Here is a 57,671-nt window from a genome sequence, read left to right on the forward strand (position 1 = left end):
GTGCCGATTGATGACGAGAACACGCTCTGCATCATGTTCTCGTATCATCCCTCGGAGCCATTGCTGCCGAAGACCCGTCAGATTTTTGCGGAGGGGCACAACGGCCGGGAGAGCGGGCACGTCAGTCGCCATGCGCTGGTCCAGCACCCCGTCACCGTTCCCTACGCCGGATACTGGACCAAATACAATCCGCAGAACGGCTTCCAGTTCGACTACGAGGCGCAGCAGACGACCTGGTTCTCGGGGCTGCCCGGGCTGTGGGTGCAGGACGGCGCTTGTCAAAGCGGTGTTTCGCCGATCTACGACCGCACCAAGGAGAACCTCTGCTCCAGCGACACCGGCATTGCGATGACGCGGCGCTTCCTGCTCGAAGCGCTCGGCGCCTATCGCGATCATGGCACCAAGCCAAAGGGCGTGACCGATCCGGATGTGTTCATGGTGCGCGCGGTGTCCCTGCAACTTCCGCCAGAGGACTCCTGGGCGGATGTCGGCGCGCCGTTCATGCGGGCGAAGTTGGGCGCCGATTTCGGATACAAGCTGTGAGCGCGTCCGCTCTCGCGAAGATCGACGATCGGGCATGGGAGGAGCCGGCGCTCGATGGCGCTGCCTCCATCGCCTCCGGAGGACAATCGAAGCCGATGGCCGAGAACATGATGCAAGTCCGCGTCAAACGGATCAGCTACGAGGCCGAGCGCATCAATTCATACGCATTCGTCGCTCCAGGCGGCGGCGATCTCATTGCGTTCACGGCCGGCTCCCACATCGATCTCCATCTCGCCAACGGAATGATCCGCAGCTATTCGCTCGTCAACGATTCTCGAGAGCGACATCGCTATGTCGTTGCCGTCAACAAGGACGCCGCAAGTCGAGGCGGCTCCAGTTTCATCCATGACACTGTGCGGGCGGGAGACATCATCACGATCTCGCACCCGAGGAACAACTTCGTCCTTGAGGAGAATGCGAAGCATTCGGTGCTGATCGCAGGCGGAATCGGAATCACGCCGCTGCTGTCGATGATCCGCCGGCTCCAGACACTCGGTCGCTCCTGGGAGTTGTTCTATGCAGCAAGGACGCGTTCCGCTGCGGCATTCATCGATGAACTGCATGCGCTGCGACCCGACATTCATCGAAACCTTCACGTGAATTTCGACCAGGAGCCGGCGGGGTGCATGCTCGACCTCGCCGAGATCGTCAAAAACGCGCCGGCGGACGCGCATCTGTATTGCTGCGGCCCGGTGTCGATGCTCGAGGCGTTCGAAGCGGCAACAGCTGACAGGCCAGCCGGCCAGGTTCATGTCGAATACTTCAAGGCGAAGGAAAAGCCGGCCGTCGAGGGCGGGTTCGAGGTCAGGCTCGCGCGGAGCGGACTAACGATCACTGTTCAGTCGGGACAGACGATCCTGCAGGCGCTGCTGGATGCGGGAATAACGGCGAACTATGCCTGTTCTGAAGGTGTCTGCGGCACCTGCGAGACCCGCGTCATCGAGGGGATTCCGGATCACCGCGATCAGTTTCTCAGCAACGAGGAGCGAGCGGCAAACAAGACAATCATGATCTGCTGCTCCGGCTCCAAATCATCGACGCTCGTCCTGGATCTTTGAGCGTACGTTACGACAATCAGAAATTGGTACATGACATGAGAAGCCTGCCGTATTCCCTGGGACTGTCCCTCCTCCTCGCGCTCTGCGTTTCCTGGAGCGCGTCGGCGCAGACGCCGCGGTCGATGAAGATCGGCGTCCTCAACGATGCCTCCGGTCCTTACTCCGACAACGCCGGCCCAGGATCGGTGACGGCTGCGAAAATGGCTGCCGAGGATTTCATGAAGCAGCATCCCGACTTCAAGGTCGAGATCGTTTCGGCGGATCACCAGAACAAGGCCGACGTCGGCGCCGGTATCGCTCGGCGATGGATCGATCAGGACAAGGTGGACGCGGTTGCCGACGTGCCGAACTCGGCCGTGGGCCTCGCCGTGAACGAGGTCGTCCGCGGCACCAGGGCGGCGCTGATCGCGTCAAGCGCCGCTTCGTCCGATCTTACCGGACAATATTGTTCGCCCAACACGATCCAGTGGACCTTCGACAGTTGGGCCGCCGCGCACACCATCGGCGACTACCTTGTGCATCACGGCGGCAAGAAATGGTATTTCATCGCGACCGACAATGCGCTTGGCAAATCCATGGTTCGCGATGGAACGTCGGTGATCAAGTCGAGCGGCGGCACCGTCGTCGGCTCCGTCAATGTTCCCATCGACAACGCCGATTATGCGTCCTTCATTCTGCAGGCGGATGGCTCCGGCGCCGAGGTGATCTCCTTCGCCACCGCCAGTGGCGACACGATCAATCTGATCAAGCAGTCGTCGGAGTTCGGGCTGAAGCAGAACGGGCGTACCTTCGCGGCGCTGCTCACCACGACGAATGACGTCGAGTCGAGCGGCCTTTCGGTGGCGCAGGGGCTCATCATCACCCAGCCGTTCTATTGGGATCTGAACGATGCCAGTCGGGCCTGGTCGGCCCGGTTCGGCGAACGGCAGCACGGGCATTCGCCCACCGCATTCCACGCCGGCGTCTACTCGTCCATACGCGCCTATTTGAATGCAGCTCTGGCCGCAGGAACGAATGACGCCCAGGCGATCATCCAGGAGATGAAGCGCGAGCCGATCGACGACGATCTGTTCGGGCCCGTCGTCGTCCGTCCGGACGGGCGCGCCATCCACAACATGTACATCTTCCGCGTCAAATCGCCCACAGCATCGAAGAGCAAATGGGATCTCCTGGAGCAGGTCGGCGTGCTCACCGGGCCCGAAGCGTTTCGGCCGCTCGATGAAGGCGGATGTTCGCTGCTCCAGCAGGCAAGGAACAACTGACGGACCATCTGCAGCGGCCGCGGGCATTCACGGAAGGCGGCGCCGATCTCGGATATCTGAACGACAAACCGATAGGGGTGAAAGATGCTGGATCAGCTGGAAGCGGAATTTCCGGAACATGCGCCTCGTCGCTCCGATGCGCCAAAAGCGCTGGATGGAATTCGGGTGATCGATTTCTCGCACTTCATCGCCGGTCCCCTCGCCACGATGATTCTCGCCGACATGGGCGCGGAGGTCATCAAGATCGAGGCGCCGGAGAAGGGCGACGATCTTCGCCGTTATCCGCCCTTGCATCCCGATCTCAGGCACGGCGCTCCGTTTCTCTGGACCAACCGCAACAAGCGCAGCGTCGCGGTCGACCTGAAGTCGGCGGAAGGCCTCAAGGTTGTGCGTGAACTGATTGCCACGGCGGACGTCGTCGTCGAGAATTTCTCGACCGGCGTGATGAAGCGACTGGGCCTCGACTACGACAATTGCCGCAGAATCAAACCTGACATCATCTATTGTTCGGTGTCGGCCTATGGCCGGGACGGCGCCTTTGCCGATCGGCTCGGTTTCGATCCGATCGCGCAGGTCGAGAGCGGGTTCGTGTCCATGAACGGCTATGCCGATCGCGAAGGCGTGCGCGCCTTGTCGCCGGTCATGGATATCTCTACGGCGATGATGGCCTCCAATGCGATCCTCGGCGCGGTGGTCGCGCGCCAGCGCAGCGGTGTCGGGCAAGCCATCGAGGTGTCCCTGTTCGACACCGCGGTGCTGATGACGGGTTACGCCACGCTGCAACATCTGTTCAGCGGCGCTGATACACAGCGGCACGGCAACACGTCTCCCGATACCTGCCCGTCGGGCGTGTTCCAGGCGCAAGACCGCTCCTTCTATATCAACTGCGGCAACGACAAGATCTTTCAGCGGCTGATGGCGCAGGTGATCGGCCGCGCCGACATGGCCACGGCCGAAATCTACGCGACCGGCCCCGAACGCATCCGCCGGCGCGACGAATTGTTCGCGATCCTTGGTGAAGCGTTCGCGCAGCAGCCATGGTCGTACTGGCAATCGCGGATGCGGGCGGCGGGCGTGCCCTGCGGGCAGGTGCGCAGCATCGGCGAGGCCATTCGTTCTCCGGAAGCGCGGGAGCGTGCGATCGTGACACGCATCCCGCATCCCACGGTCGGATGGGTGCCGAATGTGAGCCTGCCGATCCGATATTCTGAAACCCCGGTCGTGGATCCCGTCGTTGCGCCGGCCGTGGGCCAGCACACGGAGGAAGTTCTGCGCGAGGTGCTCGGCTACGACGACGCGCGGCTGGCACGCCTTGCGGAAGAGGGCGGGCTTGGCGCTCGTCGCCAGCCGGCGTCGGCGGACAAGCAGGCATGAGCGGGCGGAGCGATCGTACGCTCAGGGGCCGCGTTGCCGTCATCGGGATCGGCGAGACCGAGTATTATCGGCACGGCGCCTCGCCGGACGCGGAATTCAAGCTCGCGCTGAAGGCGATCTTCGCCGCCTGCAATGATGCCAGGCTCGATCCGCGCGACATCGACGGCTTCGCCTCGTACAGCGACGACCGCAGCGATGCGTCGCGGCTTGCCGCCGCGCTCGGCACGCATAGGCTGCGCACTGCGACGATGCAGTGGGGCGGAGGCGGTGGAGGGTGCTGCGCGGCGGTGGCGAATGCGGCGGCTTCGATCGTGGCCGGTCTCGCCGATTGCGTGGTCGTGTTCCGATCGCTGGCGCAGGGCCAGTACGGCCGCTTCGGGCAGACCACGGGCATCGATAACATCTCGGGCGAGAAAGCCTACCTGATGCCGTATGGCGTGCTCGCGCCGCCGCAGCGCTTCGCCATGCGGGTGCGCCGCTTTATGCATGACCATGGCGTGCGGCAGGAAGCCCTTCGCGCGATTGCGCTGGCGTCCTATCACCATGCGCAGGCGAACCCGCGCGCGGTCATGCATGGCAAGCCGCTTGATCCGGCGAAATACGATGCTTCGCGCTGGATCGTGGAGCCCTTTCATCTCTACGATTGCTGCATGGAGAATGACGGTGCGGCGGCGCTCGTGCTCGTGCCCGAGGAGCGCGCGAAGGACTTCCGCCAGAAGCCGGTCTACGTGCTCGGTGCAGCCGTCGGATCGGGGCATCGCACGGGTGCGATTCCGCACAATTCGCCGCTCTATGCCAGTGCCAGCTTCGATACGGTGGCGCTCGACCTTTACCGGATGGCTGGCCTCGGCCCATCCGATATCGGCGTGGTCCAGAGCTACGAGAACTTCACCGGCGGGGTCGTGATGGCATTGGCGGAGCATGGCTTCTTCAGGCCGGAGGAGGCGAACGACTTTTTCACCCTCGAGAACCTGATCGCGCCCTCCGGCCGGCTGCCGCTCAACACCAGCGGCGGCAATCTCGCCGAATGCTACATGCATGGTTTCGGGCTTGTGCTTGAGGCCGTGCGCCAGGTGCGCGGCACATCGTCAAACCAGGTCGCACGGAATGATGTGGCAATGGTCATCGGTGGCCCGATGGTGACGCCGGTCAGCAATCTTCTTCTCGGCTCGAGTGCAACGTTATGAGCAGCAGCGCAAGCGCGACCTATCTTCCGAAAGGCCTGCCGATTCCGGTGGCCGAGCCCGATGGCTTGTCGGCGCCTTACTGGGCAGGCTTGCGGCAAAACCGGCTTCTGGTGCAGCGCTGCAGCCATTGCCAAACCTGGCAATTCGGACCGGAATGGATTTGTCATCGCTGCCACGCCTTCGATCCCGAGTGGGTCGAGGTCGAGCCGCGCGGCCGTATCTTCAGTTGGGAGCGTGTGTGGCATCCTTCGCATGCGGCGCTCAACCAGCATGGTCCGTACCTCGTCGTGCTCGTGGAGATTCCGCAGGCCGGCGGCGTCCGCATGGTGGGCAACGTGCTAGGTGATCCCCTGCAGGAAGTCTTGATCGGAGCGGATGTTAAAGGCGTGTTCGAGCATCATCCGGATTCCGATCCGCCATACTCGTTGCTGCAGTGGCACGTGGTCGATGCGGTCAGGTCGTAATTGATGTGTCTGCGGATCGCCATCGCCAACGGAGTCGAATAAAGTTCCTCTGATTACGACGACTGTGGTCCCGCCGCACGATAGGAGTGTCATCGCTGACGTTCCTCAGTCGCGACTGAAGAAGATGCTGACGCCCGAACAAATGACCTTCGTCGGATCGGCGCGTCCGGATCACGTCGCAGCGCAATATCCTTAGGCGCTTTATAAATATATATATCTTGATCCAAAAAATACTTCGTGTCTTAATTCGCGCTAAGGGTGCGCAGCATCCAAAAAATATCAGGGAGGAAGACGATGTCGCACGCGCGGCCACGCGATGCGTGGGGTTGTCTGTTGTCGTTAGCGTTGGGGGTGGGTGCAGCCACCATCGTCACACCGGCGCACGCAGAGAATGGCATTACTGACACTGAAATTGTGATCGGCATCTCGGCCGCATTGTCCGGCCCGAATGCGGGTTACGGCGCGATCGCCCGCGGCACGGAAGCGTGCTTCAATTACCTCAATGCTGAGCAAGGCGGCGTCAAGTTCGGCGACGGCAAGACGCGCAAGATTCGGCTTGAGATCTTGGATGATGCGATGGAGCCCGCGCGTGCGGTGCAGAACGCGCGTCGGCTGGTGAGCCAGTCCAAGGTGTTCGCGGTCGTCGGCAATGTCGGCACCGGCGCCAATCTTGGATCGCGGCCGTACTATAATGCCGAGCATGTGCCGCAGATGTTCATCGCAACGGGCGGCCCGATGTTCGGCGCAAAGTCCGAGGTCGAAAAGAACCCTTGGACCATGGCCGCGTGGCTCGCCTATAACACCGAAGCCGCCATCTACGCGGCGTTCATCAAGCAGAAATTCCCGGACGCCAAGATCGCGCTGCTCAACGATGACAGCGGCGGTCCGTTCTTTGCCGATGCGTTCCTGAAGTCGGCCAAGGAGCTTGGCCTCAACATCGTCGCTCGCGAAGAACACACCTATAGCGAACCGACGATCAACGCGAAGATCAGCCGACTTGCCGCTTCGGGCGCCGATCTGTTCGTCGACGCCACCACGCCAAAATTCGTCGTGCAGGCTCTCAAGCAGATGGCGGCGATCAACTGGAGGCCGGTGCACATCATCTGGGGTGTCGGATCGAGCATCGGTGGCGTGTTCGAGCCGGCCGGCGTCGAGACCGCCAAGGGCGTCTACAGCGGCCAGTGGATGAAGGACCAGACCAACCCGGCCTATGCCAACGACGAAGACATGAAGCTCTACATCGCCAAGCTCAAGCAATATGGCGGCTCGCTCAATCCCGCCGACCAAAACGCGGCGGCCGGCTGGTACGCCTGCCACGCGACCAAGGGGCTGTTCGAGCGGATGGAGCAGCCGACCCGCGAGGCCTTCATGAAGGCAGCCCGCAGCATGAAGAACCAGAAGGAGCCGCTGATGCTCGACGGCATCACGCTGAACACCAATGGTGCCGAAGACGGCTACCCGATCGAGTCCGTGCAGATATCCCAGTTCGACGGCGTGAAGTTCGTGCCGGTCGGTCCTGTCCTCAATTACGAGGGTAAGACGCCGCTCTACGAGCCACCAGCCAAGTCGCAATGACACGTCGTAACGAGGAGACAACGTCCATGACCAACAACACATTCAAGACCATCGGATTCATCGGGCTGGGCGCCATGGGCAGCCAGATGGTGAAGCATCTGAAGGGGATTGCGGACATTCTCGTCTACGATACCGATGCGGCCCGTGCGGCCGAGGCCGCAAAGGCAAGCGGCGGCCGGATCGTCGACGGTGTGAGCGGCATGAGCTCGGCTGATGCAGTGATCCTCATGCTGCCGACAAGCGCGATCGTCGACCAGGTGCTGCACGGCGCCGATGGCGGCAAGGGCCTGCTCGATTATCTGCCCGCCGGCTCCATGGTGATCGACATGAGCTCGTCCGCGCCGACCAATTCGGTCGCGAACGCGGAGATCGCCGCCAAGAAGGGAATCCGCTTCATTGACGCGCCGGTCTCCGGCGGCGTCAAAGGGGCGGAGGCCGCAAGCCTGGCGATCATGGTCGGAGGTGCGCAGGCTGATTTCGATCGGGCGCTTCCGGTGCTGCAGAAGATGGGCGCCAAGGTCTTCCTGGTCGGCAAGGTCGGGTCGGGCCATGCGGTCAAAGCGCTGAACAACTTGCTCGCCGCCACGGCCTTCGCCGCCACCAGCGAAGTCTTCGCGGTCGGCGCCAAGTTCGGCCTTGATCCGACGACGATGCTCAAAGCGATCGATGCGTCGTCCGGCCAGAGCTTTCAGACCACCCATGTCTGGCAGAAGGCGGTCATCGACCGCACCTTCCAGTTCGGCTTCGCACTCGCTTTGATGGAGAAGGATGTCCGCGTGGCAATGTCGCTGTTCGACGCGATGGGATCCGATGCCCAGCTCTCGCGCACGGTGGCCGCGATCTGGACCAAGGCGCTGGCGAGCGCGGCGCCCGGCTCGGACATGACAGTCGTCGCCAAACAGGCTGAAGCTGCACTCGGCCTGTAACGCCCGGGATTGTCGAGGCAACTCTCTTTAGCCCTCACCGTGGGGACGAAGATCACATGAACGGCTCAACGGCTCATCTGTCCCCGCGGAAGGCGCCGGCTGCGACGGCGCCGCCGAAGCTGGCGGTGGACAATCTGTCGCTCAGGTTCGGCGGCCTCGTTGCGATCAATGCGCTATCGTTCCAGGTCGGGCGGGACGTCATCTGCGGCCTGATCGGCCCCAATGGCGCCGGCAAGACCAGTTTGTTCAACTGCGTCAGCCGGCTCTACGATCCGACGGACGGCAGGATCACCTTCGACGGGACTGACATCACACGCTATCGGTCCAAGGACATCGCGAAACTCGGCATCGCTCGCACCTTCCAGAATCTGGCGCTGATGAAATCGCTAACGGTTCTGCAGAATGTGATGCTCGGAGGCTATCACCACGGTCGCACCTCGCTCTTGCGCGCGCCGTTCGTGCCGGTGTCGCTTCGGTCCGAAGAAGCCGCCCAGCGCCGCGCGGCGATGGAGTTGCTGGCGCGCCTGCAGCTTGATCACCTGCACGATGAACGCATCGACAGCTTGCCTTATCCGACGCTCAAGCGGGTCGAGCTTGCCCGCGCGCTGGCGTCTCGTCCCTCGCTCTTGATGCTCGACGAGCCGGCCGGCGGGCTGTCGCACTCGGAGGTCGATGAACTCGCCCACACGCTGGTCCGGGTGCGCGACGAATTCAGCCTGACCTTGCTGCTGGTCGAGCATCACATGGGCATGGTGATGAGCGTCTCGAACGACATCATCGTGTTGGACTTCGGCAACAAGATCGCCGAAGGCAAGCCGGCCGACGTCAAGGCAGACCCCCGCGTCATCCAGGCCTATTTGGGGAAACAGCGTGAGCGTTCTCGAGATCAAGGGCATTAGCGCCGGCTACGGGCGCATTCCGGTGCTGCACGACGTTTCGCTCGCGGTCGGCGAAAGGAGTATCGCCGTGCTGCTCGGCGCCAACGGTGCAGGCAAAACGACGACGCTGCGCGCCGTCAGCGGTATGGTCAAATATACCGGGCAGATCTTGCTGGATGGCAAGGACCTGAAGGGGCTAGGCCCCGACCGGATCGCGCGCCTGGGCATCGCCCACGGCGTGCAGGGACGCGGCACCTTCAGCGACCTGACCGTCGAGGACAATCTGGCGGTCGGCGCCTTCCGTCGCCGCGACAAGGCTGAGATCGCAGCCGACATCGACCAGATGTACACCCTGTTTCCTCGCTTGCGCGAGCGCCGCAAGCAGAAGGCTGGCAGCCTCAGCGGCGGCGAGCAGCAGATGCTGGCCGTCGGCCGGGCGCTGATGCTCAAGCCGCGGGTAATGCTGCTCGACGAGCCGTCGCTCGGGCTCGCGCCGGTCATCATCGATGACCTCTACGAGGCGTTGCAACGCGTCAACCGATTGCAAGGCATCGCGATGCTGATCGTCGAGCAGAACGCCAATCTGGCTTTGGAGATTGCCAATGACGCCTACGTGCTTGAGACCGGCTCGATGGTGCTGTCGGGCACGGCCCGAGACGTGTCCAAGAACGACGGCGTCCGCGCTGCCTATCTTGGTAACTGATTATCCGCGACCGGTCTTGGCGCATGCAGGCTACTCCAATAACTGAACAGAGAAGCTGACGATGCAGTACTTCTTTCAGCAGATCGTCAACGGCATCGGGGATGGCGCGATCTACGCGTCGCTGGGCCTTGCCCTGGTGCTGATCTACCGAACGACGAACATCGCCAATTTCGCCCAAGGCGAGATGGCGACATTCTCCGCCTATCTCGCCTGGCAGATGGTCGATTGGGGCGTGCCGCTGTGGTGGTCGTTTCTCATCGCAATCATCCTGTCGATGGTGGTCGGCGTGCTGGCCTACTTGCTGCTGGTCCGGTGGGTTCAGCACCGGGATGAATTGACGATCGTGATCGTGACGCTCGGCCTGTTCCTGGCTTTCAACAGCTTCGACGGCGCGATCTGGGGATTTCTGCAGCTCTCATTGCCGAGCCCGTTCCCCGAGAAGAGCTTCGCCATTGGCGCGTTTCGGTTCAATGCCGAACTGCTGGGCACGATCGCGCTTCTGATTGCGATCTCGACCTGCATGTTCCTGCTGTTGCAGCATACGCGGCTCGGCACCGCGCTCCGCGCCTCGGCCTCCAACGCCACCTCCGCGATGCTGGTGGGCGTCCCGTTCACGGCAATGATGGCGATCGGATGGGGACTGGCAGCCGGGCTCGGGGCGGTCTCGGGCCTCTTGGTCGGACCGAAGCTGACGCTCGATCCCAACATGATGGGCGCCATCATCATCTACGCATTCGCGGCGGCCGTGGTCGGCGGATTGACGAGCTATCGCGGCGCGGTTGTTGGCGGCGCCATCGTCGGCATCTCGCAGGCACTATCAATGGCTTATCTTCCCTGGCTCGGTTCCGATCTGCAGATCCTGCTGCCGCTGATGCTGATCGTAGCTGTGCTGATCATCAAGCCTGAAGGTCTGTTCGGCAGCACCGTGGTGGTACGCGTATGAGCAGCATCGGAATTCCCGCCATGCAATCGGTCCGGCATGGCGAGGTGGTCGTCACAAAGATCGGCGTCGGCTTCGTGTTGGCAGTGATCCTGCTCGGCATGCCGCTCGTGATCCCCGAGTATCAGACATTCCAACTGACCGGCGTGATGACCTATGCCGTGGCGGCGCTGGGCCTCAACCTGATCACCGGCTATGTCGGTCAGGTCTCGCTCGGCCACAATGCCTTCTTTGCTTTGGGGTCGTATGCCGCCGTGCTTAGCGTCGCGTATCTGGGCGTCAACGATGTCCTGGCGGTCCTGATTTCGGCAGTTGTCACATTCATCGCCGGCGTGCTGGCGGGTTATCCGGCCAAACGGCTGCGGGGACTGTATCTGGCCTTGATCACGCTGATCCTCGCCGTATCCGTCGTCCCGCTGGTCAAGCAGTTCAAGGCCTATACCGGCGGCGCGGCCGGCCTGATGGTCGACAAGCCGGTGCCGCCGGCATGGTTCACGCTGGGCCAGGACGCATGGATCTATTACATGGTGCTGGCGTTCACCGTCGTTGTCTTCTGGCTGGTCAGGAACTTCGTCGGCGGCAGTAATGGCCGGGCGCTGGCCGGCATCCGCGAAGGCGAACTCGCCGCGTCGTCGATGGGCGTAGATGTCAACAGACTCAAGGTGATCGTGTTCGGGGCCGGTTCGATGCTGGCGGGCGTTGGTGGCGCACTTGCGACTTTTACGATCGGTTTCATTGGCCCGGACTCGTTCACGCTGATGCTGTCGATCAGCTTCCTGGCGGCGATCGTCGTGGGCGGGCTCGGAACGATCTGGGGAGCTTTGGTCGCCGGCCTGTTCCTGCAGTTCGTGCCGTCCTATGCCTCGGATCTCGGTCAGGCGTTCTCCGGTGCGGTCTATGGTGGTATCCTGATTGCATGCATGACCTTGATGCCGAATGGGATCGTCGGCTCACTAATGAAGATCATCGGCAATCGGCGCGAGGCCAGGAAAGCTGCCGATAGAACTGCTCCGAAAAGCGCCGAGAGAACGGCCGTGAAAGCCGCTGCCGACAGGGGCGTACGTGCCACCTGATCGCTCTGCCGGCTGCTCATGAAGGATGCGGCTCGGCCGGTGGTCGCTATAACGATGGAAGGAAAGACCATGACTGTACAAGTGCAAATCAATGGAAGGCTGAAGGCATCCGTGAGCGAGGCGGACAGCTCCGTGCGCCTTGGACCGACGCTTCAACTGTTGAATGGCGAATGGGTCGGCAGCGTCGATGGTCGCACGCTGGCGGTCGAATGCCCCGCCACCAAGAAGACGATTGCCCACACCCCGCGCGCGTCCGGGCAGGATGTCGAACGCGCGGTGATCGCTGCGGAAAAGGCCTTCGTGAGCTGGAAGAAGGTGACGCCGTCTCTGCGCGGCAGGGCGCTGCTCAAGATCGCCGACGAGCTTGAAGTCCGCGTTGAAGAGTTGGCCCGCATCATCGCCCACGAAACCGGCAATGCGCTGCGTACCCAGGCGCGTCCGGAGGCGCTGACCTGCGTGGAGGTCTTCCGCTACTTTGGCGGTCTGGCAAGCGAACTGAAGGGCGATACGCTGCCGCTGGGCGATGACATATTGAGCTACACGAGGCGTGAGCCGCTCGGCGTTGTTGGCGCGATCGTGCCCTGGAACGCGCCGGCGACATTGTCGTCGATCAAGATCGCGCCGGCCGTGTGCGCCGGCAACACGCTGGTGCTCAAGCTGGCCGAAGACGCGCCGTTCGCCGCCTTGTTCATTGCCGAAATCTGCAATCGGCATCTGCCGCCAGGCGTGTTGAATATCGTGACCGGCCTTGGTCCAGAATGCGGCGCAGCGCTCGCCACCCATCCGCGCATCAGCAAGGTGTCGTTCACCGGCTCGACCGCGGTCGGCCGCAGCATCCTGGCTGGCGCGGCGGACCGCATCGTGCCGGTATCGCTCGAGCTTGGCGGCAAAAGTCCAGCTATCGTTTGCGAAGATGCCGACGAGGATTGGGTCGTCCAGGGCGTTGCATCCGCGATGCGCTTCACGCGGCAAAGCCAGTCATGCACCGCCGGATCGCGCCTGTTCTTGCACCGGTCGATCTACGACAAGTTTCTCGACAAGCTGGTCGCGCTGATGAACGGCTACAAGATCGGTAATCCTCTCGACGAAGCCACCGACATGGGGAGTCTGATCAACAATAAGCAATATGGTCGGGTCTGCGGTTACATTGAAGACGGCATCAAGAACAAGGACGTCAAGCTGATCGCCGGCGGCCTGCCACCGAAGGAGGGCCCCTTGAGCGCCGGCTATTTCACCATACCGACGCTGTTCGCCAGCACGTCGAACAACTGGCGTCTCGCGCAGGAGGAAATCTTCGGCCCGGTGCTGGTGGCGATCCCATGGAGCGACGAGGTCGAGGTGCTGAAGATGGCCAATGACAGCCACTACGGCTTGGCCGGCTATGTGTTCTCACGCAACACGTCGCGCGCCATCCGCATGGCCCATGAGATCGATTCCGGCTGGGTCCAGGTCAACCAGGGCAAGGGCCAGATCATGGGCCAGCCCTATGGCGGGTTCAAGCAGAGCGGGCTCGGCAAGGAAATGTCGCTGGGTTCGATGCTCGAGGGCTTTTCGCGGCTGAAGACCGTAACTGTCAACTTGACGCTCTGATCGGCTTGCCTGGATTGGGGGAAACCGGGTACCGGTTTCCCGTCGATGATGGAACGCGCTTTGCGTGGAGATCATGCATGGCGGCAGACTGAAGCGCGATCGCTATTCGAACTGAAGCTATTTCCTTTTACGTCGGGGACCGAAACGTGTCGACCATGGCCCGGACGATCGCCTTCCGAAGTTGCCCAGGACCCATGTAGTGACCGAAATGAAGGTGAGCGACCGCATTTACAGTGTTGTCGAAAGGCAGATCAGCCAGCGCGAGTTGCTGCCTGGGGATCCGGTCGACGAAGAAAACCTGATGAGCCAGTTCGGCGTGTCGCGTACGCCGGTGCGCGAGGCCATTCTGCGCCTCAAGGCCGAGGGGCTGGTGTCCAGTATCTCCCGCGGCGGCGCCATCGTCTCGAAGATGGACTTCGCGCAGCTCCTGTCGGTGTGGGAGTTGTTGGCGGAGCTCGAAGGCCTATCGGCCCGCTACGCCTGCGAACGCATGACTAGCAAGGAGCGCGAGGCCTTGGCTGACGCCCATAAGGCGTCCCGCAGCGTTGTCGAACGTAACGACGCGCTCGGCTGGCAGCAGGCCAACATGGCGTTTCATGAGGTGCTGTACGCGGGATCCCGCAATCCGTATCTCCGTCAGGAGATCCTGCGGATGCGCACGCGAACCAGCGCCTATCGCAATCATTCGTTCGATGCGATGGGCTACATCAGTAAAGCTTATCAATATCATGGCCTGATCCTCCAGGCCATTCTCGAACAGGATCCATCCGCCGCCGCTAAGGCGGCTACGGCGCACCTGACGCCCGGCGAGGGAGCGCCTGGCGTGATGGAAATCATGCATAAGCTTCCGAAGGCTCTGCTAGGATGAGCCACTGGCCGCCTGCTGAGAACAGGCTAGCCGATTTCAGACCCGGACTCGATCCGGCATGGTGGGATCGCCGCTTTCCGCCTCGGCGAACCCCGCCTGCAGAACCTCCTCGCGCTTGTGACGGAGATGGGTGCGCAAGATATGGGAGAGGCCGACGCCGTCGCGACGCTGCAGCGCGTTGAGGATCGCTTCGTGCTCATGAAGCGCTAAGGCCCAGCGGTCGGATGTCATCGGCGTGACATAGCGCGCGCGCCGAATACGCGCCGTGACCGAATTGTACAGACCGATGAGCACGGGATTGCCGGCCGCCGCAACGATCGCCTCGTGAATGGCCCGGTTGCAGCGGTAGTACTGAATCAGATCGCCGTTACGATAATGATGTGCCATCGCGGCATGCGCAGCGGCAATCTCACCTATTTCTTCCTCAGTGATGCGCTCACACGCAAGCTCGCCGGCCAGGGCTTCGAGCCCTTGGCAGACCTCGAACAGGTCACGCATGTCCTTGTCGGTAAGCCTGGCTGCGCGGGAGCCGCGGTTTGGCAGCAACTGCACAAGGCCTTCGGCCGCCAGCACTTTGAGGGCTTCGCGCAGCGGCGTGCGCGAGATCTGCAGCCTTTCGCATAGATCGCGCTCGGGAATCCGAGCGCCAGGCGGTATTTCGCCGTCGAGCAGGATCGCGCGAATGCGGCTGACGACCTCCTCATGCAGCATTTCGTCGAGCCTCCAATTTTGAATTCAAAATAGAAGAATATCTACAGGATGGCGGCGGTTCCAGCTTGATAAACCCAAATTTTGCATTCAAAATTGTGAAAACGATTGGATAGAGGAAATGGATCAGGACGTGGCGGAAGATCTCGTCTTCGAGGTCGCGAGCGGCATTGGACGGGTCACGTTCAATCGTCCTCAGGCCAGAAACGCCTTCACTTTCGAAATGTACGAGCGGCTCGCCGAAATCTGCGAGCAGGCGAACAGCGATCAGGCAATCAAGGTGCTGGTGCTTCGCGGCGCTGGCGACAAGGCCTTCGCCTCGGGAACGGACATCAACCAGTTCCGCGCCTTCACGACGCCGCAGGACGCACTCGATTACGAGAACCGTATCGACCGCGTGCTCACCACGCTCGAGCAGTGCAGGGTGCCGACGATCGCCGCGATCAACGGCTTCTGCACCGGCGGCGGTGCCGGCATCGCCGCGGCCTGCGATCTGCGCATCGGCACCAGAAGCGCGCGGATCGGCTTTCCCATTGCCCGCACGCTCGGCAATTGCCTGTCGATGTCGAATGTCAGCCGGCTCGCCGCCCTTGTTGGACCGGCGCGCGTCAAGGATTTGATCTTCACGGCGCGGCTGGTCGAAGCCGCCGAGGCCGCGGCGATCGGCCTGCTCACGGAGGTGGTCGACGATCTCGCGGCGCTCGACGGGCGTGCCGATGAGGTCGCTCGGCTCCTTGCCGGCCACGCACCGCTGACGCTCAGCGCGACAAAGCAGGCGGTCGCACGCCTGCAGAAGCGGCTGACGCGCGAGGAGGGCGAGGACCTCATCGTCATGTGTTACATGAGCGAGGATTTTCGCGAGGGGCTGGACGCGTTTCTCAACAAGCGCGCACCGCAATGGCGCGGGCGATAGGGATATGACGATGCAAGGCAACCAATCGCAGTCCGCTGCTCGCCCGCAAGGACCGCTCGCCGGCCTCAAGGTCGTCGACCTCACCCATGTCATGGCGGGACCGACCTGCACGCTGATGCTCGCCGACATGGGCGCCGATGTCATCAAGATCGAGAAGTGGCCGAACGGCGATGACACCCGCCATTCGGTGCCGCCGAAGATTGGCGACGAGGCGGCCTCGTTCCTGATGATGAACCGCAACAAGCGTGGCGTGGTGCTGGACCTGAAAACCGCCGGCGGCAAAGAGGTGCTGCGGCGGCTGATCGCACGTGCCGATGTGCTGGTCGAGAATTTCGCGCCGGGTGCGATGGAGCGGCTGGGCTTCGGCTATGAGGCGTTGCACGATGAGTTCCCGGCGCTGATCTATTGCTCGCTCTCGGGGTTCGGCCGCACCGGACCCTACAAGCATCGCCGCGGCTTCGATCTGGTCGCCCAGGCCATGAGCGGGATCATGAGCTTCACTGGCGAGCGGCCAGACGGCCCGCCTGTGAAGTGTGGTCCACCCCTATCGGATATTACCGCGGGCCTCTTGGCCTGCATGGGAATCCTGGCTGCGTACACGCATCGACTGAGGACCGGTGAAGGGCAGTGGGTCGAGACCTCGCTGTATGAGGCGGCGCTGGTGCAGACCTACTGGCAATCGACCATCGCGCTCGCCACCAACACGGCGCCGCGCGCGATGGGCTCGGCGCATCCGCTCAACGCGCCATACCAGGCATTCGAGGCTTCGGACGGCTGGCTCGTTGTCGGGGGCGCCAATAACAAGAATTGGCTGTTGATGCTGGAGGCGCTGGGCGCAACCGAGCTTGCATCCGATCCGCGCTTCGTGACCGGCGCTGATCGCATGGCGCATCTGAAGGAGCTCGAAGCGGTCTTGAGCGAGCGCTTCCGCGCGGGGACACGGGCGCACTGGCTCACGGTCTTGGGAGGGAAGGGCGTGCCATGCGGTCCTGTCCACGACATGCTGGAAGCGCTGAACGATCCGCAAACGCTTGCGCGCGAGATGGTCGTGGAGGTCGAGCATTCGACGCTCGGACCGGTGAAGACGATTGGGCTCCCGGTCAAGTTCTCGGTGACGCCCGGGAAAGTGCGTTCTGGCGCGCCGGTCTATGGCGAGCATACGCGCGAGGTGCTGTCCGAGTATGGGTTCGATGACAGTCAGATCGAAGCGCTCGAGAAAGAAGGCGCAATCGTCTCGGCAGCCATCGGTCGATAAAAGCAGCTCGTGTAACGTCGCGATAGGCCGATACGACAAACAAAACAGGCAAAAAATCAGCCGGAGGAAACCATGGACGTCACGTCGAGATTCCTGCTGCCTGCCGCCGCAATCCTGCTCGCCGGCACGATTCCAGCGGGCGCGGCCTGGCAGCCGCAGAAGCCGATCGAGTTCGTCGCGACCGCAGGGCCGGGCGGCGGCACCGACAATCTGGCGCGTGCGGTCCAGAACATCATCACCAAGTACAAGCTGACCGACCAGCCGATCGTGGTCGTCAATAAGGGCGGCGGCAGCGGTGCGGAAGGTTATGTGTACGGCAAGGCTTCGGCCGCCGATCCCCACAAGGTGATCTTCGGCACGTCGAACGCATGGCAGCAGCCGCTCGTGTCCAAGGTCGCCTTCAACTACACCGATCTCACTCCGATCGCCGCGATGGCGCAGGATGAGTTCCTGCTCTGGGTCAAGCAGGACGCGCCGTACAAGACGGTCAGCGACTATCTGAAGGCGGCGGCCGCGAATGAATTCAAGATGGGCGGAGCGCAGTCGAAGGATACCGACGAGGTGCTGACCCGTATGATGGAAAAAGTCGGGCACATCAAGTTGATCTACATTCCGTTCAAGAGCGGCGCCGAGGCCGCCGTGCAGCTCGCGGGCGGTCATATCGACTCTCACGTCAACAACCCCTCTGAAAGCCTGGGGCAATGGCGCGGCGGAACGCAGCGCCCGCTCTGTGTCTTCAGTCCTAAGCGACTGTCGCAGGGGCCTAAGGTCACCGCGACCGAAGGCTGGAGCGACGTGCCGACCTGTGTCGAACAGGGACTCGACATCTCGCAGTATGAGCAGCCCCGCACCGTCTGGCTGCCCGGCAAGGTCACGCCGGAGCAGACTACCTTCTATGTCGAACTCATGAAGAAGGTGCGAGCGACACCGGAATGGAAGGACTACATCGAGAAAACCTCGCAGGTCGACACCTTCCTGACGGGGGCCGAGTTCGACAGCTACATCAAGCAGGACCTCGAGCACATCAAGCAGGTCGCGGCCGAGCAGGGGTGGCTCGTCAAGTGAGCCGGTCGGCCACGTCGAGCGAAGCTATCCGGGTTTAGCGCCGGGCTGGAGCAGATCGATGGTCTCACGCCGTGCTCTCGAAATTGCAACCGCCATTCTCACCGGCGGCTTCGGTGTCGCCGTGGTGGTGTCCAGCTTCGACAACGGCATCGGCTGGTCGGCCGCCGGAGTCGATGCCGGCACCTTTCCGTTCCTGACCGGTGTGATCATCGTTGCTGGCAGCCTCTACAATCTCGCCCGCGGTGTCTTGCCGGGCGGCACGCTGGCAAGCGTTCCCGTGGCCATCACAGGAATCGAGCTGCGCCGCCTCGCAGGGCTGTTCGTGCCTGCCGCTCTCTTCGTGGCGCTGATCCCGATAGTCGGGATGTATGTGGCCTCAGCCGGCTACGTCTTCGCTGTGCTGGCGCTGCCGAGGCATCAATCGCTGCTTCGCTCGCTGGCGATGGCATCGGCCACGCCGCTCGCGCTGTATGTGGTGTTCGAGCGCATGTTCCAGGTGACGCTGCCGCACGGCGCGCTCGCCGCCGCAGCAGGGCTCTAAGGGGGAGAGCGAATGGAAAATCTCCAGGAGCTCCTGCACGGCTTCACGATCGCGGTCACCGTGCCGCATCTGGTGCTGATGGTGATCGGCGTCCTGCTCGGCATTCTCGTCGGCGTGCTGCCGGGCCTGGGCGCGCCGAACGGCGTGTCGCTGCTGTTGCCGCTGACCTTCGGGATGCAGCCGGTCTCGGCCATCATCCTGCTTTCGAGCATGTATTGGGGCGCGCTCTTCGGCGGCTCCGTCACCTCGATCCTGTTCAACATTCCCGGAGAGCCGTCGTCGGTCGCCACCACGTTCGACGGCTATCCGATGGCGCGCGACGGCAGGCCGACGACAGCGCTTGCCACCGCCTTCGGTTCGGCCGCGTTCGGCGCCCTGGTCGGGGTCATTCTGATCACCTTCCTCGCATCGTGGGTGGCGCAGGTCGCGCTCGCCTTCGGGCCGCCGGAGTACTTCGCCGTCTATTTCCTCGCCTTCGCCAGTTTCGTTGGCATGGGTGGCGCGGCGCCGATCAAGACGGTGGTCGCTCTGGCAATCGGCTTTGCGATTGCTGCCATCGGCATCGATACCGTCTCCGGCAGCGTACGCCTGACAATGGGTATCGATGAGCTGGTGAAAGGCGTGAGCTTCGTCGTGGCGGTTATGGGATTATTCGGCATCGGCGAGCTGCTGGTTGCCGTCGAAGAGGAGTTTCACGCACGCGGGGTCTCCTCAAGGATTGACTGGAAAGAAGTCTTCCGCGCGGTCGTCCGCCTGTCGCGGCATGGCATCGCTCTGCTGCGCAGCGCGGCCATCGGATGCTGGATGGGGATCACGCCGGGCGGCCCGACCGCGGCGTCTTTCATGAGCTACGGGATCGCCCGACGCTTCTCACGGCGTGGTCGCCATTTCGGCACGGGCGAAGTCGAGGGGATCATCTCCCCGGAGACCGCCGATCACGCGGCCGGCACCAGCGCGCTTTTGCCGATGCTGTCGCTCGGCATTCCCGGCTCGGCGACCGCCGCGGTGATGATGGGCGGCTTGATGATCTGGGGCCTCAATCCCGGGCCTATGCTGTTCGTCGACCAGAAGGATTTTGTCTGGGGCCTGATCGCCTCCATGTATGTGGGCAACATTGTCGCCGTCGCGCTCGTGCTGCTCACCGTTCCGATATTTGCGGCCTTGATGCGGATTCCGTTCGTCATCATTGCGCCCCTGATCGTGATCATCTGTGTCGTTGGCGCCTATTCGGTGTCGAACTCCTATCTCGATGTCGTCATGATGCTCGGCTTCGGCGTCATCGGCTATCTCTTCAAGAAGATGTTCTATCCGCTCGCCCCGCTCGTGCTCGCGATCGTCATCGGCGACAAGGCCGAGGATGCCTTCCGGCAGTCGATGCTGATGTCCAAGGGATCGCTCGGGGTGTTCTTTGCCAATCCTCTCGTGACGAGCCTTGTCTTGGCCGGGCTGACGCTGTTGCTGCTTCCGCTCGCGCTGCAGATCGCGCACGTCCTGAGCAAACCGCGCGAGAAGGCCCTCGCGCCAGGTCCTGAAGACAGGAGCCAGCAGAAGTTGAGGATCACATGACCACAAAGCCGCTCATCGCACTTGCGTGGTAGATCCCGCCGGCATCGGCCCTGAGCTGACGGCGAAGCTTGTCGCGACGGGAGGAGATTCGACAGTTCGCCCGTCTCGTCGTGATCGGCGACCGTCTTCGACGGCCCGCGGAGCCGACTGTTCGCATCAACGGGGCAGTTCGGCCTCGGGACAAAATGCGCCAGGGAAATGCAGCTCTTGGGGCAAAGCGGACATCGCCCGCATATGTCTCGGAATGGCTGCCAACAGAAGTCACGGTTGTTTGGTCTTGTCTAGCCCGCGAGACTCATCCTATGCGCTAAGAGCCTAAGGCAGGCGAAGCTCCATTTTCATGGCGTGGGTCGAATATGCGGAAATCAACCCGAGATCTCCCTACAACCGGTTATGCCATCCTCGTGGATGGTCGTGTGAAGACTGAATTCGCAACGAGGGACGGCGTTGAGGGCGGGGCTAAGGATTTGAAGCGGCGCTTTCCGATGCTGCAAGTCAAGGTCTACGATGCGCAAACCAAAGCGGATCGCGAAATAGACGTGTTTTGACATCTACATTAGCGCGGAGTGAACCGCTGACCCGAGAAAGTGGCGTGGCTTGTCGCCCAGCAGTTCGCAATTTTGCGCTTTCATCTAACCAGTTCGCCGCGATATATCGCCTGTCGGAGAGCATGATGATGTTTCGAAGGCAGAAGAGCAGATCTCGCGCACGTGATGCACGGCAGGTACAGCAAGGGTACGAGCGCAACAAGAGTTCCGGCGGGGACATCCAGGCCCGGATTGCCGAGTTGAGAAGCATGCCGCGGGAAAAGCTCGCGGATGCGGTGTTCCTGCTCTCGATGGCGACAAAGCAGCAAAGTGAGCGGATACGACGATCGATCAAGGAGCGCGCGGAGGCCGAGTTCGAGTTTGATCCGCCACCCAACGGAGATATCGCTGACTATCTCGCGGAGGAAGCAGTCTCGGTTTTGCGCCATCACGAGGCTGATGTGCCGACGCTCATCGATATCTTGTCTCAGAGATCGCCTGACATTGACTTCACCGTTCATCAAACGGACGCCGTTTCAATGCTTGCCGCGATGATTCGGGAACAGCGGCTCGAAGGCATTCTCGAAGGTCTCAGGCTTGCTGGCCTCCTGAACGAATCCTCAAAGAATCGTCATGCCGGTTTTAGTTCGTAGGGGCGAATCGATTGGAGGGAAACTCCGCAAGGCGCCTGCGGAGAGTCGCGCAAAGAAACGAAAGACCCCTACGCGGACTGCGATCGCTTCTGCGTCCCCGCTCGGCATGATGGCTCTCCATCTGCTCGCGCAATGGAGAAAGTCTGGCAGCCATGGCATTGTCTTTCTTGCCGAGAACGAGAACAGAGCCGAGCGGCTCGGCGGCGTCATTCATGATCTCGACCGCTCGTGCGAGGTGCTGGTTTTTCCGCGGCTGAACACCCTGCCGTTCGATCAGTTGGAGCCGTCACACGAAATCGCCGGCAGACGGAGCTCGGTCTTGCGGCGCCTCGCCAGGCCCGAGGAGCCAATCCTGCTGGTGTCCACGGCGGAGGCGGTGATGGAGCGCCTGCCGCCACCGGCGACTTGGTCTCGTTCAAGTCTCCATCTGAAGGTGGGCGCTACATTCTCCCAGCAGGACCTCCGGTCGCGGCTGGAGGTTCTCGGATACGACCTCGATGATGAGGCGGAGTATCCTGGCAGCGCGCTGTTCCACGGGAAGACTTTCGAGATATTTCCCGCCGGCGCACTCGGTCCATTCCGCGTGGAACATGCGGGCCAGGTGATACGGCGGATTTCGTCCTTCAACCCGACAGAGCACGAGGTTGTTTTCGAAGCGAAGGAGCTCGTCATTGATCCGATGTCGGAGCGCCTAGCGTTCGGAAGCAAACGCGGAAAGCGCGCGACACTGATTGACTATTGTGGCCGGGCCAAGTGGATCGCCGATGCGACGGTTCCGGCGCACGCCGAGAGTTGGTTGAGCACGATCGAGGAGGCGGCCAGTCGCACGGACAGGGAGCGCGAATACCTTGGCAGGCGCGAATGGAAGCAGGCCACCAAACGCATGAAGGTGCTGTCCCGCAAGGCAGCTTTCATCCCCACACCGGACTTTTCGAAGGTCGCTTCACCCAGAAAGGCTCTGCGAGCGTTCGTCGACGAGACACGACGCGCCGGTTCGCGCCTCATCTTCGTAGCGGCGCAGGAGGAAGATCTGCGCGCCATGGAGCGGATGAGTGGGGTCAAGGCTGAGCGCTTTTCGAACTGGAACGAGGCGACGGCCGGACGCAATCGCGAAGCGGCGATTCTGGCCGACTTCGATGCGGGATTTGTCGAGGCTGGCCGGAAGCCCTTGGTCGTTGTGACGGCTTCCGATGTGCTCGGGAGCAGGGCCCATCATCCGCAGCCCATGGCCAGGGCCTGGAATGCCGCCTTCGACCGGGCAGATGTGCCCGAGCCGGGCGCCGTGGTCGTTCATCTGCAGCGAGGACTGGCGTTGCTCGATGGATTGCAGACGGTGGCGATGGGGGGCGTATCGTCGCACGAAACGATCCGGCTCGTATTTGCAGGAGATGATGCCGTTCTCGTTCCGCCCGCCGACCTGACCCTGATTTGGCCCTACGCATCGGAGCCCGGCGAGCTGACGCTGGACAAAGCCGACGGGAGTACATGGTGGGCTCGGCGCACCGAGGCGGAGCAGGAAATTCAAATCGCCGGAAAGCAACTCGCCAGACATATCGGTCAGCGTCGCCGGCGGAGGGCAGCCAAACTCGTACCACCAGGCCCGGCTTACGAGAGGTTCGTCGCTCGTTTTCCCTATTTCACGACGGTCGACCAGGCGAAAGCCATTCGGGACGTCCTCGATGATCTCGCATCGGGGCACCCTATGGATCGGGTCATCTGCGGCGACGTCGGATTTGGTAAGACCGAGGTTGCCTTGCGAGCGGCGGCCGCAGTCGTACTGTCGAGGAGACAGGTGGCAATCGCGGTGCCGACAACTGTTTTGGCAAGACAGCATGTCGCGACGTTTCGCAAACGGTTTGCTCCGTTCGGTATTGAGGTGGGAAGCCTGTCGCGGGCCACATCAGCGCCGGAGACACGGCGGACGAGGGAAGGGCTAAAGAGCGGAAGGCTGAAGGTTGTGGTCGGAACGCAGGCTCTCGCCTCGAAGGACGTGAAGTTTGCCGACCTTGGTCTGATTGTCATCGACGAGGAGCAGCATTTTGGCGCAGCAGAGAAGGCAAGGCTTTCAGAGCTGGCCAAGGGTATCCATACGCTTTGGATGAGCGCCACGCCGATACCGAGGACGCTCGCGGCGGGTCTCGCGGGCTTCAGGGATCTCAGTGTCATTGCGTCTCCGCCCGCTCATCGCCTTCCCGTCCTGACAAAGATCGCTCCGCTTTCGGACGCTGCCATCGTCGCGGCCTTGTCGCGTGAACAAAGACGTCACGGGCAGAGCTTCTTGATTTGTCCACGTATCCAGGATCTCGATCCGATGCTGGCGCGCGTGCAAGCGATGGCCCCGGATCTTCGCATCGTTTGTCTCCATGGCAGATTGTCTGCCGACGAAATTGACGACCGGATGATGAGTTTCGTCGAAGGCCGCGCGGACGTTCTGCTGGCGACCAATATCGTGGAAAGCGGTCTCGATATCCCACGTGCGAACACGATCGTGGTCTGCTGGCCCGAGCGGTTCGGTCTCGCGCAACTCCATCAACTCAGGGGTAGGGTGGGACGCGGTGGCATTCGCGCGTTTGCGTATCTGTTGACGGATTCAAACTCGGAGCGATCCGAGAAACGGTTGGCTGTTCTGGAGGAGTTCAATAGGCCAGGTGCGGGCTTTGCGATCAGTGCTCGAGATCTAGACCTCAGAGGGGCAGGGGATCTGCTTTCCGAGCGGCAGTCGGGCCATGTGCAGGTTTTCGGTCCCGTGCTCTACAGCCACCTTCTGAAACTGGCCTCGGAGAAAGCCCACGACAGTGCCGCCGACCTGTGGGTGCCCGACCTCAATCTTCCGATCGCGGATATGTTGCCGCCAAGCTTCGTGCAATCGGAGCCGGTCAGGCTGGAAATCTACGCTCGTGCAGCCAGGTGTCGAAGTGAGGACGAACTGGATGACTTGGAGGAGGAGACGCAGCGACGGTTCGGCAAATTGCCGCCGGCAGTCCGCGATTTCTTTGCTGCCGCAAGGCTCAGGATCGACTGCAGGCGACGCGGCATCGTAAGATTGGATGTCGGTCAGGAGGCAGTCGCCGCGACATTCCTGCCGGGACGGCTACGAAAGTCGAGAGCGCGATCGTTCCAACGCGACGGCGATAGGGTCGTCCACACCAGCGAGCGCTGCGTCGGGCCGCTTGGCAAGGCGGAAGAGTTCCTGGACCTTCTGGACGAGTGAAGCCTGAAAAGCCGCAGAGTGCGGCGGGCGATGAGCGCGAGCAACGCAACGACATAGTTACCCAACCGCTCGGAAGCAGCCGTGAGCGACGATCAGAGCTCTAAGGGGAGGGATTGGGGGCGCTGACGAGCGACTTCGGTCTTGAAAGTGTCGCACTCCTCGCTCGGGCCTTTGCTCAACTCCAAACGATGATTGAGACCGTTGGCGCGACTTGTCTGAGATACGTTGCTGTGGACCGCCGCGGGAGCCGTCCGGCTACAGGACCGACCGCTCTTGGCGCGAAACGGACTTTCGATCGGACGCACAAGTCGCCAAAGGGCCAACAGCCGACAGCTGGCTCTAGGCGCGCGCCTTGGCACTGACGCGAACCGATAGGGACGTCTCAACGTCGACTATTTACAGCCATTCCTCGGGATAGCGCCTTCGAGAGTGCGGCTGCAGTTTCCCGCAGAGCTCCAAGCCGGTCTTCCATCTGCTTGTTCATAATTCGCTCGAGCGGCCCAGTCATGCCTACTGATTGAAGAACTGTGCCATCCGAAAGCGCGACGGGGACAGCAAGCGCCGCAAGTCCTTCGTCGATTTCCCCAATACAGGTGGCGTAGCCCATTCTTCTGACCTTCGCGAACTCCTGATCAATCCACTTTCGGCTGGTGTGTGAATTGACGGTCGGCTTAGGAAGCTCATTTGAGAGAGCTTCAGCGATCAGTTCTTTGCTCTGAAATGCCATGATGGCCTTGCCAGTCGCTGCGGCATTCACGGGCATCTCGATTCCCGGCTGAACATATCCGCGCCACCTCACATCGGGCGAATATGAAACAGCTACCAGTACGCGCGACCCAACGAGGCGTGCGAGATAGCAAGTCTCGGTGGACGCCTCCGTCAAAGCATGAATATGGGGACCGGCGAGCGACGCGTACCAGCCATCGTCCGCGCTCGCATGAAGTAAGCGCGTTAGCCTATCGCCCACGGAATAGGTGCGTCCTGCTTCCGCTTCGACTGCTAGTCCTGATCGAACCAGTCCCTTCAGCAGTCGATGCGCGGTTGTCTTGGGGAGTTCGAGAATCGATGAGACGTCGGCGAGCGTGATCGTGCCAGGGAAGGCGGCAATCACTTCGAGCACGTCGATGTATCGAGCCAGCGGGCCGGGCGAATTGTCATCCATCTGCATGTGATCCGATCAATTTTTGTGCGGCGCAAGCAAAAATGAACGGCTTGACACCTGACGAGGAGGCCGTCTACCGTTTCGTTATTCGGGATAATGTTCCGGAAAACGGAACGTCTGTCAAGCCTCGTGCGACTCCATTGGGCGTGATGGACAAGGTTATTTCATTCCAGGAGGCGACATGAAGATCACGCGGAAGGCCTTTCTCAGCTCGACGATCGGAGCAGCGATGCTGTCGTTCGTCGGTGCGGCTCAAGCTCAGCAGGGTGGGCCCATCCTGATCGGCGCTACCGTCCCGATGACGGGGCCGCTGTCGCTGACGGGCAAGCAGTACCAAAACTCCCTTTCGATGGCCGAAGAGGACATCAATAAAGCGGGGGGTATAAACGGTCGTCAGATCAAGATCGTGTTCGAGGACACGCAGGCGTCCAACGGAACCGCGGTCAACGCATTCGTAAAGCTGGCCCAGGAGACCAAGCCCGCGTTCTTTTTTCTGTCGAGCTACTCCACGCAAAATCTCGCAACCGCGCCCGAGCTAAGCAAAGTTCAAGTGCCAGCGATGTATGCGGGCGGTGCCGACGTCGTGGCCGAAAACGGAAATGAATGGATGTTTCGCATCCGTCCCGCTGACAGCGTTTCGGCCGAAGGAATGGTGAAGGCTGCTGTCGACGTCATCAAGGTGAAGAAGCCCGGAATTCTCTATATCCAGAACGACTTCGGCCAGGGCGGTGCGCAGACGGCCGCCAAGCGCTTCGAGGCCGCAGGCATCCCGGTCGCCGGCATGGAAGCCTATGGTCAGAACGACAAGGACTTCTCCGCGCAGCTCCTTAGTCTCCGCAACAAGGGCGCGGATGCCATTCTGATCTTCAACTATCCGCAAGATGGCGCGCTGGTGCTCCGCCAGGCCAAGCAGCTCGGCTTCAAGATGCCGCTCGTTACGTCCTCTGCTGCACTGGTACCCGCCGCGACGCAGCTTCTTTCACCAGCAGACCTCGAGGGTGTCTGGGGGGTGGTCGATGCTTTCATGGACGTCAGTGTCGGTGGTCGGATGAAGGACTACGTGGAGCGCTTCAAGTCGAAGTTCGGAGTTGATCCAGATCCCTACGGGCTTGCGTACTATGACGGAGCGATGCTGATGGCCGACGGTATGCGTAAGGTCGGAACCGATCCGAAAGCGCTGCGCGAATGGTTGTCCTCGGTCAAGGGATGGCAGGGCATTGGGCACGTCTACTCGTACGATAGCAAAGGCAACGGCGTTCGCGATCTTGCTGTTGTGAAAGCGAAGCCTGGCACAAAGACCCTAGAACTCGTGCAGCCTGTCACGCTCAACTAGTCATTTACAACGAAATGGTCTGCGGTTCGGCAAGCCGGCCGCAGGCCGAGACCGTGTAGGTACGTCATGGCGGACTTCGTTCAGCTTCTAATCAACGGACTGGCGATCGGCAGCGTGTACGCGCTCGCTGCGATCGGCTTCGTGATCGTTTACTCTGCTACTGGAGTGGTGAATTTCGCGGCCGGTCAATTCGTAATGTTCGGAACGTTCGCCGGCGTTGCGACGCTCATCAACGCTCAACTTCCCTGGCCATTTGCATATTGCGCGGCGCTCCTCATCATGGCGCTGTTCGGGGCCTTGTTCTTTATCTCGGTCTATCTGCCTCTACGACGTGGTTCGGTTGTGACGATCATCATCGGGACCGTTGCCGTTAGCATCACGATGCAGAACGCCGCGTTACTGTCGTTTGGGTCGTGGCCGTTCCGCCTGCCGTCTCCCGTCGAAGACAGCGCGGTCTCTCTCGGCGGCGCGATCATTTCCACGCACGCCCTTGGCGTGGTCGCTGTGACCGCAGTGATGGTCGCCGGATTATGGCTTCTCTTCAATCGCACTTCGGTTGGCGTGGGGATGCGAGCCGTCGCGCAGGATGTGCAGGCCGCCAAGTTGATGGGTCTCAAAGTCAACCGCTTACTTGCGTTATCGTGGATCCTCGCGGCGGTACTCGCGGGCGTCGCGGGACTAATGCTCGGACCAATGTGGTTCGCGGACGTCAACATGGGTGATCCGATCGCATTGAAGGCCTTCGCTGCGACCATCATCGGTGGCTTTGGAAGTCTGCCGGGGGCCATCGTGGGCGGCCTGTTCGTTGGCTTGAGTGAAGTCCTCGGCGCATCCTACGTCTCGTCCGCGTACAAGGATCTAATCTCCTTCGGCATAATGATCATCTTTTTGCTGGTGCGTCCGCAGGGCGTCTTCGGCGAGAAGATCCAGGATCGAGGCTGATCGGATGGCGATGCGTATCCCCGTGCAGATCGCTGCGGCGGTCATTGTGATCGGCGGGCTTTCCGGTATCGTCCTTCCGGAATACCATCTTCGCCTGCTGAATTTGTCACTGATCTCCGCGGTAGCGGTGATCGGGCTCAACTTTGCCTTTGGCTATGCCGGTTTGATCTCGCTCGGTCATGCTGCCTTCGTCGGCATGGGCGGCTACGGTTTGGCCATCCTGACCACCACTTGCGGATGGTCCCCGTGGCTCGCGGCCCCCGTCTCGATCGCGGCGACAGCAGTCTCTGCTGGTCTGATTGGCTACCCATTGCTTCGATTGCGCGGTCACTATCTCGCGCTGGCGACGCTCGGCCTCAACGTCTCGTTCTACATCGTGACATCGAATTGGATAGCGCTCACAGGCGGCACCAATGGTATCGCGCGGATCCCGGAATTAAGGCTAGGGTCGCTCAGTTTCTCAAGCGAACATCAATTCTTGTGGCTTGCGCTGACAGTCCTCGCGCTAATCGCTGCCGCAGCGGCCGTACTGCACAGGTCCCGCCGCGGTCGCGAGATGATGGCAGTGCGCGACGACGAGATCGCGTCCGAGATGACTGGCATCGATACAACGCGCGCCAAGATTACTGCATTCGTACTTTCTGCCATCTGCGCCGCCGTTGCCGGATGTCTGTTTGCCCTCCACGTGCGCTTCGTCGCGCCTGAGGATTTCACTTACGCGCATTCGATCACATACCTAGCCATGCTGATCGTCGGCGGGGAAGGCACCATCGTAGGTGCTATCCTCGGGGCGGTACTGCTGACGTTTCTGCCAGAATGGTTGCGCTTTCTCGGCACCGCTTACCTGTTCTTCTTCGGTCTGCTTGTGCTTTGCATCCTGGTGTTTCTTCCTACGGGGCTCGTTGGCCTCGGGCAGCGCCTGAGCCGTCGTTCAGCGAGAAGTCCAATCCTTGCGTCTGTTCGTACTCCGGAGGCGACGTCATGAATGTCTTGGAAGCACGAAGCATTCACAAGCGCTATGGCGGCCTCGCTGCGCTGACGGACGTGGATCTGACCGTCGAAAAGGGCCAGTTCGTCGCGGTCATCGGGCCTAACGGCGCCGGAAAGTCCACGCTGTTGAACGTCCTGACAGGCTTGGCGATGCCAGATGAGGGGCAGGTGCTTCTCGATGGTCAGGCGGTCACGCGCATGGCCACTAACAAACGTATTCGTTCCGGCCTCGGCCGTACGTTTCAGCACGGGCGCGTGTTCGCGCGCCTTAGCGTACTTGAAAACGTGATGACCGGTGCAGCGATCCGTAGCGACCTTAGCGAGTCCGGCCTGCGCGAAGTCTCGATGGGAATCATCGAGCAAATGGGGTTGGCAAACGAGGCACACGAGGCCATCGGATCGCTCTCGTACGGCCGGCGCCGAATGGTCGAACTCTCACGTGCGCTGGCCTGCCGGCCGCACGTTCTCTTGCTGGACGAGCCAGCGGCCGGCCTGAATTCCGGCGAGGTCGATCAACTAATTGACCGCCTCACAGAGTTGCGCGCGGCGCACGGCCTCGCCGTGGTGTTGATAGAACACAACATGGGGATGGTCATGCGGCTCGCTGAGCGCATCTTTGTTCTCAATTTTGGCTGCAAGATCGCCGAGGGAACTCCAGCGGAGATTCAGGCAAACCCGGCCGTACTGTCTGCCTATCTGGGCGAAGGATATGTCCATGCTGTCGTGTAACGATCTCGTGGTCGCGCACGGCGATATCATAGCGCTGCAGGGCGTGACCCTCCAGGTCGAAGCTGGCGAAACGGTCGCACTTATCGGTGCCAATGGCGCCGGCAAGACGACCTTGTTGCATGCGATCTCCGGACTCAACGGGGTCTCGTCGGGAGACATAAGATTCGAAGCGCGCTCGATCGCCGGATGGTCCACCGACGAACGCGTTTCGGCTGGAATTGCGCAGGCGCCCGAGGGCCGGCGAATATTTCCTGGACTGTCGGTCGAGGAGAACCTGACCCTTGCGACCGTCAGTTGGCGCCGCTGGCGGCAGTCGATCGCGGCCGATCTCGATCGCGTCTTTGGATTATTTCCGCGCCTTAAGGAACGCCGGCGACAACTTGGATGGTCATTATCGGGCGGAGAGCAGCAAATGCTCGCGATCGGTCGCGCCCTGATGGCTCGTCCCAAATTGTTGCTGCTCGACGAACCATCGCTGGGCTTGGCGCCGCGGCTCGCCGAAGAGGTTTACGAACAAGTCAGCCGCATCGGCGAGACCGGTCTGACCATCCTGGTTGTGGAGCAGAACACAGTGCTCGCGCTCTCGGTCGCCGATCGCGCCTATGTGCTGGAGACAGGGCGCATTGTGCTCGAAGGGCCAGCAGACGAACTCAAGCAAAATGCGCGTGTGCGCGAAGCTTATCTGGGCCGTTGAAGCCAGAATCAAGGAGGCAACATGTATCCCGCCAATCATTCCCAATCGCGAGATCTCTATCAGCGAGCGCTGAAAAGCCTGCCGGGTGGCAATACGCGTACCACTGTCTATATGAAGCCGTTTCCGATCTACGCTGCTTCGGGCGCTGGTTGCCGCGTCTGGGATATCGATGGCAACGAATATATCGACTGTATCAACAACTTCACGTCTCTGATCCATGGTCACGCTCATCCCGCTCTTATCGAGGCAGCGACCAAACAGCTCGCGCTAGGCTCGGCCTTCGGCATGCCGACTGAGTCCGAAGTCGATCTCGCCGAATTGCTGGCAGCAAGGCTGCCATCGGTCGATCACGTCCGCTTCTGCAACTCTGGCACCGAGGCGGTGATGATGGCGCTAAAGGCCGCGCGCGCCTACACGGGCCGGCCGAAGATCGCGAAGTGCGAGGGCGCTTATCATGGCTCTTATGACTATGCTGAAGTCAGCCTCGACCCGACGCCCGCGGCCTGGGGTGGCAACGCGCCCGTATCAGTAGCCTATGCCAAGGGCACGCCCGAGAACGTGCTCACGGACGTCGTGACAATTCCGTTCAACGATGTCGAAGCTGCTGTGAGCCTGATCCGTGAACATGGCCCCGAGCTCGCTTGTGTGCTCGTCGATCCGATGCCGAACCGCGCAGGTTTGGTTCCGGCGGATAAGGCCTACGTGGAAGCGCTCCGCCAGGTAACGCGGGAAGTCGGTGCGCTGCTCATATTCGACGAGGTCATCTCATTCCGTCTCGGCTATGAGGGTGCACAAGGGCTTTGGAGTATCGAGCCGGACCTGACTACTCTCGGCAAGATCATCGGCGGCGGGTTCCCGGTCGGCGCAATCGCCGGCGGTAAAGAGTTCATGTCGGTCTTCGATCCATCTTCCGGCAAGCCGGCGCTCCCGCACGGCGGCACCTTTTCGGCTAATCCCGTAACTATGCGCGCCGGTCTTGCCGCTATGAAGCTGCTCGATGCAGCAGCGTATTCACGACTCGATAAGATCGGCACGACGGTTCGCGAGGGTATCAACGCGGCTTTCCGGAAGACGGGCGTCGCCGGCACCGCAGTTGGATTGGGCTCGCTTCTTAAGATCCACTTCACTAATCGCAACGTCCGCGACTATCGATCGGCTTACTTGAACGAGACGGAAGCGAAGCGCCAGGCCGTGTTCAACGCCGGGCTGCTCAATCGCGGGATATTCGTCGCAAGCTACGGCCTGATGGCGCTGTCGTTGCCGATGACAGATGCTGACGTCGATACGATCGTGAAGGCGGCTGCGGAGTCACTGGGGGAGGTCGCCGCGTTCGGCTGATCAAGCCCTTTGTACCGTGAAATGCTCCGACCGGCGTTCAGTTGACGCCGGATAGAGACCCTCTTTCCTACTAGCAGGCCCGCGATGACCTCGAAGATTGATCCTATCACCCGTTCCGTTGTCCAGCATCGTCTGAGTTCGATCGTGAACGAAATGGGCGAGGCGATGCTGCGTACATCTTACTCCCAGATCCTGAATTCCAGCCGCGACTTCTCGCTGGGGATCTGCGACGTAAATGGGCGGTTGATTGCGCAGGCGGATCATATTCCGGTCCATGTCGGCGCGCTGTCCTGGGCAACGCTTGCGATCGAGGAGCGCTTCAAGGACATCAAGCCCGGGGACGTTCTGCTGCTCAACGATCCCTATCATGGTGGCAGCCATTTGCCGGATCTTACCGCGTTCGTGCCAGTCTTCGATGGAGAGCGAAGGCTGTACTGGACCATCGTGCGCGCACACCAAAGCGATATCGGCGGAGCTACCCACGGTGCCTACAATCCGGGCGCGACCGACATTTGGCAGGAAGGATTGCGCGTACCGCCGATCCGTCTCTATGAAGGCGGCAAACTTCGCGACGATTTGCTCGACATGCTGGCACTTAACGTGCGCAATCCGCGCGATTTCCGCGGCGATCTCGCGGCCATGGTTGGGGCGGCGCACCTTGGCGAACGCCGGGTGAGACGACTGTTCGACGAGTTTGGTGGAGAGGTCGTCGAAGCGGCCGTCGAAACAATTCTCGACGCGGCTGAACAACAGACGCGGGCAGTCCTGTCGACGTGGCAGGACGGTACGTTCTACGGAGAAGCGTATCTTGACGATGACGGTCATGGCCGAAGCGACATTAAAATCGCCGCGAAGGTGACTAAGAAGGGGTCCGATATCGAGGTCGATCTTTCGGGGTCGGATCCGCAGTCGACGAGTTTCGTCAATTCGTCGCACGCCAATATGCAGGCTGCGGTCGTTATGGCGTTTGCCTATCTGATCGACGCAGATATTCCCAAGAATGCCGGCGCCCTTCGGCCGCTGAAGGTCGTTGCAAAACAAGGTACGATCGTATGGGCTGATCCTGGTCGTCCGGTTACGATGTGCACCAGCCATCCGTCGAATGAAATCGTGGAAGCCATCGTCAAAGCGCTTTCCCAATCGTGTCCCGATCGCGCGATGGCCGGGTGGAGCCGCAGGTTCCGCATCGCCATCCAAGGTGAGAATCCGCGCACAGGACGCAATTTCATCTGGCATCTGTTTCAGGCGAGACCCGGCGGAGGCGCGTCGTCGGCGGGCGATGGTTGGTCATCGATCGGCGAGTGGCATACGGTCGGGGGCATCAAATTCGGCAGCATCGAGGTCGACGAAGCCCGGTTTCCGCTCCATTTCCGACATCACGAATTTCGCCCGGACTCCGGCGGAGACGGCAAGTTTCGTGGTGGCCTCGGCGTATCGTTGGATCTCGTCGTGGAAACGGCCAAACCTGCGCGAGCGAACACGGCAGGCGAGGGTACGAAGCATGGAGCATGCGGGATGCTCGGCGGCAGCGACGGGCTTCCGCATCAGTACACCCTCGTGTCGAAAGGCCGCGCGCCGCGCGTGCTGCGGACCAAGGAGGTCGGCATCGAAGTCCTTCCCGGCGACTGCTTCGAGGTTCGCTCCTCCGGTGGCGGAGGATGGGGCCCACCTGGGCAACGGTCGGCTGAAGCGCGCGAAGCCGACTTGGCGCAGGGCGTTACGACAAAAATTACAACGATTTAGCGGGTATCCTGAAGATGTTTACGATCGGAATCGATGTTGGTGGTACGTACACTGACCTCGTTGCAATTGATCGCGACGGCAACACCGTGTTCGCGAAATCGCCGTCAACGCCTGCAGACCAGTCTATCGGTGTCATGAATGGACTTGAGGAACTCGCAAGTCGGCTAAAGATGCCGCGAGCGGAGATGCTCGCCAAAACGAACCGCCTGGTGCACGGGACAACGGTCGCGACGAACGCATTGCTCGAACGGAAGGGGGCAAAGGTGGCGCTTCTCACTACGGAAGGCCATCGAGACGTTATCGAGATGCGAGAGGGCCTTAAGGGAGATCGCTATAATCTCCGCATCCCACCCCCTTCGCCCCTGGTACCGCGTGAACTGCGCTTCGGTGTGCGTGAACGCGTTAGACCGGACGGCGAAGTGTCGATCCCACTCGATCAAGACTCGCTCGGCGAGGCGATCTCGGCAATCCGCACCGCCGGAGTAAGCTCGGTGGCTGTATGCTTCTTGCATGCCTACCGCAATCCTGCGCACGAAATTTCGACCGTCGAACGACTGAAGCGCGAACTGCCGGAAGTCAACGTCTCTCGCTCGAGCGATGTGTTGCCGCAGATCAAGGAGTACGAGCGCGTCTCGACAACGATCGTGAACGCTTACGTCGGGCCGGCGGTACGACGCTATCTCACCAATCTGGAAGCCCGGCTAAAAGACGCGGGCCTGGCCAGTAGCCTTTTTATCATTCTTTCGCACGGCGGGATGGCTCCGCTCGAGGAAGCCGCGCGGCTGGCCGCCGGTACTGTTCTGTCCGGCCCGGCGGGCGGCATCTCGGGATGCCGACGCTGTGCGGAACTGCTCGGAATTCCCGATCTCGTGCCATTCGACATGGGGGGAACCAGTACGGACATCTCGCTGATTACGGACGGGCGCGCGTCGCTGTCGGCTGAGGGAGGGCTTGCCGACCAACGCATTGCGCTACGGAGCCTCGACATTGCGAGCATCGCCGCCGGTGGAGGCTCGATTGCCACCCTGGACGTGGGTGGTACGGTCCGCGTCGGGCCAGAGAGCGCAGGGTCCGTGCCAGGGCCGGCTTGCTACGGCAACGGCGGCGTCGAACCGACTGTTACTGATGCCAATGTCATTCTCGGCTATCTCGACGCATCTGCGTTCATGGGTGGAAAGCGGCCGCTCGATCGCGCAGCCGCCGAAGCGGCAGTCGACCGTCTCGCGAAAGCTCTCGAGCTATCTCGGGACGATGCAGCGGCTGGAATCTATCGAATGGTCAATCTGCGTATGGCGGACGGTATCCGTCTGATGACTCTGCGACGCGGCGTCGATCCACGGCGTTTCGCGCTGCTGAGCTTTGGCGGCGCTGCGGGCCTGCATGCGGCAGAAGTTGCGCGCGAACTTGAGATCAAGCGTATCATCGTGCCGACGGCGGCTTCGGTACTGTCTGCCTGGGGCATGTTGACCAGCGATCTGAGGTACGAGGTGAGCAGGACGCATTACAGCGCTGGCCAACGGATTACGCCCGAGGAGGTCAGGGCCATCTTCGCCTACCTGGAAAGAGAAGCCACGAGCCGTCTGAAGTCATGGTTTGGGGGTGATGTGGCAATCGAACGCTCCGCCGAGATGCGCTATGGCGAGCAGATATTCCAGATTGATGTCCCCCTAAACGGTCTTGATTGGACGTCGGAGAACATCGTCGATCGGATAGAGGAGCGATTCCATCGTCGCCACGAAGAGCTATACACATACTCGTCGCCGGATCAGGAAGCGGTGTTCGTCAATGCGCGGGTCGCTGCCGTAGGCGCTGTCCCGAGCGTCGGACAGGTCGCGCGCGGGCAGAAGACTTTGGCGCCCTGCAGACCAAAAGGAAGTCGAAAGGCATTTTTCGGCGAGTGGCGAGAGGTTGAAGTATTCGATGCGGATCAGCTTCGACCGGGCAACAAAATCGACGGCCCAGCAATAGTGGAGGCTGAGACGACGACCGTCGTCGTTGGCGAGGGCGATCAAATCGAGGTCAACGATCTGGGATGGCTCGACATTAGGCTCAGGTGATTGAATGACGAGTCTGCTCAGCGTTCGAGTCCGCTACTTCCGCTCTGGGTCAAAAATTCGACATGGCGGAAAGGCAGCTTATGGCGCAAAGTGGACTATCGTTGATTGACCTTGACCTTGATCTTGTTGCCGGTTGCTAGCTCAAGCTTTACCATGATGGACTGGACTGATCCACGCTAGCTCACGTTGGCTGGCACTTGATGGAATTGACCAGGCGGCCGAGCGAACCGAGCGAGCGTCACTGAGTTCGCGTGCTCACTTTTCGAAATCCAAAACTGAGGTGTGGTCGCTTGCGAACTCAGGTGTTGCCAATCGGACAGTCCAGTTGTGCTTTAGTTTCGCGTCCGAGGCGCAACACCGTGTCCAGTCTTGGCCGACCGCCGGTCCCGCTACTCGCCAAAAATAAAGCACCTTCTCCAACACGTCTGCGTGCTGGGAGGCAGCTTTTCAAACGATCTCAAGAGCAAGATCGGCCGCGATACTGATCACGCCGCCAACGGGCGATTCTCTCGAAAAGGCGGCGGCAAAGCCGCTCTTTGGGCGGCCTTTCTCAAAGATACTTATGGGCTTGAAGCGCACCTTATGCTTTGGAATATCTTGGCAACCCATTGATATCGCGACAAAAGAGACCGCCTTCGAGCGCACCAAGGGCGTAAGCAATTGACACGAAAGGCGTTTTTGCTATTCGTCTACTCCCACATTGTTGCTCGCAGCGGATGTTACTACCCGCAAGTGTTCAGGGTTTCATTTCACGCGCTTCCAGCTGGCTTCTTATGAGTGGAAACGCCTCGAGCAGGGTTCTCGGCGACGAACTGGCTGATAGCATCGAACGCCTGCAGGCGGTTCTTCTCCAGTAGCTCCATGTGCGTGCCTTCGCCGATTTCCACCCATCGCCGGTAGGGCGCCCACTTGAGAGAGCGGAAGCACTCTTGCGTCGACGCGATGGGCACGTCCCGGTCCCATTCGGCGTGCACCAGAGCGTGACCACTTTTCTTCGAATCGTCATCCCGCTCTAGCTCTTTGTTTGAGCATGATCTCCGCGCAAACGCTTCGCGTTTGTCGCGAGGAGCGGCTTGCCAGAAGCTTTGGAACGGCTGCGTTCTAGCTCGAAAGGAAAAGCAGACAGCTATTAACTTGGGAAAAAAGCATCAGTTCATAAGCTGCGGCAGCGATGAACCAAAAAAGCTCTCACCGAAGATGTTTTCTCAGTAACCGGTGGAGCGCATGGCGTTGCGGCCGCCGGAGTGGGATCATCCCGGTCTTGACATCCAATTGTAACAGTCGCTGCCTAAGGTCTGGTCGATCAAGTGTGACAGTGTTGTGAAGGGTGGGGTAGATCCAGATGCCGGATGCGCTAGCTTTCGCGCAATACCGGGGCTTTAAGTGTTGCCTGCCGCTGGCGTTGATCACCTTTTTGCTTCTGGGAAGCAAATTCTCCTTGGCGCTTGATGGGTTGAAGAATTTTGACATCCCGTCGCAGCCTCTGGCAAATGCCTTGGTCGAATTTGCAGATAGAACCGGAATGGCTGCCTTGATCGATGCCGAACTGGCCAAGGGGCTGCAATCCTCGGCGATCAAAGGGCGCTTGCTGCCCGCAGACGCCTTGCGTGTTCTGCTGGCCGGGACCGGCCTCTCGATCCGCTATGCCGGTGCCACCGCATTCACGGTCGGCCCGAAGGCGTCTGAACAGGAATACGGGGCGGCGCAGTCACAGAAGCAGCGTCGTGCTGACTACGATGCTTACTTCTCCCACGTTCAAAGCATGGTCGAAAGCATTCTCTGCCAAAATGATGAGACGCGGCCGGGTCAATATCGCACTGCGTTTCAGATATGGATAGGTGATGCCGGGACCATCCAGGCGCTTCATCCGCTTGGAACGAGTGGAGACGAACACCGCGACGAATCCATTGCCAAGTTCATGGCGAACGCCAGTGTCGCGCCACCTCCGCCGGGCCTGCCGCAACCTGTTACCATCGTGCTGCAGCCGAGGACGTACACCTTGACGTGTGCGGACATGCTTCATTCCCGCCAATGACAGAGGGATCGAGTATTCGCATGCGCGCCATCTTTGAGGCGGGGTATCGGCAGTTCTGGGAACGCCTTCGCCGCCGGTTGGGCTCGGACGCACTTGCGACCGAAGTGCTGCACGAAACCTGGCTTCGGATCGATAGCATCGGCGATGTCGGTGCAATACGACGGCCGGAATCGTACCTATTTCGCATGGCTCTTAACGTGGCCGCGGACAAGAAGCAGGCGGACAGCCGCAGGCTGTCTCCTGCGGAAGTCGAGATCGTGCGCCATATGATGGATGGGGTGCTCGATCCCGAACGTATCGCTGAGGCCCGGGATGAAGTGGCGTCGCTGGAGGCCGCACTGGACGAATTGTCCCCCCGCCGCAAGGCGATCTTCCTGCTCGCGCGGGTCAGCGAGATGAAGCATGACGACATCGCGCAGCGATTTAACATTTCAATCAGGATGGTCGAGAAAGAGCTTGTTCAAGCGCTGCGACATTGTTCGGCCCGTCTGGGAAGAAAAGTTATTCGCAGGTTCGGTCCCGGCGCTCGGAAAGAGTCTTGAGAGGCGGGATGCACGAGGAAGATCCCACCATAACGGTTGACGACAGACAGGACATGCTTGAACGAGAAGCGCAGGAATGGCTTGTGCGCTTGACTTCGGGGCGCGCCACGATTGCCGACGCCGAAGCACTGAAGAGCTGGTGTGGCCGCAGCAAGGCGCATGCCGCAGCCTTCGCTGAAGCCAACCTTCTGTGGGAGGGGCTCGGGACTGCAGCGCGTCGCAAGCCGAGCGACGGTGCTTCGGCGCGCGACAGGTCTCGTGGTGCCACGGCTTCGCGTCGGTGGTTTCTGGGCGGAGCCGCAGCCGCTTCTGTCGCCGGTATCGGCTATCTCGGGCTGCGGCCTCCCCTGGAACTGTGGCCATCTCCTTATGAACTCGCCGCCGACTACCGTACGGGTGTCGGCGAACGTCGTCAGATCGCGATGGACAACGGTGTCTCTGTAGAGCTGAACACGCGCAGCAGCCTCAATATTGTTCGCGATACCGGCGAGCGGCAGATCGAACTGGTCTCGGGCGAGGCGGCGATTGTTGTACCGGATACAGTTCCCGCGGGGCTTACAGTTCTTGCAGCGGGCGGCAGTCTTTATGCCGCCAGTGCGCAATTCAACCTGCGATGTGATGGGGGGCGGGCGATCGTCACCTGTCATCGCGGTTCGATGGTCATCGACTATTCAGGAAAGTCGATGACGCTGCATGGTGGTGAGCAGACCATATATGCCCGCGGCGCGCTGGAACCTGTTCTTACCGTCGATCCTGCGGTGGTGATGGCGTGGCGCGAAGGGCAGTTGGTGTTCCGCCAGACCCCGTTGGCGGAGGTCATTGACGAAGTCAATCGGTACAGGCAAGGGCGCATCATCCTCATGAACGAGACGCTCGGTCGGCGGCCGGTTGAAGCGCGTATTTCGCTCGATCGCGTGGATGATCTGATTAATCTCGTTCGCGAGGCTTATGGGGCAAAGGTCACGTCGCTTCCCGGAGGAGTAGTCGTGCTAACCTAATAGGCACGGTCGCAAAATCGATCACCCTTTCATTGCTCCAAGAATTTTTTGTGACACGGTTCAGTCTCGCCCTGCCTCAAACCGTCTTAGGGGCACTAACAGGAAGAGACGAGGCGTGGGCGCATTGTGAATGCACGCGCGATCGGCGTTGAGGCTGGTGAGCCAGCAGCAACGATCGCGGACGATGCACATTGCTCCTCCTTTTCTCGACTGGTCCGTCTCTCGCCGAGACAGTCTTCAGCCGTTCAAGGGGCAACCGTGGCGTCGAACAACAAGAAACTCCTGTCCGTTTCTCTCAAGAGTATTTTGCTGACAACCGTCAGTGCATCCACGCTGCTGACGGCGTCGCTCTCGGTTCACGGGCGCCCCTTGAACGGTTCTGCCGTGCGGTCTGCGCCGAACCTCGCAGCGGACGCGGCGTCGCTGGCGGCGCAACAGGCGGCGGGGGCCGCGAAGCAGGCGCAAGACTCGCTGGCGCGTGCGGCGCGGGCCGTTCAGGACATCCAGGCGATGCAGGCGGCGGCACGCGGGGCAGCCCAGGCCCGGCAGACCTCGATCACCGCGCCGGTGGTGGTGCCGAACGGCCTCGGCGCCGGCGGGTTGCAGGTGGCGCCGGGTGCTGCGCCAGGCTCGGCGTTGTGGCGCGGTGCCAATGCGCCGACGCAGAGCGTCGATGCGGCTGGTCAGACCCAGGTCGGCATCCAGCAAACATCCGCGCGGGCGATCCTGAACTGGAGCTCGTTCAATGTCGGCGCGCGCACCACATTGACGTTTGACCAGCAGGGCAATGCCACTTGGGTGGCGCTGAACCGCGTGGCCGGTGCCACCGCACCGAGCCAGATCCTCGGCAACATCAAGGCCGATGGCCAGGTCTATGTGATCAACCAGAACGGCATCATCTTCGGCGGTGGCAGCCAGATCAACGTAGGTTCGTTGATTGCGTCCAGCGCTGCCATCACTGACAGCCAGTTCTTGGACAGCGGCATCTATTCGACCCGGAGCGGTTCGAGCTATGCGCCGAGCTTCACCGGGGCGGGCGGCAAGATCGTCGTCGAGAACGGAGCGCTGATCACCACCAACGCGGCGTCGTTGGTGACCTCCGGCGGCGGCTTCGTGCTGATGATGGGCTCTCAGGTCGATAATGCCGGAACGATTGCGACGCCGAAGGGCCAGGCGTTGCTGGCAGCCGGCGACGCCTTCATCCTGCGTCCGGGTTTCGGCACCAATTCCAACCAGGCCTCGACCACCCGTGGCCACGAACTCGCACCGGTGATTGCGGTCGGCAGTGCCAGCGGCGTCGTCAGCAACAGCGGGCTGATCTTCGCCCAGCAGGGCGATATCACCTTGGCGGGCCGCACGCTGGCGCAGAACGGCGTGCTGATTGCGACGACCTCGGTCAATACTCGTGGCACTGTTCATCTGCTGAACGCGGCCTCGGACGCTGCGGGCAGCGTCACGCTCGGCGCCACCAGTCTGACGACTGTGCTGCCGGAACTCGATAGCAGCGAGACCGCGCTGGACAGCCAGCGCGACGCGCTGATCGCAGCCTCCACCGCGGCGAATGTGCTGCGCGGCGCCAGTTCCGCCAGCCAGTTCGACAATCTCTCTCTGCTGGCTGACCGCCAGGACCAGTCGCGCATCGAGATCGTCAGCGGCGGCACTGTCACCTTCAAGGGCGGCTCGGTGACCGCGGCGCAGGGCGGCCAGATCGCGGTCTCCGCCAACAAGCGCATCTTCGCGGAGGACGGTGCGATGCTTGATGTTTCCGGCGTGCGCGGCGTCGCACTTGCGATGGCGTCGAACAACATCAAGATCAACGTGCAGGGCAACGAACTGAGAGACTCCCCGCAGAACCGCGATTCCAGCCTGCTGAAGAACAACGACGTCTGGATCGACGCCCGCGATCTCACATTGGTGCCGGCGGGCACCGGCGGCTATGCCAGCGACCGTTACTATACGGCCGGCGGTTTGCTCGAGGTCGGCGGCTATCTCGGCACGTCGGCGCATACGATCGGCGAATGGTCGGCGCTGGGCGGCAGTATTACGCTCTCCGCACCGGAGGTCATTGCACAGCGCGGCGCCGCCTTCGACATCTCCGGCGGTTCACTGGATTATGCCGGCGGCTATATCCGCTCGACCAATCTGCTTGGCAGCGACGGTCGGACCTACAGCGTCGACAACGCGCCCGCCGACATGACCTTCACAGGCTTTGCCGGTGGCTTCTCGCGCAAACACAGCATCCAGGGCAAGGTCGATGATAGGCTGACCGAGACCTGGAGCAGCATGTTTGGCCGTGGCCGGACCAGCGTGCGCTGGGAAGACGGCTACACCGTCGGCCGCGACGCCGGACGGCTGATCCTGTCGACGCCGACCAGCATCTTCGAGGCCGATATCGTGGCCGACACCGTGACCGGCCAGCGGCAGACCAACAAACGCCCCGACGGCGCCTCCGATGGATACAAGCTGACGCAGACGACGGCCGCGCTCAACGGGCAGTTGATGGTCGGGCGATACGGTGTCGTGACCGGAGACGGCATCTTCAATTCGGATATCAGGTTCGGCGATGCGGCCGCGATCACCGCGGGTCGTTCCGACACCGATGTGCTGCCTTCGGCGCGCACCGGCACGGTCTGGTTCAACACATCGCATATCAACGCAATGGGTCTTGGCGGTCTCGACATCGGTACCAGCGACACGATCACGATCGAGCGTGCGCTGATGTTGGCCGACGGCGGACAGATCAGGCTCATTGCCCCCGTCGTGGATATCAAGGCTGACATCACTGCGCGCAGCGGCTCGCTCACCGTGGATAATTATTTCAAGGGGGGCGGAGACCGTGGCAACGCGGTGGTGCTGCTCAAGAACGGCACATCGTCGGTCGCCCTGCATGAGGGCGTGACGCTCGATCTGCGCGGCGTGTGGGTTAACGCGCTGCTGAACAAGGATGACACCCGCAAGCTGGCCTATCTGGATGGCGGCACGGTGCGGCTGCAATCGACCCATGACGTGACGTTGAAGGCGGACAGCCTGATTGATGTGTCGTCGGGCGGCGCGATCCTCGCCAACGCAAAGGTTAAAGGCGGCCGTGGCGGCGACGTCTCGCTGATTGCGGATCAGGAGAATTCTCAAGTTCAACCGGACGGTCTGCTGACCCTCAACGGTAACATCCGCGGCTACGGCGTGAGCGGCGGCGGTACGCTCAAGATCGAATCCGGGACGGCTATCGGGATCGGCGGAAAACTGCTTGCCACCGACGGAGTGCTCGGTGCCGGCGAGAAGGCGCCGGCCGATCTGGTGCTGTTGCAGGACTATCAAGTCAAGGCCGGCGATGTGCTGCCGGTTGATTACAGCTACACGACCAGCATCGCGAAGCCTGGCGAGACGATCGGGACGACCAACAGAGCCATCAACGACGTGACGCTTGCCGTCGACTGGATTCCGTCGCGTCCGGCGACGGGAAGCCTTGGGTACACCATTCTCGTGACAGGTGGCTACTATGGGATCACCCAAGATGGTTATACATTCAACAGGAATGGCGATGTTAACATCATCAGGGGGAGTGGCCTTCCTGTAATCCCGGCGGGAACTGTGATTTCCTCTATTCCACAAGGGGCGTTTGCATCCTCCTATATCGTGCCTGGCGACGCCTTTCCCAATGGGATCTCGATCCTGGACAAGACCGTCACGATCGCGGCAGGTAATGTGTCGCCGGTGAATTTTACGGTTGCGTCGGGTACGCGCCTCGCGGCCGGGACGACCTTCAATGGCGCGGTTGCCGTCGCTCCGACGATGACGGTCGATACGTCGCTCTTCCAATCCGGTTTCTCCAGTTACGATGTCAATAGCCATCATGGTCTGGTTGTGGCGGAAGGCGCTAAGCTTGATGTCACGATGCCGGTCTACCGCTTCGCGGACACAGCTTTCAGCATCGCCACGGGTACTGATCCTGCGAATGCGCTGAGCGTATGGACACCACCGGAATGGACGGAAGACGCCGCCAACAGCCGGTTGATTCAACGCAGCGGCGCCAGCCTGACCTTGCGCTCCACGATCGGTGAAGCCGGGGCAATGTCGGCGAGTGGCCCGATCGACATTCGTGCGGGTGCGGCGATCAGGGTCGATGCAGGCCAGTCGATCGGCCTGCAAGGAACGGATCTCACGATCGACGGCACCCTGACCGCCCCGAGCGGCACCATCACTTTAACGGGGAACAGCGCTGCCACGAACAAAGCCGGCCTGATCTGGATCGGCGATCACGCCGTGCTCGACGTCGCGGCGCGCGCCGTGACGGCGACGAATGCGAGCGGCCGGACTTATGGTGTCGTTGGCAATGGCGGCTCGATCCTGATCGGCGGTGCGATGGATTGGGAGGCGAAGGGCGAGTCGGCTGCGCCGCATGCTTTCGTTGTGATCCGGCCCGGCGCGTTGCTCGACGCTTCGGGCACAGGCGCGGTGCTCGATATTCCCGCGCCCGGCCTTGGAGCGACCAGCACGCCACTCAACATCGCCAGCGACGGGGGCACGATCGTGGTCAAGTCCAGCATCGGGCTTTATCTCGACGGCACTCTGCGAGCGGCTTCGGGCGGTGCGAACGCGGCAGGCGGCACGCTGGCGCTGGCGACGCCCGCTTATCCTACGCTAACGACGACTGGCGATGTGCTGCGGCATCGCGAATTCGTCATCGCCGATATCCAAGGCGATAGCTCAATCGCGGGTGCGGCGTCCATGGCGGAAGCGAAGGCCGGTCTTGTGGTCGGCACCGCGCGGCTCGGCGTCGATCGTATTCACGAAGGCGGGTTCGGCAATCTTTCGCTGCTGGCCGACGGGCCGCTGTCCTTCGACGGAAATGTCACGCTCGCGATGAGCCAGAGCCTGCGCCTCTATGCCGGTACGTTTGCGCTGGGTGAGAGCGCGGGAGCGAACTCACAGGTGTCGCTGTCGGCGCCTTATGTGCGGCTGGCGGGTACAACTCGCCTCGCCGGCGATGGCTTCACCTTGCCGGCCGTGACCTGGGGCAGCGGTCCGTCGCAACAGGCTAGCGACGCCGTGTTCTCGGTCACCGCGGATCTGATCGATCTTCGCGACCGCGTCGGCTTCGGCGCACGCAAGTTGATCGACACCAAGACATCGATCTACACCGTGGATCGCCGGAGCTTTGCGCTGGTCGATCTCACGAGCCGCGGCGACATCCGCCTGCTCGCCGGTCTACCGGGGCGCGGCATCGGGTCAAGCGCGCTGACGACCGAGCTCGCCACAACGGGCGATATCACGCTGGTCGCCGCGCAAATCTATCCAGCAAGTGGCGTCGGGGCGCAGATCGTTGCCGGCTACCAGGAAATCGATAATTTCCTCAGTGGCAGCGTGCTCACCATTCGGCGATACGGTGACACCGTGCCTGACGTGCCGTATTCGGCATTCGGGTTGCTCTATCTCGGCGCGGAAACCGTCAATCAGGGCGGCGTGGTGCGCGCGCCGTTCGGCGCGTTGCAGCTCGGCACGATGGGTCGTGGCGACCCGGCACAAGCCGATGCGATCAATCTTCTGCCGGGCAGCATCACGTCCGTGAGCGGCGCCGGGCCGGTGATGCCCTATGGTGGGACCATCGATGGCCTCGATTATCGTTATAACGGGTCCACGATCGTGCTCGACGGCGCCGGGGGCATGACCGGCACCGATCTCAAGCGCGGTATCCGGCTTTCGACCACTCATCTCAATGTCGAGTCCGGTGCGGTTCTCGATCTGGCGGGTGGCGGCGAACTGACCGGCGCGGGCTTTGTGTCGGGCCGCGGCGGTTCAGTCGATATCCTGACGACGCCGTTGATCAATTCCAATCCTGGTTACAGCTACAGTAGCAAGGGCAACGCGGTTTATGCGATCGTGCCGAGCCGCGCCGCGGCGTATGCGCCGGTGGTGCAGGAGGCGGGCTATGGCGCGCCGCTCACGGGTCAGCAGATCACCATTCCGGCCGGCGTGCCGGGGCTGCCGGCCGGGACATACATGTTGATGCCGTCCAGCTACGCGCTGCTGCCCGGTGCGTTCCGCGTTGAGATCGGCGCGAGCAACCAGACCAATCTTGCGGGCGCCGGTTCTCTTGGGAGCGCTACGACCATCGGCAATGGCTCCTGGAGTGCCGTCGGTTATCTCGGCATCGCCAACACGTCCATTCGCGCGTCGCTGCCCAACCGGGTGACGATCACGCCGGCAAATACCGTAAGGGCGCATTCGTCTTACAACGAGATGGGCTATAACGCCTTTGTACTCACGGATGCAGCGCGCCTCGGCGTTCCGCGCGCGATGCTGACGGTGGATGCCAAGACGCTGGACATCCTGATGGGCAGGCCGGCCGTTGCGGACGGCCGTTCGCAATTGCGGTTCAATGGCGATCTGCGCATGGACCCGGCGTCCGGCAGCGGCGGCTTCGGCGGCACCGTCAATGTCCGGCGTCTCGGCGAAATCCTGGCTCCAGGCCAGAGCGCCGATCCCGCCATTCGATTCGCATCCGTCTACGCCGACGAACTCAGCAAGCTCGACGCGCCGCGTCTGGTGCTGAACGGCACCATCACCACGGTTTACGGCGTAGCGGGCCGCTTCGCGACCATTCTAGGGGGCTACGGCAATAACCTCATCTTGCGCAGCGGCGCCCGCATTGCGGCGGCGGAGGTGATCCTCGCCAGTAATGGGGAAGCGGGGTTCATCACGATCGAGGAGGGCGCGTCGATCAGTACGGTCGGCCGTGGCCGGGCCAGCTACGATTCGAGCGACGGCTTCGTCTTCATCGCTGAAGGTGGCGTCGTTGCACTGTCCAATGGCTTCGTCAATCTGCTGCAGACATCGGCAACCAATTCGGCTTCACGCGTCAACATCACGGTCGGCGGCTGCGTCACCGTGGACTGCAACAAGACAACGACATTTGTCTCCGAAGGCACCATCGCTGTTTCGACGTCCGGCGCGTTCAATATCGCCAACAACGTATCCTACGGCACGCGCAACCTCGTGCTCGGCCTGTCGGCGATCAATCTTGGCGAGGATGCCAGGCTCGCAGCCGCGGCGGCATCGGGCCATCTGCCCGCGGGTCTTTCGCTCAATCAGGGCCTGCTGGCGCAATTGCTCGCAGGCAATACGGCGACGGGGGCGCCGGCGCTCGAGACCCTGGTGCTCAACGCGCGCGATGCGGTGAACATTTTCGGCGCCGTGACCCTCGATGCGTCGAAGGTCGGACGTCTCGTGCTCGGAACGCCCGCGATCTATGGCTATGGCGCGGCCGGCGATGTCGCAACCATCCGCGCGGGCGAGTTCATCTGGACCGGCTCGGCGGCGGCGCCGGGCGCGGCGATGGCCGCGCTCCTCGGCGACGGCACGCTCGACATTGCGGCGAAACGCGTCGTCTTTGGCTATGGGCCCAACTCCCAGCCGAGCAGCACGGTGGTGGACAACCGTCTCGCGCTCGGTTTCGCCACCGTCAACATCGCCGCAAGCGAGCGCATCACGTCGAACGGCAAGGGCACGCTCGGCGTCTATCACAAGCAGGGCGCCTACGTTCCGGCGACCGGCTATCAATACACGGGCGGCGATCTGACGTTCACGGCGCCGTTGTTGACCGGTGTGGCGGGTTCGGTCAACACCATCACCGCGGGCGGTGATGTTCTCGTTACCGGAGCGGGCAGTGCAGCCGTGCCGCACGTTGATGCGCTTGGCGCTCAGCTCAAGCTGACGGGGACCAACGTCACGGTCGATACCAGTGTTGTCCTGCCCTCGGGCAAGCTCGTTCTGACAGCAACAGGCGATATCCTGCTTGGCGGTGCCGCGCGCATCGACCTGTCGGGGCGCGCGGTCGAGATGTTCGACGTCACCAAGTACAGCTGGGGTGGCGACCTGGTGCTGACCAGCAGCGCCGGGAACATCCGCCAGGCAACCGGATCGGTGATCGACTTGTCGGCGCGGTACAACCGCGGCGGCACGATGACGGTGACGGCGCTTGGTGCCGGTGCCGGTCATGTCGATCTCGGCGGCACTGTTCTCGGTTCGGCAAGCGGCCAGTATGACGCGGGCGGCACGATGGTGCCGTACGACGCGGCTGAACTCACCGTGCGGGCGCAAACGCTCGCCGATTTCGCGGGGCTGAACGCACGCCTTAACTCTGGCGCCGTGGTCGGTGCGCGGCGGTTCCTGATCAAGCAGGGCAGCCTGACGGTCGGGGACGAGGTGCAGGCAGGCGACGTCGAGATCGCTGTCGACGGCGGCAACCTGACCGTCAATGGCACGATCAATGCGAGCGGCTTCCAGGTCGGATCGATCCGGCTCGCGGCGATGGGCGACCTCACCATCAACGGTACGCTGGATGCGCACGGCACCGGCCTGCGTGTCGACAGTTACGGCAAGATCATCGACAGTCCGAACCGCGCCATCGTCGATCTGACGACGCGCCTGGGCACGCTGACATTGAGCAGCAATGCAGCGATTGACCTCCGCGCGGGCACCGGAGTCACACATGGCAACGGTCCCGGCCAGAACGATGGCGCGGCACGCGGCACGCTCAACCTCAATGCGCCGCGGCTCGGTGGTTCAGGTATTCCGTCCGGCGAGAGGGGGGTGAACGGCGCCAACGATGTCGCCGTGAACGTGCTCGGCACGCCCCAAATCCATGGCGCAAAGACCGTCGCGGTCAATGCCTTCCGCATTTATGACGACGCGCCGCTCGCCAGCGCGCCGGATGTGACCGGCCACAAGCCGCAGGAGATCACGCAGGGCTATCTCGACGACATCGATCAAGACAGCAGCGCCTTCATCAATGCGGCGCTCGCCAATACCGCGCTCGCCAGCAAGCTCTCTGGGCTCGGCAGCTATCACCTGCGGCCCGGTGTCGAGGTTGTCAGCAAGATCAGCACCGAGAATCCGAACGGCGATCTCGCGGTCGCGGGCGACCTCGACCTGTCGGGCTATCGTTATGGGCCGCAATCGAACCGGCTCGATCCGGCGTTGCGCGGATTCGGCGAGCCCGGCGTATTGACGATCCGTGCCGCTGGCGATCTCAATATCCGAGGCAGCATCAATGATGGTTTTGCACCGCCGTCGGCCACGTTTGACGACAAGGGCTGGCAGCTCGGGCCAGGCGTGGTGCCGTATGGTGGTGATCTTGTGCTTCCCATTGCGGTGACGCTCGAAGCCGGGACCACTTTCCGAAAGGGTGTGACGCTTAACTATGATCTGCCGGCCACGTTCGATACGCTCGTGGGGAATCCACAAGGTAACAACGTCCTGGCCGGCACGGTGCTACCGGTGAGGGCGACTCTGGCAGGTCCTCTCAATTTATCCGCGGGCAGTGTGGTCGGCGCGACCATCTACAACGCCGATGGTACGGTGGCTTATGCCGCCGGCACGGTTCTGCCGAACGCAGTGACGCTCACCGCCGGCATGCAACTCGGCGCCGGAACGGTGCTGCGCAGCGACGCCAAGATTGCAGCGCTGATCTGGCCAAAGGGCATTCCGTTGCCGGGAAACATGACATCGAGCGGACCGTTGTCGCTTGCCACCGGGTCGCTGATTCCATCCATGACCAACGTCAAACTGGCGGGCGATCAACCGATCGAGTTGCGGCCAGTTGTGAGCGGCGTGCAGGGCCGCAACTGGGCGGTGGCGCCGATGCTAGGTGCTGGCGCAACAGCGTGGTCGATGAGTCTTGTCGCGGGCGCGGATCTCGGATCGGCAGACCGCCGTGCACTCAATCCCGCCTCCACCGGAGCAATCACGCTAGGCGATACCCACTACATATCAGGGCCTGGCCCTGCCCAGAAACTCTGGGATCCCAACAATTGGTGGGGCATGCCGCCGAACGATCCGGTTCCGGACGATTGGCTATGGGCGTGCTTGGATCCTGGCCAGTGCTACGATGGGGCACCAGGGGCTCCAGCACCTGTCGCGCCATCCTTCAGCGTCGTCCGCACAGGCACCGGCGATCTCGATCTTGTCGCCGCCGGCGACATCCGGATGAACTCGCTCTACGGCATCTACACGGCCGGCACGGCGACGTCGGTCGATCCAACGTATAACCGTGCACGTGGCCTTCTGGCCGACGGTACGCTTCTCGGCCCCAGAACCGCCGACTATGCCGCCCCCCTTTCGACCTATCAGGCTTGGTATCCCGACCAGGGTGGCAACGTCTTGATCGCGGCCGGTGGCGATCTCGTTGGCGACATCACGCAAGGCACGGGTCCGGCGAGTGTCATTACCGGCAACTGGCTGTGGCGACAGGGCACGGGCAGTACGGCGGTCGATGCAACGATCCCGACGTCCTGGTGGATCAACTTCGGAACCTATACGGCCAACACCGCCTCAGGTGCGCCCGGTAATCCCGATCTGCTGGGCTTCACCGGCATCGGCGCGCTGGGCGGCGGCGATGTCGCGATCCGTGTCGGTGGCAGTGCCGGCACGATCGCTCTTCGCGGCGAGCAAGCGACGGATGGCGGGCATCGAAGTCAGGGCCTGGTCGTTGCTGTTGGCAGCACCGGCCGCGTTGGCGCTGACGGATCACTGACGCTGACCGGCGGTGGCGACGTCGACATGCGGATCGCGGGTGCGCTCAACCCGAACTTGGCTCTCACCAACAGACAGGAAATTCAAGTGCTGCCCGGCGCGCTGGTGAATTTGCGCGGTGCCTTGCACGTAGCGGCGGAATCGATCGGCGGGATCAAGCTCATTTACCGGTCGGGTGCGTCCGGATTTAATGACGCCTTCGATCCGCGCGGTATCGACCCGTTCACAGCAACGTCCTCGGATGCACGCTCCGGCATTACGCTGGTGCCCGGCGATTCGGCGGTTTATCTCGAAACCTTGGGCGACCTCGTCCTTGGTGGCGCCGGTGATCCGGGGCGCTCCAAGTCGCCGAACCGATCTGCCTTCTCTGCCGGCGGCTCGAACGATACCGGACAGAGCTGGTTCTCGCTCTGGACCGGTCACACGGCGATCAACCTGATCTCTGCCGGCGGCAATCTCACGCCCAGCACCTCGGCGTCCGAAAACCGTGCACAGACCAGCGATCAGATCGCAGCAGATGGGTCGTTCATCTACCCATCGATCTTCCGGGCGGCGGCCCTGGGTGGCAGCATGTATTACGGGGTCAACGCCTTGTCCTACATGCGAGGCGATGCTTCTGAGGTATATCCCTTCATCACTCTTGCTCCGTCTCCGCATGGTTCGTTGGAGATGATGGCCCGCGACTCGATCTATGGGGGGCAGTATTCGTTCAGCCTGTCCGGCTCCGGCGTGGCGTTACCGACGCCGTTCAATCCGGCCTTCATGGGAGACGGTGTGGACCCCTTGGGACACGTCAAGGTGACCAACGGGTCCGGCGGCGTTATCGACCTAGGCGGTAACCCCGTGGCGTTGTCGCTGTTCTTCTTCGGTCCGAACACTGCTGCTTTTGACGTCGGCCGAGCATCGGGCGCCGATCCGATCCGGTTCTACGCACGCGAGGGCGATGTTGTCGGGCTGCGCACGGGTGAAACGTTGTCATTCAGCGCCGATGGCTCGACCTGGTACAGCGCGGCGGCTCCGATCATGGTGCGTGCGGGTCGCGATATCGTCGGTGCCGGCCTTGCGCCCGGCGTCGCGTTGACGAGCGCCCTACAGGGGGCGACGTCGCGCGGCAATCTGATTGTGCATAGCAATCCGAACGACGTGTCGATCATCTCGGCGGGGCGCGACATCGTCTATGCCAATTTCGATATTGCCGGTCCTGGCACGCTCGAGGTCTCGGCGGCGCGCAATTTGTATCAGGCCGACAAGGGCGCGATTACGAGCATCGGGCCGATCGTTCCTGGCGACACGCGTCCCGGCGCCAGCATCCTCCTGCAAGCTGGCGTTGGGCCGGACGGGCCGGACTATGCGGCGCTGGTCAAACTCTATCTGGATCCGGCCAGAATGGCCGATCCAGCCGAGCCGCTCGGTCAACAGCCGGGCAAGGTGATGCAGACAGCCGACACCATTGCTTCGCCTCGCGATCTTTATGCCTGGGTGAAAACTCAAGCTGGTTACACAGGAGAGGAGGCGGGGGCGCTGGCATTCTTCAATTCTCTGACGGCAGACAAGAGGGCGGCCTATCCAACCAATCCGCTTCTCTTCACCTGGCTCAAAGACCGAGGCTACAAAGGCACGCAGGGGGATGCGCTTGCTTACTTCCTCGGCCAGAGTGCGGATCAGCGTAACCAATTCACCTACAACGCCATGCTCTACGCCTGGCTGCAAACACACTACGGCTATTCCGGTAATCAAGCGGGAGCGCTGACCTTCTTCAATGCTCTGCCCATGGTTGAGCAGTCGGTATTCAGGCGCATTGTCTATTTCGCGGAATTGACGGCCAGCGGGCGCGAGTACAACAATCCCGACAGCCTGCGTTACGGCTCATACCTCCGCGGCAGAGAGATGATCGCGACGCTGTTCCCGGAGAAGGACGCGGATAACAACCCGATCCTTCGTTCCGGCGATATCACCATGTTCGGCGGATCGGGCGTGCGCACCAATTTTGGCGGCGACATCCAGATGTTGACGCCCGGGGGACGCACGATCATTGGCGTCGAAGGGCAGGTGCCGCCGGCATCGTCAGGGCTGATCACGCAAGGAAAGGGCGACATCCAGCTCTATTCGAAGGGCTCGATCCTGCTCGGCCTGTCGCGCATCATGACCACGTACGGCGGCGGCATTCTGGCGTGGTCGGAGGAGGGCGACATCAACGCTGGCCGCGGCTCCAAGACGACGGTGCTCTATACGCCGCCCAAGCGCGTCTACGACGACTACGGCAACGTCACGCTGTCGCCGCAGGCGCCCTCATCTGGCGCCGGCATCGCCACACTCAATCCGCTTGCCGGCATCCCGCCAGGGAACATCGACCTGATCGCACCGATCGGCACCATCGACGCCGGCGAGGCAGGCATCCGCGTGTCCGGCAACGTCAACCTCGCGGCGCTGCAGATCCTCAACGCGGCGAATATCCAGGTGCAGGGCACGTCATCGGGCATCCCGACCGTGCAGGCGCCGAACATCTCTGCTGTGCTTTCGGCGTCGAATGCGACGGCAGCCACGCAGCAGACCGCATTGCCGGCGCCAGTCAGCGGCAACAGCCAGCCATCGGTGATTATCGTCGAGTTTCTCGGCTTTGGCGGTGGGGCGGCTAGTCCAGATACTATCGAGGAAGATGAACGCAGCCGACGACGGGATGACCGGCACTCTCAAAATCCTACGAGTCCAGTACAAGTGATCGGTGCAGGAACTCTTGAGCAAAACGCCATCAGCCAACTCACCCCAGACGAGAGGAAGCGACTGGTTCAGTAGGCAACTGGCTATCACCCAGTTCACGAGATAGAAATAGAGCGTTTTCGAGAAGTGGACATCGGTTCGCGTGAAGAAAACGCGTCATAACAAGAGTCCAAAGCTTCGGTTCTGATTCCATCAGAACCGAAAATGCTTTAGAGCCAGGGCTCTCGCTCCAAACCTCGGTATTCGTCAGCACATACCGAGGCTTTGTATCATGCGGCGGGCCGTGCTTCGTCCGGACGCAACGTCAACACGCGGACGCCGTCATGAGTGACAGCAACCGTGTGCTCGAACTGTGCGGAGAGCTTCCCGTCCACTGTGACAACGGTCCATCCGTCCTGTTCGGTTCGAACCGTCCTGCGCCCTTGGTTCAGCATGGGCTCGATCGTGAAGACCATGCCCTCTCGGAGCGTCAGGCCGGTCCCCGGCTTTCCGAAATGCAGCACTTGCGGTGCTTCGTGCATCTCGCGCCCGATGCCATGACCGCAGTATTCTTGCACGACCGAATAGCCGTTCCGCTTTGCGTGCCGCTCGATGGCGTAGCCGATGTCGCCAAGCTTTGCGCCCGGGCGAACGGCCCGGATGCCCTTCCACATGGCCTCATAGGTGGTGCGAACGAGCCGCCTTGCCGTGGGCGCCACATTCCCGACGAGGAATGTCTTGCTGGAATCGGCGATATAGCCCTGCTTCTCGAGCGTGATGTCAAAATTGACGATATCGCCGTCCTGCAAGACCTCGTTCCTCGACGGCACGCCGTGGCAGACGACCTCGTTCCTCGAACTGTTCAGAACGAAGCCGTAGCCATACTGGCCCTTGCTGGCGGGCCGCGCGCCGAACTGATCGACGATGAGTGCCTCGACGAGGTCGTTGACCTGCAGGGTGCTCAATCCGGCGAGGGGCTGCCTATCCAGATGCGCGAACACCGACGCAAGCAGACGCCCCGACTCCGCCAGTAGCTCAACCTCGGCCGGCGTCTTCGTCATGCGGTCGCAGCCGCGAGATCAAGGGCGTCGACGCCCGCCTCCTTCAGCTCACGCGCCACAAGCTCTTGGAAGGTGAGGCCAGGGTTCAGTTCGCAGAGCATGCCGATCTTGATCCAGAACGCCGCCTGGGCGTTGATCGACCGATAGGACGCCTTGCTGGCCCGCCGCAGCTGCTCGTGCAGCTCATCCTCGATATTGACGATACCCACTGAGCGCTCCAAAATATACGATTCGTATATGCTTTATATACGCGGGCTTGGGGCGCGGCAAGAGTTGCGCGCCGGATGCGATGCCCGAGCGTCGCAGCCGGACGTTGGCGCCGGCGCCAATGCCGATCGAGCCGGCGCACAGTCGGCGGCGCTGGCGCGCTCCAGGATACAATTTCGGAGAAAAGCGTAGAAGCACCCGACACGGTTCGAACGTGCGAGACCTGCACGAACAGAAAGAAATCGTTCAGATCCAGCATAGGTCACCGTCGTCCAACCATCGGGACGCTGGGTTCGGATTTCGATGACTTTTGGGCCGATCGTCGGGTGCGTAGCTCCCACTCGACACGTTGATCCGGGCGGCCATGCGAATGCGCCGCGCGGGCATCCAATAGTCCACCGGCCTCTGTTCAGATTCTCCCAAACCGCACGAAGGCCGCATATCGGGCTTCGCCCCGCTCTGGAAGCCGCATTGGACAAACCAGGAGAACGCAATGACCAATCGCGCCTACGAACCACTGACCGCTGAGAACGCCGCCCTCGTTCTGGTCGACCATCAGATCGGGCTGATGACCGGGGTCCGGGATATCTCGACCGGGGAGCTGGGCCACGCTCGTCGGCCAGATCGCCGGCGCCATGCGCAAGTGAGCGATCGATCAATCCCGAACAACCGAGGACATCGACAATGACCAATCGGAGCGATATCCCCGTCGAAGAGAGGGACGCCGACCGTGGACGAAGCGGCCTGTCACGCAGGAATTTCATCGCAGCTTCCACGGGCCTTGCGGGAAGCATCGTTGCGGACCGTGCGGCGGCCGACTCCCTTGCCGACGTGCCGCCCCGCGAGGTTGGCGCCGACCTCGGCGGGCACAGCGAGCGATCGAAATACGTCAATATCTCCCGCATTCCCGAAGCCGGTCCAGGCAAGCGCAACGTCGATCCGAGCGATGCGATCAATTCGAAGACGCCGATCGACAAGCTCTTCGGCAGCATCACGCCATCGGATCTGCACTACGAGCGAAGCCATTCCGGTGTGCCTGATCTCGATCCGGTCAAACACCGGCTGCTGGTGCATGGCATGGTGCGGAAGCCGTTGGTGTTCAACGTCGATGACCTCAAGGCGATGCCGCAGGTGTCGCGCGTGGTTTTCATTGAATGCACCGGCAATGGCTGGGAGAACTGGAAGAAGGCTGACGAGAACCTCACCGTGCAGAACACGCACGGTCTCGTCAGCACCAACGAATGGACCGGCGTCCCGCTGAAATTCCTGGTCGAACTTGTTGAAAAGGACCGCGGCTCCAACTGGATGCTCGCCGAGGGCGGCGACGCCGCGGGAGTCGCACGCAGCATCCCGCTCACCGACGAAATCCTGAACGAGGCGTTCGTGGCTTATGGGCAGAACGGCGAGCCGCTGCGGCCCGCGCACGGCTTTCCGATGCGGCTGATAATGCCGGGCTTCGAGGGCAACCTGAACATCAAATGGCTGCGCCGGTTGAAATTCGGCGACCGGCCCTGGATGACGCGTTGGGAAACGGCGCGCTACACGCAGCTTCGGGCCGACGGCAAAGCCACCCAATTTCAGCTCCGCATGGAAACCAACTCGGTGATCACATCGCCCTCCGGAACGATGGTGATCAAGCCCGGCTACCAGCGGATCACCGGGCTCGCCTGGAGTGGTCACGGCAAGATCGCCAAGGTCGAGATTTCGACCGATGGCGCCAAGAGCTGGAAGGAAGCGCAGCTAAATCTGCCGGCATTGCCGAAGGCGCAAACGCGCTTTCAGATGGATTGGACCTGGGACGGTAAGCCGACCAAGATTGTCAGCCGTTCGACCGACGATAAGGGCAATGTCCAGCCCGACCGCAAATCCTTCATCGCCGCGATCGGGACCAACGCACTTTTTCACTACAGCGCGCAGCAGCCCTGGAGCATTGACGAGACCGGGAGGGTTCGAAATGTCCTCGACTAGCAAGGCATTCCTCACTGGCGCGATCGCGCTCGCGCTTGGTTCTCCCGTACTTGCATATGATTTCGGCCGTCCCGCGACACCCGACGAGATAGCGCAATGGGATATCGACGTCAGGCCGGATGGCAAGGGACTGCCACCGGGCAGCGGTACGGTAGCGCGAGGAAAGCAGGTCTTCGCCGATAACTGCGCGGCTTGCCATGGCGACAACGGCGTTGGCGGCATCAAGGACCGCCTCGTCGGAGGGCAGGGCACGTTGGCTTCGGACGCACCGGTGAAGACCGTGGGCAGCTTTTGGCCCTACGCCACCACGCTCTTCGATTACATTCACAGAGCGATGCCTTATCAGGCGCCGGGTTCGCTTGATAGCGATGATACCTATGCCGTCGCGGCCTATATCCTTCACTTGAACGGCATTCTGCCTGCCGACGGCAAGCTCGATCGCGACACCCTACCAAAGATCAAGATGCCGAACCGCGACGGTTTCGTTCCGGAGCCGGAGTTCGATCCGGCCAAGCTGTTCAGGAAGAAGTGAGAATGGGCTTCTTAAGGACTGTCGTCTTCGTGCTGATCGCAACGACTTGGTTATCAGGAGAGCATGCAATGTCCGCTGATGGATTGATCACGCTGCACAGCAGCTTTGGCCCGGAAGAAACGATGCACCGGTTTGAGACTGAGGTCCGAGCCAGGGGCATGACGGTATTCAGCCATATCGACCATGCCGCTGGCGCTGCCACGGTCGGCTTGCCGCTGCGGCCGACAAATCTTCTGATCTTCGGCGCGGCGAAGGCCGGCACTCCGCTGATGCAATCGGTGCAAACGATCGGCATCGACCTGCCGTTGAAGGCGCTGGTCTGGCAGGACGAGGATGGCAAGACTTTCCTTTCCTACAATGATCCAGCCTATATCACGCGTCGGCATGGTATCGGTGAATCCGCCAAGCCTGTCATCGCAGCGATGTCGGGCGCGCTGAAGGAGATGGCAGCAAAGGCGACGACGGCTCCTTGAGATCAACGGGAGCCAATGGTGAGGCGCCCGCCATTCTGCGGATGCCTGCACAGGCGGGCGCGGCACGCACACGCGCGGCTCAATAAGAATCATTACACGCGTAACCAGTCAGGGAGAAACGTACAGGGATTTGACTTCTGTCGGGTCCTGGCCTCCGCCATCATCCGGATGCGTCATGGTTTCGGCGACGCTGCTATCGGGATGAACGTGATGTCGCAAGTCCGTTTCGAGGAAGCTTTACGTCGCGTGGGCATGGAGGTCCGCGGAGGAAATCTGATCGAGGTCCCATGGTCAAACGTTGCAGACGGAGAGTCCATTGGCAACGTAGCGTGGGCCGGACGGGATATGGGCATCTTCGTGGTCGATTGGGCAGACTCGAAAATCGTCGAGCTGGAGACGTTGGCAGGGAAGGACGTTATCGTCTGTAGTGCTGTGCTCAATCAGGACGAAGCCCGGACGGACTTCGCCGTCGGCGACAGTCGTTTCGACGCGAGGGGCGCAGATATGACGATGGTTTTCGTGCCGCAACACGAGCGGTTCAAGTTTGTAACGAGTGTTTCGCGAGGTCTCAAAGCGGTCACTGTCGTCGTCGACATGATATCCATGATGAAAGCTCGTGGCCTTCCTGCTGCGGCATTGCCGAAATCGCTTCTGAGCATGATCCGGGGGCGGGAGATCGCGATGGAGACGCTTGTCCCCGGTCATTTTGGCGAGATTGCAAGGGACGTTGCTGCGCGACGCGCCATGTTTCCGTCTCTCG

Annotated in this window: 44 protein-coding genes (2 of these 44 running past the window's edge); 40 read left to right on the forward strand and 4 right to left on the reverse strand. The window is 61.8% G+C overall.

The window, feature by feature from the left end:
- The 14 genes from OZ411_RS12940 to OZ411_RS13005 form a co-directional block, all read left to right on the forward strand.
- A protein-coding gene (locus tag OZ411_RS12940; protein ID WP_282528247.1) for a Rieske 2Fe-2S domain-containing protein crosses the window boundary here: on the forward strand, positions 1-543 show its final stretch. Its footprint begins 777 nt before the window's first position; 543 of the gene's 1,320 nt are visible here — the last part of the coding sequence; the start codon falls outside the window, past its left edge; its stop codon occupies positions 541-543.
- Positions 540-1,601, forward strand: coding sequence for a PDR/VanB family oxidoreductase (locus OZ411_RS12945; protein ID WP_282528248.1), 1,062 nt, complete (start codon positions 540-542; stop codon positions 1,599-1,601). Before OZ411_RS12940 ends, OZ411_RS12945 begins: the two co-directional genes overlap by 4 nt.
- 35 nt (positions 1,602-1,636) lie before the next feature.
- Positions 1,637-2,863, forward strand: coding sequence for an ABC transporter substrate-binding protein (locus tag OZ411_RS12950; RefSeq protein ID WP_282528249.1), 1,227 nt, complete (start codon positions 1,637-1,639; stop codon positions 2,861-2,863).
- An 84-nt stretch (positions 2,864-2,947) separates the two neighbouring features.
- Positions 2,948-4,237 (forward strand): CoA transferase, encoded by a 1,290-nt coding sequence (locus tag OZ411_RS12955; RefSeq protein WP_282528250.1) that lies wholly within the window; start codon positions 2,948-2,950, stop codon positions 4,235-4,237.
- The gene (locus OZ411_RS12960; RefSeq protein WP_282528251.1) at positions 4,234-5,424 is read left to right on the forward strand and encodes an acetyl-CoA acetyltransferase; all 1,191 of its coding nucleotides are present in this window, start codon (positions 4,234-4,236) and stop codon (positions 5,422-5,424) included. Before OZ411_RS12955 ends, OZ411_RS12960 begins: the two co-directional genes overlap by 4 nt.
- On the forward strand, positions 5,421-5,888 hold the full coding sequence (locus OZ411_RS12965; RefSeq protein ID WP_282528252.1) for an OB-fold domain-containing protein: 468 nt from the start codon (positions 5,421-5,423) through the stop codon (positions 5,886-5,888). Before OZ411_RS12960 ends, OZ411_RS12965 begins: the two co-directional genes overlap by 4 nt.
- Positions 5,889-6,221: 333 nt before the next feature.
- A complete protein-coding gene (locus tag OZ411_RS12970) occupies positions 6,222-7,463 on the forward strand; it encodes an ABC transporter substrate-binding protein (RefSeq protein WP_282528253.1) in 1,242 nt (413 codons plus the stop codon).
- Between the two features lie 26 nt (positions 7,464-7,489).
- Positions 7,490-8,389, forward strand: a complete 900-nt coding sequence (locus OZ411_RS12975; RefSeq protein ID WP_282528254.1) for an NAD(P)-dependent oxidoreductase — start codon at positions 7,490-7,492, stop codon at positions 8,387-8,389.
- A gap of 56 nt (positions 8,390-8,445) precedes the next feature.
- Complete coding sequence (locus OZ411_RS12980; RefSeq protein ID WP_282528255.1) at positions 8,446-9,288, forward strand: ABC transporter ATP-binding protein; 843 nt, start codon at positions 8,446-8,448, stop codon at positions 9,286-9,288.
- A complete protein-coding gene (locus OZ411_RS12985) occupies positions 9,260-9,970 on the forward strand; it encodes an ABC transporter ATP-binding protein (protein ID WP_282528256.1) in 711 nt (236 codons plus the stop codon). Before OZ411_RS12980 ends, OZ411_RS12985 begins: the two co-directional genes overlap by 29 nt.
- A gap of 61 nt (positions 9,971-10,031) precedes the next feature.
- Positions 10,032-10,913, forward strand: coding sequence for a branched-chain amino acid ABC transporter permease (locus OZ411_RS12990; RefSeq protein ID WP_130580654.1), 882 nt, complete (start codon positions 10,032-10,034; stop codon positions 10,911-10,913).
- Positions 10,910-11,983 (forward strand): branched-chain amino acid ABC transporter permease, encoded by a 1,074-nt coding sequence (locus tag OZ411_RS12995; protein ID WP_282528257.1) that lies wholly within the window; start codon positions 10,910-10,912, stop codon positions 11,981-11,983. The genes OZ411_RS12990 and OZ411_RS12995 overlap by 4 nt, the downstream gene beginning before the upstream one ends.
- Positions 11,984-12,052: 69 nt before the next feature.
- A complete protein-coding gene (locus OZ411_RS13000; protein ID WP_282528258.1) occupies positions 12,053-13,573 on the forward strand; it encodes an aldehyde dehydrogenase family protein in 1,521 nt (506 codons plus the stop codon).
- A 208-nt stretch (positions 13,574-13,781) separates the two neighbouring features.
- Complete coding sequence (locus OZ411_RS13005; protein WP_130580668.1) at positions 13,782-14,441, forward strand: GntR family transcriptional regulator; 660 nt, start codon at positions 13,782-13,784, stop codon at positions 14,439-14,441.
- Between the two features lie 36 nt (positions 14,442-14,477).
- Here OZ411_RS13005 and OZ411_RS13010 read toward each other — a convergent pair whose 3' ends face one another.
- A complete protein-coding gene (locus OZ411_RS13010; RefSeq protein ID WP_130580657.1) occupies positions 14,478-15,152 on the reverse strand; it encodes a GntR family transcriptional regulator in 675 nt (224 codons plus the stop codon).
- Positions 15,153-15,270: 118 nt separating this feature from the next.
- Here OZ411_RS13010 and OZ411_RS13015 point away from each other — a divergent pair, with 118 nt between their 5' ends.
- The 8 genes from OZ411_RS13015 (at position 15,271) to OZ411_RS13050 (ending at position 24,880) form a co-directional block, all read left to right on the forward strand.
- Entirely contained in the window at positions 15,271-16,062 is a 792-nt protein-coding gene (locus OZ411_RS13015; RefSeq protein WP_282528259.1) for an enoyl-CoA hydratase/isomerase family protein, read from the forward strand.
- A 10-nt stretch (positions 16,063-16,072) separates the two neighbouring features.
- Entirely contained in the window at positions 16,073-17,317 is a 1,245-nt protein-coding gene (locus OZ411_RS13020) for a CoA transferase (RefSeq protein ID WP_282528260.1), read from the forward strand.
- A gap of 72 nt (positions 17,318-17,389) precedes the next feature.
- Entirely contained in the window at positions 17,390-18,382 is a 993-nt protein-coding gene (locus tag OZ411_RS13025) for a tripartite tricarboxylate transporter substrate-binding protein (protein ID WP_282528261.1), read from the forward strand.
- A 58-nt stretch (positions 18,383-18,440) separates the two neighbouring features.
- Positions 18,441-18,923 (forward strand): tripartite tricarboxylate transporter TctB family protein, encoded by a 483-nt coding sequence (locus OZ411_RS13030; protein ID WP_282528262.1) that lies wholly within the window; start codon positions 18,441-18,443, stop codon positions 18,921-18,923.
- A 12-nt stretch (positions 18,924-18,935) separates the two neighbouring features.
- Positions 18,936-20,489, forward strand: coding sequence for a tripartite tricarboxylate transporter permease (locus OZ411_RS13035; protein WP_282528263.1), 1,554 nt, complete (start codon positions 18,936-18,938; stop codon positions 20,487-20,489).
- Positions 20,490-20,905: 416 nt separating this feature from the next.
- The gene (locus tag OZ411_RS13040) at positions 20,906-21,037 is read left to right on the forward strand and encodes a hypothetical protein (RefSeq protein WP_282528264.1); all 132 of its coding nucleotides are present in this window, start codon (positions 20,906-20,908) and stop codon (positions 21,035-21,037) included.
- Positions 21,038-21,162: 125 nt separating this feature from the next.
- Positions 21,163-21,669 (forward strand): hypothetical protein, encoded by a 507-nt coding sequence (locus OZ411_RS13045; RefSeq protein ID WP_282528265.1) that lies wholly within the window; start codon positions 21,163-21,165, stop codon positions 21,667-21,669.
- A gap of 106 nt (positions 21,670-21,775) precedes the next feature.
- Positions 21,776-24,880 carry a DEAD/DEAH box helicase gene (locus tag OZ411_RS13050; protein ID WP_282528266.1) on the forward strand — a complete coding sequence of 1,035 codons (3,105 nt, stop codon included), beginning with the start codon at positions 21,776-21,778 and terminating at the stop codon, positions 24,878-24,880.
- A gap of 382 nt (positions 24,881-25,262) precedes the next feature.
- Here OZ411_RS13050 and OZ411_RS13055 read toward each other — a convergent pair whose 3' ends face one another.
- Positions 25,263-26,042 carry an IclR family transcriptional regulator gene (locus OZ411_RS13055; RefSeq protein WP_282528267.1) on the reverse strand — a complete coding sequence of 260 codons (780 nt, stop codon included), beginning with the start codon at positions 26,040-26,042 and terminating at the stop codon, positions 25,263-25,265.
- 181 nt (positions 26,043-26,223) lie between these two features.
- Between OZ411_RS13055 and OZ411_RS13060 the strand changes: the two genes are divergently transcribed.
- The 13 genes from OZ411_RS13060 to OZ411_RS13120 all read left to right on the forward strand — a co-directional run bounded on the left by OZ411_RS13060 (position 26,224) and on the right by OZ411_RS13120 (position 52,766).
- Positions 26,224-27,375 carry an ABC transporter substrate-binding protein gene (locus OZ411_RS13060; RefSeq protein WP_282528268.1) on the forward strand — a complete coding sequence of 384 codons (1,152 nt, stop codon included), beginning with the start codon at positions 26,224-26,226 and terminating at the stop codon, positions 27,373-27,375.
- A gap of 66 nt (positions 27,376-27,441) precedes the next feature.
- Positions 27,442-28,317 carry a branched-chain amino acid ABC transporter permease gene (locus OZ411_RS13065; protein ID WP_282528269.1) on the forward strand — a complete coding sequence of 292 codons (876 nt, stop codon included), beginning with the start codon at positions 27,442-27,444 and terminating at the stop codon, positions 28,315-28,317.
- 4 nt (positions 28,318-28,321) lie between these two features.
- Positions 28,322-29,302 (forward strand): branched-chain amino acid ABC transporter permease, encoded by a 981-nt coding sequence (locus OZ411_RS13070; RefSeq protein ID WP_282528270.1) that lies wholly within the window; start codon positions 28,322-28,324, stop codon positions 29,300-29,302.
- On the forward strand, positions 29,299-30,036 hold the full coding sequence (locus tag OZ411_RS13075; RefSeq protein ID WP_282528271.1) for an ABC transporter ATP-binding protein: 738 nt from the start codon (positions 29,299-29,301) through the stop codon (positions 30,034-30,036). Before OZ411_RS13070 ends, OZ411_RS13075 begins: the two co-directional genes overlap by 4 nt.
- Entirely contained in the window at positions 30,023-30,730 is a 708-nt protein-coding gene (locus tag OZ411_RS13080; RefSeq protein WP_282528272.1) for an ABC transporter ATP-binding protein, read from the forward strand. Before OZ411_RS13075 ends, OZ411_RS13080 begins: the two co-directional genes overlap by 14 nt.
- 21 nt (positions 30,731-30,751) lie before the next feature.
- Positions 30,752-32,068, forward strand: a complete 1,317-nt coding sequence (locus tag OZ411_RS13085) for an aspartate aminotransferase family protein (RefSeq protein WP_130580665.1) — start codon at positions 30,752-30,754, stop codon at positions 32,066-32,068.
- Positions 32,069-32,152: 84 nt separating this feature from the next.
- A complete protein-coding gene (locus OZ411_RS13090) occupies positions 32,153-33,811 on the forward strand; it encodes a hydantoinase B/oxoprolinase family protein (protein WP_130580666.1) in 1,659 nt (552 codons plus the stop codon).
- A 14-nt stretch (positions 33,812-33,825) separates the two neighbouring features.
- On the forward strand, positions 33,826-35,868 hold the full coding sequence (locus OZ411_RS13095) for a hydantoinase/oxoprolinase family protein (protein WP_282528273.1): 2,043 nt from the start codon (positions 33,826-33,828) through the stop codon (positions 35,866-35,868).
- Between the two features lie 369 nt (positions 35,869-36,237).
- Entirely contained in the window at positions 36,238-36,480 is a 243-nt protein-coding gene (locus OZ411_RS13100; RefSeq protein ID WP_282528274.1) for a hypothetical protein, read from the forward strand.
- Positions 36,481-37,210: 730 nt separating this feature from the next.
- Positions 37,211-37,903 (forward strand): STN domain-containing protein, encoded by a 693-nt coding sequence (locus OZ411_RS13105; protein ID WP_282528275.1) that lies wholly within the window; start codon positions 37,211-37,213, stop codon positions 37,901-37,903.
- Positions 37,904-37,923: 20 nt separating this feature from the next.
- On the forward strand, positions 37,924-38,445 hold the full coding sequence (locus tag OZ411_RS13110; protein ID WP_282528276.1) for a sigma-70 family RNA polymerase sigma factor: 522 nt from the start codon (positions 37,924-37,926) through the stop codon (positions 38,443-38,445).
- Between the two features lie 8 nt (positions 38,446-38,453).
- Positions 38,454-39,443 (forward strand): FecR domain-containing protein, encoded by a 990-nt coding sequence (locus tag OZ411_RS13115; RefSeq protein ID WP_282528277.1) that lies wholly within the window; start codon positions 38,454-38,456, stop codon positions 39,441-39,443.
- Positions 39,444-39,701: 258 nt separating this feature from the next.
- The gene (locus OZ411_RS13120) at positions 39,702-52,766 is read left to right on the forward strand and encodes a filamentous haemagglutinin family protein (RefSeq protein WP_282528278.1); all 13,065 of its coding nucleotides are present in this window, start codon (positions 39,702-39,704) and stop codon (positions 52,764-52,766) included.
- A gap of 194 nt (positions 52,767-52,960) precedes the next feature.
- Here the strand turns inward: OZ411_RS13120 and map are convergent, their stop codons facing one another.
- Positions 52,961-53,731: a type I methionyl aminopeptidase gene (gene map, locus OZ411_RS13125; RefSeq protein ID WP_282528279.1), complete on the reverse strand. Its 771-nt coding sequence runs from the start codon at positions 53,729-53,731 to the stop codon at positions 52,961-52,963.
- Positions 53,728-53,940, reverse strand: a complete 213-nt coding sequence (locus OZ411_RS13130; RefSeq protein ID WP_130580856.1) for a ParD-like family protein — start codon at positions 53,938-53,940, stop codon at positions 53,728-53,730. The genes map and OZ411_RS13130 overlap by 4 nt, the downstream gene beginning before the upstream one ends.
- A 491-nt stretch (positions 53,941-54,431) precedes the next feature.
- On the opposite strand from OZ411_RS13130, the gene OZ411_RS13135 reads away from it, so the two are divergent.
- The 5 genes from OZ411_RS13135 to OZ411_RS13155 form a co-directional block, all read left to right on the forward strand.
- Positions 54,432-54,626: a hypothetical protein gene (locus tag OZ411_RS13135; RefSeq protein ID WP_207234536.1), complete on the forward strand. Its 195-nt coding sequence runs from the start codon at positions 54,432-54,434 to the stop codon at positions 54,624-54,626.
- Positions 54,623-55,906, forward strand: coding sequence for a sulfite dehydrogenase (soxC, locus tag OZ411_RS13140; protein WP_282528280.1), 1,284 nt, complete (start codon positions 54,623-54,625; stop codon positions 55,904-55,906). Before OZ411_RS13135 ends, soxC begins: the two co-directional genes overlap by 4 nt.
- Positions 55,893-56,438, forward strand: coding sequence for a cytochrome c (locus tag OZ411_RS13145; RefSeq protein ID WP_282528281.1), 546 nt, complete (start codon positions 55,893-55,895; stop codon positions 56,436-56,438). Before soxC ends, OZ411_RS13145 begins: the two co-directional genes overlap by 14 nt.
- 68 nt (positions 56,439-56,506) lie before the next feature.
- A complete protein-coding gene (locus OZ411_RS13150; protein WP_282528295.1) occupies positions 56,507-56,911 on the forward strand; it encodes a DUF302 domain-containing protein in 405 nt (134 codons plus the stop codon).
- Positions 56,912-57,121: 210 nt separating this feature from the next.
- Positions 57,122-57,671, forward strand: the 5' portion of a protein-coding gene (locus tag OZ411_RS13155) for an AraC family transcriptional regulator (protein WP_282528282.1). Its footprint extends 422 nt past the window's final position; the window shows 550 of its 972 coding nt (coding positions 1-550); the start codon lies at positions 57,122-57,124; the stop codon falls past the right edge of the window.

This window comes from Bradyrhizobium sp. Arg237L, from assembly GCF_029990105.1.
GTDB lineage: Bacteria > Pseudomonadota > Alphaproteobacteria > Rhizobiales > Xanthobacteraceae > Bradyrhizobium.

Bases quoted from the DNA above. Each gene is read 5' to 3' on its own strand.
- OZ411_RS13085 (WP_130580665.1), top strand. From the start codon at position 30,752: ATGTATCCCGCCAATCATTCCCAATCGCGAGATCTCTATCAGCGAGCG.
- OZ411_RS13095 (WP_282528273.1), top strand. From the start codon at position 33,826: ATGTTTACGATCGGAATCGATGTTGGTGGTACGTACACTGACCTCGTT.
- OZ411_RS13015 (WP_282528259.1), top strand. From the start codon at position 15,271: ATGGATCAGGACGTGGCGGAAGATCTCGTCTTCGAGGTCGCGAGCGGC.
- OZ411_RS13075 (WP_282528271.1), top strand. From the start codon at position 29,299: ATGAATGTCTTGGAAGCACGAAGCATTCACAAGCGCTATGGCGGCCTC.
- OZ411_RS12955 (WP_282528250.1), top strand. From the start codon at position 2,948: ATGCTGGATCAGCTGGAAGCGGAATTTCCGGAACATGCGCCTCGTCGC.
- map (WP_282528279.1), bottom strand. From the start codon at position 53,731: ATGACGAAGACGCCGGCCGAGGTTGAGCTACTGGCGGAGTCGGGGCGT.
- OZ411_RS13060 (WP_282528268.1), top strand. From the start codon at position 26,224: ATGAAGATCACGCGGAAGGCCTTTCTCAGCTCGACGATCGGAGCAGCG.
- OZ411_RS12950 (WP_282528249.1), top strand. From the start codon at position 1,637: ATGAGAAGCCTGCCGTATTCCCTGGGACTGTCCCTCCTCCTCGCGCTC.
- OZ411_RS13055 (WP_282528267.1), bottom strand. From the start codon at position 26,042: ATGGATGACAATTCGCCCGGCCCGCTGGCTCGATACATCGACGTGCTC.
- OZ411_RS13115 (WP_282528277.1), top strand. From the start codon at position 38,454: ATGCACGAGGAAGATCCCACCATAACGGTTGACGACAGACAGGACATG.
- OZ411_RS13110 (WP_282528276.1), top strand. From the start codon at position 37,924: ATGCGCGCCATCTTTGAGGCGGGGTATCGGCAGTTCTGGGAACGCCTT.
- OZ411_RS13135 (WP_207234536.1), top strand. From the start codon at position 54,432: ATGACCAATCGCGCCTACGAACCACTGACCGCTGAGAACGCCGCCCTC.
- OZ411_RS13020 (WP_282528260.1), top strand. From the start codon at position 16,073: ATGCAAGGCAACCAATCGCAGTCCGCTGCTCGCCCGCAAGGACCGCTC.
- OZ411_RS13030 (WP_282528262.1), top strand. From the start codon at position 18,441: ATGGTCTCACGCCGTGCTCTCGAAATTGCAACCGCCATTCTCACCGGC.
- OZ411_RS13090 (WP_130580666.1), top strand. From the start codon at position 32,153: ATGACCTCGAAGATTGATCCTATCACCCGTTCCGTTGTCCAGCATCGT.
- OZ411_RS13080 (WP_282528272.1), top strand. From the start codon at position 30,023: ATGCTGTCGTGTAACGATCTCGTGGTCGCGCACGGCGATATCATAGCG.
- OZ411_RS13150 (WP_282528295.1), top strand. From the start codon at position 56,507: ATGTCCGCTGATGGATTGATCACGCTGCACAGCAGCTTTGGCCCGGAA.
- OZ411_RS12975 (WP_282528254.1), top strand. From the start codon at position 7,490: ATGACCAACAACACATTCAAGACCATCGGATTCATCGGGCTGGGCGCC.
- OZ411_RS13145 (WP_282528281.1), top strand. From the start codon at position 55,893: ATGTCCTCGACTAGCAAGGCATTCCTCACTGGCGCGATCGCGCTCGCG.
- OZ411_RS12980 (WP_282528255.1), top strand. From the start codon at position 8,446: ATGAACGGCTCAACGGCTCATCTGTCCCCGCGGAAGGCGCCGGCTGCG.
- OZ411_RS13045 (WP_282528265.1), top strand. From the start codon at position 21,163: ATGATGTTTCGAAGGCAGAAGAGCAGATCTCGCGCACGTGATGCACGG.
- OZ411_RS13005 (WP_130580668.1), top strand. From the start codon at position 13,782: ATGAAGGTGAGCGACCGCATTTACAGTGTTGTCGAAAGGCAGATCAGC.
- OZ411_RS12990 (WP_130580654.1), top strand. From the start codon at position 10,032: ATGCAGTACTTCTTTCAGCAGATCGTCAACGGCATCGGGGATGGCGCG.
- OZ411_RS12995 (WP_282528257.1), top strand. From the start codon at position 10,910: ATGAGCAGCATCGGAATTCCCGCCATGCAATCGGTCCGGCATGGCGAG.
- OZ411_RS13050 (WP_282528266.1), top strand. From the start codon at position 21,776: ATGATGGCTCTCCATCTGCTCGCGCAATGGAGAAAGTCTGGCAGCCAT.
- OZ411_RS12965 (WP_282528252.1), top strand. From the start codon at position 5,421: ATGAGCAGCAGCGCAAGCGCGACCTATCTTCCGAAAGGCCTGCCGATT.
- soxC (WP_282528280.1), top strand. From the start codon at position 54,623: ATGACCAATCGGAGCGATATCCCCGTCGAAGAGAGGGACGCCGACCGT.
- OZ411_RS13070 (WP_282528270.1), top strand. From the start codon at position 28,322: ATGGCGATGCGTATCCCCGTGCAGATCGCTGCGGCGGTCATTGTGATC.
- OZ411_RS13105 (WP_282528275.1), top strand. From the start codon at position 37,211: ATGCCGGATGCGCTAGCTTTCGCGCAATACCGGGGCTTTAAGTGTTGC.
- OZ411_RS13000 (WP_282528258.1), top strand. From the start codon at position 12,053: ATGACTGTACAAGTGCAAATCAATGGAAGGCTGAAGGCATCCGTGAGC.
- OZ411_RS13025 (WP_282528261.1), top strand. From the start codon at position 17,390: ATGGACGTCACGTCGAGATTCCTGCTGCCTGCCGCCGCAATCCTGCTC.
- OZ411_RS12960 (WP_282528251.1), top strand. From the start codon at position 4,234: ATGAGCGGGCGGAGCGATCGTACGCTCAGGGGCCGCGTTGCCGTCATC.
- OZ411_RS13065 (WP_282528269.1), top strand. From the start codon at position 27,442: ATGGCGGACTTCGTTCAGCTTCTAATCAACGGACTGGCGATCGGCAGC.
- OZ411_RS13035 (WP_282528263.1), top strand. From the start codon at position 18,936: ATGGAAAATCTCCAGGAGCTCCTGCACGGCTTCACGATCGCGGTCACC.
- OZ411_RS13010 (WP_130580657.1), bottom strand. From the start codon at position 15,152: ATGCTGCATGAGGAGGTCGTCAGCCGCATTCGCGCGATCCTGCTCGAC.